This is a genomic window from Pseudoflavonifractor sp. An44, from assembly GCF_002161675.1.
GTDB classification, from domain to species: domain Bacteria; phylum Bacillota; class Clostridia; order Oscillospirales; family Oscillospiraceae; genus Enterenecus; species Enterenecus faecium.
The window spans coordinates 1-42,299 of record NZ_NFIH01000022.1 but is presented as its reverse complement, the minus strand read 5'-3'; the positions used below and the strand labels follow the sequence as shown (position 1 = coordinate 42,299).

The 42,299-nt window shown below is 58.1% G+C and carries 41 protein-coding genes, 1 other RNA gene and 6 pseudogenes; 17 read left to right on the top strand and 31 right to left on the bottom strand.

All coding sequences use genetic code 11. The annotated features are described in order from the left end of the window. Positions 1-310: 310 nt before the first annotated feature. Complete coding sequence (locus B5F98_RS10120; RefSeq protein WP_087372132.1) at positions 311-1,555, top strand: IS110 family transposase; 1,245 nt, start codon at positions 311-313, stop codon at positions 1,553-1,555. 78 nt (positions 1,556-1,633) lie between these two features. Here B5F98_RS10120 and B5F98_RS10115 read toward each other — a convergent pair whose 3' ends face one another. The 24 genes and pseudogenes from B5F98_RS10115 to B5F98_RS10000 all read right to left on the bottom strand — a co-directional run bounded on the left by B5F98_RS10115 (position 1,634) and on the right by B5F98_RS10000 (position 28,268). Then, positions 1,634-3,604, bottom strand: a complete 1,971-nt coding sequence (locus B5F98_RS10115; protein ID WP_087372130.1) for a tetratricopeptide repeat protein — start codon at positions 3,602-3,604, stop codon at positions 1,634-1,636. Between the two features lie 498 nt (positions 3,605-4,102). Beyond that, on the bottom strand, positions 4,103-5,209 hold the full coding sequence (acrA, locus tag B5F98_RS10110) for an acryloyl-CoA reductase electron transfer subunit beta (RefSeq protein WP_087372126.1): 1,107 nt from the start codon (positions 5,207-5,209) through the stop codon (positions 4,103-4,105). 18 nt (positions 5,210-5,227) lie between these two features. Beyond that, positions 5,228-6,031, bottom strand: coding sequence for an electron transfer flavoprotein subunit beta/FixA family protein (locus B5F98_RS10105; RefSeq protein ID WP_087372123.1), 804 nt, complete (start codon positions 6,029-6,031; stop codon positions 5,228-5,230). A gap of 20 nt (positions 6,032-6,051) precedes the next feature. Further along, positions 6,052-7,215, bottom strand: coding sequence for an acyl-CoA dehydrogenase (locus tag B5F98_RS10100; RefSeq protein ID WP_087231523.1), 1,164 nt, complete (start codon positions 7,213-7,215; stop codon positions 6,052-6,054). A 66-nt stretch (positions 7,216-7,281) separates the two neighbouring features. Next, positions 7,282-8,133 (bottom strand): 3-hydroxybutyryl-CoA dehydrogenase, encoded by an 852-nt coding sequence (locus tag B5F98_RS10095; RefSeq protein WP_087231520.1) that lies wholly within the window; start codon positions 8,131-8,133, stop codon positions 7,282-7,284. A gap of 508 nt (positions 8,134-8,641) precedes the next feature. Next, a complete protein-coding gene (locus B5F98_RS10090) occupies positions 8,642-9,418 on the bottom strand; it encodes an enoyl-CoA hydratase-related protein (protein ID WP_087231517.1) in 777 nt (258 codons plus the stop codon). 305 nt (positions 9,419-9,723) lie between these two features. After that, positions 9,724-9,888, bottom strand: coding sequence for a DUF554 family protein (locus B5F98_RS10085; RefSeq protein WP_242961652.1), 165 nt, complete (start codon positions 9,886-9,888; stop codon positions 9,724-9,726). 15 nt (positions 9,889-9,903) lie between these two features. After that, positions 9,904-10,815: a bifunctional riboflavin kinase/FAD synthetase gene (locus B5F98_RS10080; RefSeq protein WP_087372138.1), complete on the bottom strand. Its 912-nt coding sequence runs from the start codon at positions 10,813-10,815 to the stop codon at positions 9,904-9,906. A gap of 17 nt (positions 10,816-10,832) precedes the next feature. Next, positions 10,833-11,705 carry a tRNA pseudouridine(55) synthase TruB gene (gene truB, locus B5F98_RS10075; protein ID WP_087372117.1) on the bottom strand — a complete coding sequence of 291 codons (873 nt, stop codon included), beginning with the start codon at positions 11,703-11,705 and terminating at the stop codon, positions 10,833-10,835. Between the two features lie 17 nt (positions 11,706-11,722). Then, positions 11,723-12,673 (bottom strand): DHH family phosphoesterase, encoded by a 951-nt coding sequence (locus B5F98_RS10070; RefSeq protein WP_087372115.1) that lies wholly within the window; start codon positions 12,671-12,673, stop codon positions 11,723-11,725. A 2-nt stretch (positions 12,674-12,675) separates the two neighbouring features. After that, complete coding sequence (gene rbfA / locus B5F98_RS10065; RefSeq protein WP_087231506.1) at positions 12,676-13,065, bottom strand: 30S ribosome-binding factor RbfA; 390 nt, start codon at positions 13,063-13,065, stop codon at positions 12,676-12,678. Between the two features lie 18 nt (positions 13,066-13,083). Beyond that, complete coding sequence (gene argC / locus B5F98_RS10060) at positions 13,084-14,004, bottom strand: N-acetyl-gamma-glutamyl-phosphate reductase (RefSeq protein ID WP_087372112.1); 921 nt, start codon at positions 14,002-14,004, stop codon at positions 13,084-13,086. A gap of 78 nt (positions 14,005-14,082) precedes the next feature. Beyond that, positions 14,083-16,410, bottom strand: coding sequence for a translation initiation factor IF-2 (infB, locus tag B5F98_RS10055; protein ID WP_087231500.1), 2,328 nt, complete (start codon positions 16,408-16,410; stop codon positions 14,083-14,085). Next, positions 16,410-16,817, bottom strand: coding sequence for a hypothetical protein (locus B5F98_RS10050; RefSeq protein ID WP_087372108.1), 408 nt, complete (start codon positions 16,815-16,817; stop codon positions 16,410-16,412). Before B5F98_RS10050 ends, infB begins: the two co-directional genes overlap by 1 nt. After that, entirely contained in the window at positions 16,814-17,086 is a 273-nt protein-coding gene (locus B5F98_RS10045; protein WP_087231492.1) for a YlxR family protein, read from the bottom strand. The genes B5F98_RS10050 and B5F98_RS10045 overlap by 4 nt, the downstream gene beginning before the upstream one ends. A 43-nt stretch (positions 17,087-17,129) precedes the next feature. Beyond that, positions 17,130-18,320: a transcription termination factor NusA gene (gene nusA, locus B5F98_RS10040; protein WP_087231489.1), complete on the bottom strand. Its 1,191-nt coding sequence runs from the start codon at positions 18,318-18,320 to the stop codon at positions 17,130-17,132. A gap of 14 nt (positions 18,321-18,334) precedes the next feature. After that, on the bottom strand, positions 18,335-18,781 hold the full coding sequence (gene rimP / locus B5F98_RS10035; RefSeq protein WP_087231486.1) for a ribosome maturation factor RimP: 447 nt from the start codon (positions 18,779-18,781) through the stop codon (positions 18,335-18,337). Between the two features lie 611 nt (positions 18,782-19,392). After that, complete coding sequence (locus B5F98_RS10030; RefSeq protein WP_343219403.1) at positions 19,393-20,676, bottom strand: glycosyltransferase family 2 protein; 1,284 nt, start codon at positions 20,674-20,676, stop codon at positions 19,393-19,395. A 271-nt stretch (positions 20,677-20,947) separates the two neighbouring features. Further along, positions 20,948-22,696: an arginine--tRNA ligase gene (gene argS, locus B5F98_RS10025; protein ID WP_087372102.1), complete on the bottom strand. Its 1,749-nt coding sequence runs from the start codon at positions 22,694-22,696 to the stop codon at positions 20,948-20,950. A 34-nt stretch (positions 22,697-22,730) separates the two neighbouring features. After that, the gene (locus B5F98_RS10020; RefSeq protein WP_087231477.1) at positions 22,731-23,171 is read right to left on the bottom strand and encodes a DUF1934 domain-containing protein; all 441 of its coding nucleotides are present in this window, start codon (positions 23,169-23,171) and stop codon (positions 22,731-22,733) included. A gap of 16 nt (positions 23,172-23,187) precedes the next feature. After that, positions 23,188-24,003: a glutamate racemase gene (gene murI / locus B5F98_RS10015; protein WP_087372099.1), complete on the bottom strand. Its 816-nt coding sequence runs from the start codon at positions 24,001-24,003 to the stop codon at positions 23,188-23,190. A gap of 164 nt (positions 24,004-24,167) precedes the next feature. After that, positions 24,168-25,568 carry a glycoside hydrolase family 32 protein gene (locus B5F98_RS10010; RefSeq protein WP_087372095.1) on the bottom strand — a complete coding sequence of 467 codons (1,401 nt, stop codon included), beginning with the start codon at positions 25,566-25,568 and terminating at the stop codon, positions 24,168-24,170. A gap of 186 nt (positions 25,569-25,754) precedes the next feature. Continuing rightward, positions 25,755-27,134 (bottom strand): annotated as a pseudogene (locus tag B5F98_RS10005) (PTS transporter subunit EIIC); the annotation flags it as partial. Positions 27,135-27,284: 150 nt separating this feature from the next. Next, positions 27,285-28,268 carry a LacI family DNA-binding transcriptional regulator gene (locus B5F98_RS10000; RefSeq protein WP_158096641.1) on the bottom strand — a complete coding sequence of 328 codons (984 nt, stop codon included), beginning with the start codon at positions 28,266-28,268 and terminating at the stop codon, positions 27,285-27,287. A gap of 216 nt (positions 28,269-28,484) precedes the next feature. Here B5F98_RS10000 and smpB point away from each other — a divergent pair, with 216 nt between their 5' ends. Then, complete coding sequence (gene smpB / locus B5F98_RS09995) at positions 28,485-28,946, top strand: SsrA-binding protein SmpB (RefSeq protein WP_087231465.1); 462 nt, start codon at positions 28,485-28,487, stop codon at positions 28,944-28,946. A 217-nt stretch (positions 28,947-29,163) separates the two neighbouring features. After that, a complete protein-coding gene (locus tag B5F98_RS09990) occupies positions 29,164-29,685 on the top strand; it encodes a peptidylprolyl isomerase (RefSeq protein ID WP_087372089.1) in 522 nt (173 codons plus the stop codon). Positions 29,686-29,769: 84 nt separating this feature from the next. On the opposite strand, the gene B5F98_RS09985 is transcribed toward B5F98_RS09990, so the two are convergent. Then, positions 29,770-30,123, bottom strand: a complete 354-nt coding sequence (locus tag B5F98_RS09985) for a four helix bundle protein (RefSeq protein WP_087231631.1) — start codon at positions 30,121-30,123, stop codon at positions 29,770-29,772. A gap of 91 nt (positions 30,124-30,214) precedes the next feature. On the opposite strand from B5F98_RS09985, the gene ssrA reads away from it, so the two are divergent. Both ssrA and B5F98_RS09975 read left to right on the top strand, forming a co-directional pair. Beyond that, positions 30,215-30,560, top strand: a transfer-messenger RNA (tmRNA) gene (gene ssrA / locus B5F98_RS09980). Between the two features lie 103 nt (positions 30,561-30,663). After that, positions 30,664-30,924 (top strand): annotated as a pseudogene (locus B5F98_RS09975) (terminase TerL endonuclease subunit); the annotation flags it as partial. A 7-nt stretch (positions 30,925-30,931) separates the two neighbouring features. Here the strand turns inward: B5F98_RS09975 and B5F98_RS09970 are convergent. Beyond that, positions 30,932-31,498 carry a flavin reductase family protein gene (locus B5F98_RS09970; protein WP_087372086.1) on the bottom strand — a complete coding sequence of 189 codons (567 nt, stop codon included), beginning with the start codon at positions 31,496-31,498 and terminating at the stop codon, positions 30,932-30,934. Between the two features lie 125 nt (positions 31,499-31,623). On the opposite strand from B5F98_RS09970, the gene B5F98_RS09965 reads away from it, so the two are divergent. The 6 genes and pseudogenes from B5F98_RS09965 to B5F98_RS13365 all read left to right on the top strand — a co-directional run. Beyond that, on the top strand, positions 31,624-31,956 hold the full coding sequence (locus B5F98_RS09965; RefSeq protein ID WP_022190709.1) for a helix-turn-helix domain-containing protein: 333 nt from the start codon (positions 31,624-31,626) through the stop codon (positions 31,954-31,956). Between the two features lie 148 nt (positions 31,957-32,104). Further along, a pseudogene (locus B5F98_RS09960) lies at positions 32,105-32,323 on the top strand (phage tail protein); the annotation flags it as partial. Between the two features lie 13 nt (positions 32,324-32,336). Beyond that, a pseudogene (locus B5F98_RS09955) lies at positions 32,337-32,717 on the top strand (hypothetical protein); the annotation flags it as partial. Positions 32,718-32,987: 270 nt separating this feature from the next. Then, positions 32,988-33,290 carry a type II toxin-antitoxin system RelB/DinJ family antitoxin gene (locus tag B5F98_RS09945; protein WP_087372080.1) on the top strand — a complete coding sequence of 101 codons (303 nt, stop codon included), beginning with the start codon at positions 32,988-32,990 and terminating at the stop codon, positions 33,288-33,290. Next, positions 33,287-33,616: a type II toxin-antitoxin system RelE/ParE family toxin gene (locus B5F98_RS09940; RefSeq protein WP_087372077.1), complete on the top strand. Its 330-nt coding sequence runs from the start codon at positions 33,287-33,289 to the stop codon at positions 33,614-33,616. The genes B5F98_RS09945 and B5F98_RS09940 overlap by 4 nt, the downstream gene beginning before the upstream one ends. Positions 33,617-33,710: 94 nt before the next feature. Beyond that, a pseudogene (locus B5F98_RS13365) lies at positions 33,711-34,244 on the top strand (phage tail protein); the annotation flags it as partial. Between the two features lie 380 nt (positions 34,245-34,624). Here the strand turns inward: B5F98_RS13365 and B5F98_RS09930 are convergent. Further along, positions 34,625-34,978, bottom strand: coding sequence for a helix-turn-helix domain-containing protein (locus B5F98_RS09930; RefSeq protein WP_087372074.1), 354 nt, complete (start codon positions 34,976-34,978; stop codon positions 34,625-34,627). A 150-nt stretch (positions 34,979-35,128) separates the two neighbouring features. On the opposite strand from B5F98_RS09930, the gene B5F98_RS09925 reads away from it, so the two are divergent. Genes B5F98_RS09925 through B5F98_RS09915 form a run of 3 tightly spaced genes read left to right on the top strand, consistent with a single transcriptional unit; the run spans position 35,129 to position 37,249 of the window. Continuing rightward, positions 35,129-35,632 carry a flavin reductase family protein gene (locus B5F98_RS09925; RefSeq protein WP_087372072.1) on the top strand — a complete coding sequence of 168 codons (504 nt, stop codon included), beginning with the start codon at positions 35,129-35,131 and terminating at the stop codon, positions 35,630-35,632. 28 nt (positions 35,633-35,660) lie between these two features. Next, positions 35,661-36,350: a radical SAM mobile pair protein A gene (locus B5F98_RS09920; RefSeq protein ID WP_087372069.1), complete on the top strand. Its 690-nt coding sequence runs from the start codon at positions 35,661-35,663 to the stop codon at positions 36,348-36,350. Beyond that, positions 36,338-37,249 carry a radical SAM mobile pair protein B gene (locus B5F98_RS09915; protein WP_087372066.1) on the top strand — a complete coding sequence of 304 codons (912 nt, stop codon included), beginning with the start codon at positions 36,338-36,340 and terminating at the stop codon, positions 37,247-37,249. The genes B5F98_RS09920 and B5F98_RS09915 overlap by 13 nt, the downstream gene beginning before the upstream one ends. Positions 37,250-37,376: 127 nt before the next feature. Here the strand turns inward: B5F98_RS09915 and B5F98_RS09910 are convergent, their stop codons facing one another. The 3 genes from B5F98_RS09910 to B5F98_RS09900 all read right to left on the bottom strand — a co-directional run bounded on the left by B5F98_RS09910 (position 37,377) and on the right by B5F98_RS09900 (position 38,534). After that, positions 37,377-37,577: a hypothetical protein gene (locus B5F98_RS09910; protein ID WP_087372064.1), complete on the bottom strand. Its 201-nt coding sequence runs from the start codon at positions 37,575-37,577 to the stop codon at positions 37,377-37,379. Positions 37,578-37,682: 105 nt separating this feature from the next. Continuing rightward, positions 37,683-37,904 (bottom strand): hypothetical protein, encoded by a 222-nt coding sequence (locus B5F98_RS09905; protein WP_087372061.1) that lies wholly within the window; start codon positions 37,902-37,904, stop codon positions 37,683-37,685. A gap of 414 nt (positions 37,905-38,318) precedes the next feature. Then, positions 38,319-38,534: a YlcI/YnfO family protein gene (locus B5F98_RS09900; protein WP_087372058.1), complete on the bottom strand. Its 216-nt coding sequence runs from the start codon at positions 38,532-38,534 to the stop codon at positions 38,319-38,321. 282 nt (positions 38,535-38,816) lie between these two features. On the opposite strand from B5F98_RS09900, the gene B5F98_RS09895 reads away from it, so the two are divergent. The 3 genes from B5F98_RS09895 (at position 38,817) to B5F98_RS09885 (ending at position 41,072) form a co-directional block, all read left to right on the top strand. Beyond that, the gene (locus tag B5F98_RS09895; RefSeq protein WP_242961651.1) at positions 38,817-39,647 is read left to right on the top strand and encodes a DUF5131 family protein; all 831 of its coding nucleotides are present in this window, start codon (positions 38,817-38,819) and stop codon (positions 39,645-39,647) included. 148 nt (positions 39,648-39,795) lie between these two features. After that, the gene (locus tag B5F98_RS13535; RefSeq protein ID WP_087372055.1) at positions 39,796-40,176 is read left to right on the top strand and encodes a helix-turn-helix transcriptional regulator; all 381 of its coding nucleotides are present in this window, start codon (positions 39,796-39,798) and stop codon (positions 40,174-40,176) included. A gap of 110 nt (positions 40,177-40,286) precedes the next feature. Beyond that, complete coding sequence (locus tag B5F98_RS09885) at positions 40,287-41,072, top strand: inositol monophosphatase family protein (RefSeq protein WP_087372052.1); 786 nt, start codon at positions 40,287-40,289, stop codon at positions 41,070-41,072. Between the two features lie 83 nt (positions 41,073-41,155). Here the strand turns inward: B5F98_RS09885 and B5F98_RS09880 are convergent. Continuing rightward, positions 41,156-42,299, bottom strand: a pseudogene (locus tag B5F98_RS09880) (FIVAR domain-containing protein); the annotation flags it as partial.

Sequence of the window (42,299 nt, the reverse complement as noted above, 5' to 3'; positions counted from 1 at the left end):
TTATGACCATTCCTTTCCGCTGCGCTCCAAGGCACCAAAGGAATATGAAACCCGGTACCTCTAACGCAGCCAGTCGTAATTTGTTAGAATAGGCTTGAGGAAGCAGGCACACTACAGAGCACGTGAAGGTGAGTAGGCCCAACATTGTGTTGGACTGAATATTTATGTGTGCCGGACGCTCTTTCAAGCACCGATGAGTAGGGCATTGTACCCTGTAACCTTATCTTTGGAGAGACGGACTACTTCAATCTTTCAGTGAGCGGCCAGTCCCTGCCTGTTCCCCTCAAATACTGTTTCGAGGGGATGTGTTATGCTTAAAATCGTCTACCGTATCTGCTGTGGAATGGATATCCACAAATCTTTTGTCGTTGCCTGTATTGCTTCTACCAGTGAGCAGGGTGTGACAACCTACAAGAGCAAACGTTTTTCCACTTTCACTGGGGATTTACGACGGTGTGCGGATTGGCTTTCTGAGAACAACTGCAAGGATGTGTGCATGGAATCTACCGGGAAGTATTGGATTCCTGTTTACAACATTCTGGAACCCACCTGCAACATCGTACTCGCCCACCCTAAGTATGTGAAGGCCATCCGGGGCAAGAAGACCGACAAACGAGACGCCAAGTGGATTGCCGACATCTTCAAGCACGATCTTGTCTCAGGGAGTTTTATCCCTCCGGCAGATATCCGTCAGCTTAGAGATCTGTTCCGCTATCGTTGGAAACTCACTAACTTTACTACCGGTGAGAAAAACCGGGCGCAAAACTGTTTGACAGTCTCCAATTTCAAACTGGACGATGTGTTCTCGGATGTGTTTGGTAAAGCAGCCTCCGCAATTACTGCCTGGATTCTGGAACATCCAATGGAGAAAATTACAGATATTTCTGCCTTCCGAACCAAAGGCATGAAAGCGACCGACGAACGGGTGCTCTCTGCTGTGGATGGAGAGATGTGTGAAGAACAGGCTGAAAAGCTCCGCATCATCCGCTCCCACATGAGTAGTCTCCAACTTTGCAAGCTCAATCTGGAATCTCTGATTCTGTCTACCGCTGAGAAGTACCTTCCCCAACTCAATCTTGTTGTGACGGCGCCGGGTATCCAATCCTTTGCCGCAATTGGCATTATTTCTGAAATCGGAGTGGATATGTCCGTGTTCCCCACCTCGAAGCACCTGTGCTCATGGGCTGGGCTTACGCCGCAGAACAATGAGAGTGCCGGAAAGAAGAAAACCACCAGAATCAGCCGGGCCGGAGCTTACATCAAGCCGTTGCTTGTTCAATGCGCTCTCTGCGCCATTCGTGCCAAGCAGTTCCCAGAAGTCCGGAATCGTTACCTGGCTCTCAAGAAACGCCGCGGACACAAGAAGGCGATTATCGCCATTGCTAGGATGCTGCTCACCGCCATTTACAATATGCTCAAGAAGAACGAGCCGTACAACTCTGAGCTCTATCGCAAGAGCGACCGGCCTCCCGTACACCGTGAGGTTTCTGTAGCCGAGGCTATTTTTATCCTCCAGAGACAAGGTTATCTGGTGGCCGCTCCACCTACTGTTTAGATTTTAAACATAAATTCGATTTTTGCCCGCTTTTAGGGGGCTTGGGTTTGTGCGCCCTTTTTCGGAATGGTACTTAGACTACAATGTTTCAACCTTTTCATCTTTGTAATGCTTCGCATTGCTGAGCAGGCACAGCACATACTCGGACTCCACATGGGGGTTGCCAGGCGCAACTTCCCTGGCTTTTTTGGCTAAGGCCACCGCCATCTCCCTGAGATCTTCGGACTTGATCTTCTCCTCGCCAATTATCGGTTTCAAAAAACCTACGTCGATGTCTTCTTCGTTCTTCTCTAGTCGGCGCAAATAGCAGGCAGCCCCACACAAGGCTCTCACATTGGTGGACTCATGTTTCAGAACTTTTTCAAATACCCCTAGCTCCTCCTTCTCATTCTTTCTTTTCTCTTCATTCTCATCCTTTCTTTCCTCTTCATTCTCATTCTTAACCTTTGGATATAGGTAGCATTGTCCTAAGTTGTTATTCGTAGACATCCACGAGTAATCTTTTCGCTGATAGGGGCCATTCTCATTGTACTCCTGGACCTTTTGATAGCTTTCAATGGCCTTCTGATATTCCCCCAGCATTTGCTGACACCACCCAAAGTCACTCCGTGCAGGTACATCGCTGGGCTCCGCCTGGACGATTTGCTCAAACCAAACCTTGGCCTGGGCCGGGGCGCTCGGCAGATAACAAGTCCCCATCGCATAGCGGGCTTTGAGGCCTACGGTGCCGGGACGAATGACCTTCTCTGCCTCGCACAGGTCTTTCAGTACCTCCACCGCTTGGGTCAGCTGTCCCTGGTTCCGATAGCACAGCCCCTTCCACAGCAGCACCTCCGGGTCTTTATTATAGAATCTCAGCAGCCGTTCCAATTGCTCCAAAGCTTGTTCAAAGTATTTCAGTTTGATGGAGCATTTGGCCTGCTCCAGCTCGGCGTAGCGGTTGAGAGAAGCTGTCTCGTCCACAAAGTAACTTTTCCCCTCTTTTCTGGCCCTTCTCTGGTTGTCCATCACAACTCCATGCGCTTCCTTGGCCTTGAGGTAATCCCCTCTCTTGCGGTACAGCCTGCCCAGATTGTTTTGCATGTCTGTATTTTCCTTTTGAATATTTTTTAACACATGCAATGCCAATTCCTGAGCCTCGGCATAAGCTCTGGGTCCATCGGTGAGGCAGGCCACTAGATTCACCAGGGCCTGCAAATATTGAGGGTCTTTTTTATCCTTACACTGCTGCTGCGGCTGCTGGCTGTTCTCTTCCACGTGGAACTTCCCTTTGATTTTTTCATCAATTTTCCCATACGTCTCCAGCAACTTTTGTTGCGCAATGATAGCTTTCCCCTCACCATCACCACACATGGGCGCCAACGCTGCGCACACCGCCGCAAAATACGGAATGGCCTCCTGATGCTCCATCTGATTGCGCTTGCAGCGCCCCATGTTGATGACCGCATCCAGAGTGATTTTCCTCAGCTCCCCGTTGTCGGAAGGAATCTCCTTTACGATGCGCTCAAATGCTTTCAACGCCCCTTCCCCTCTCTGGAAGGACGGGCTGCTGCTGTGGTGATAGCGGAATTTTTCCATCTCCCGCTCACACTTGGCCGCCATGTGCTGAGCCAGCCAACGGCATACGAGTTCCTTCGTATCTTTGGCCCTCTTAAAACAGGTTTGCGCCTCCTGACACATTTGATAGGGCAAGGGCTTCCACCGATTCAAAATCAGGGCTTGACGAAACCGCACATTTCCTCGGGCCAGCTGATAATAGGGGTTCAGCTCACAACGGTCGGTCATCTCGGTGTTTTTGTAGACTTCTTCCACCCATTGTTTCAGCCGCTCACAGGCATCAAGGAGTACCTCCCGCTGCACCAAGGTCTGATCGTACAGCTGATCTGCCAAATCAAAGCACCGTTTCAGGCGTTTGATGCCCTCCGTCACTTTGGCATTATCCTCCAAACCCTTATAGCTGCTGAATTCGATGCGTTTTTGCTCTACCCCTTCAATCAAGTGGTCTACCGTTGGGCCCACACCTCTTATGTTTTTAAAGAAGTCCGTCATGCTCTCATCCCCTCCCCCTGTATTCGCCTATATTTTCCTTATGATACCATAGTTGCCCTCCACTTACAACTGCTATACAGAGAGTTATCCACAGCTTCCACAAAGTTTTCAACAACCTCAACCCGTTGTGGTGCAAGGGATTCCAGGTTTTTTCCAAAATTACGCAGGGCCGGAACTGGTAGTTTTCTATTCTGCTAAAGTGAGCATTTCCCCTGCTCTATGCCTAGTATTTCCAACGGTTTTGCTGCGTAGGGGCCGTGGCTTGCCCGGCCCGTGGCTACCCTGGCCTTGCCCTGGGAGATTTGGGAGGGGCAAGCCCCTCCCCTACCCATGCTTGCCCCATCTGCGTATGTCTGGGGATGCACTGCATAAAAGGGCCTGCATTCATCATTTTTCATTTATCATTCTTCATTGTCTTTTTCTATTTAGGCCCAAAAATGGCCTAAATAGAAAAAGACTGGCCTCCCCGAAGGGAAGCCAGTCTTAAAAACACGCAACTTAGGCCTTCTCCGCCTTGTACTTGGCAATGGCCTCGGTCAGCATGGGGCCAACCTTGAACAGGTCGCCGGTGATGCCGTAGGTAGCCACGTCAAAGATGGGGGCGTTGGCATTCTTGTTCACGGCGATGATGCACTCAGCGTCCTGCATGCCGGACACGTGCTGAATGGCGCCGGAAATGCCCAGGGCCACATAGATCTTGGGGTGAACGGTCTTACCGGTCTGACCAACCTGGTGGTCCACACCGATGTAGCCGTCGTCCACCACGGCACGGGAAGCGCCAACCACGCCGCCCAGGACGTTGGCCAGCTCCTCAGCGATCTCCAGACCACGCTTGGGGTCGGCGCTGATACCACGGCCCACGGAGACAACCACGTCGGCGCCAATCAGGTCAACGGCCTTCTTGGCGGACTTGACGATCTCCACCAGGTCCACGTGGATGTCTTCCTTGGTCAGCTGCACGTCCACCTTCTCCAGGACGGTCTTAGCAGCGGTCTCCTCGTTGTAGGCCTGGGTCTGCATAACGCCGGGACGCACGGTGGACATCTGAGGACGATAGTCGGGGCACACGATGGTGGCCATCAGGTGGCCGCCAAAGGCGGGACGGGTCATCTTCAGGTTGGTGTTGGCCTCGAACTTGGTGTTGTCCACGTCGATGGTGGAGGTGGTCTTCAGGAAGGCCTTGTACTTCTCCACATCCACATCCAGGTGGGTGCAGTCAGCGGTCAGACCGGTCTTCAGACGGGCAGCCACACGGGGGCCCAGGTCACGGCCGATGTTGGTAGCGCCGATGAGGAAGATCTCGGGCTTCTTGTCCTCCACCAGGTCGCAGATGACCTTGGTGTAGGCATCGGTGGTGTAGTCCTTCAGCAGGGGGTGATCGCAGATGTACACACGGTCAGCGCCGTAGCCGCCCAGAGCCTTGGCGTAGGTCTCGTTGACCTCGTGGCCCAGCAGCACGCCGCACAGCTCCACGCCCAGATCGTTGGCCAGCTTGCGGCCCTCGCTGAGCAGCTGGTAGCCGGTGCTCAGGATGACGCCGTCGCGCTGCTCGCAGAATACCCACACGCCCTTGAAGGCGGCGGTGTCTTTACTATTGAAAGCCATAATTCAGTGCTCCTTCCCTTAAATGATGTGCTTCTCGCCCAGAATGGACACCAGCTGCTCGCAGGTGGCCTTGTCGGCGCCTTCCAGCATGGTGCCAGCGCCCTTGACGGGGGGAGAGAAGGACTTGTACACCTGAGTGGGAGAGCCCTTCAGGCCGACAGTCTCCAGCTCCACCATGGGATCGTCCACCAGAGCGTTGAAGTCCAGCACGGTGTAGGGCTTGGAATAGCAATCCATGATGCCAGCCACACGCATGTAACGGGGAGTGTTCAGCTCCTTGATGCAGGTCAGCAGGCAGGGGGTCTGCACCTTGATGGTCATGTAGCCATCCTCCAGCTCGCGGCGAACGGTGAGCTGGCCGTCGGTGTAGTCGATGCCGGTGACATAGGTGACCTGGGGCAGGCCCAGCTTCTCAGCGATCTGGGGACCGACCTGAGCGGTGTCACCGTCGATGGCCTGACGGCCACAGAACACGATGTCGTCCTTCTCCACGCCGATCTTGCGGATGGCAGCGGTCAGAGTGGTGGAGGTGGCAAAGGTATCAGCGCCGCCGAACTCACGGGCAGACACCAGCACGGCCTCGTCAGCGCCCATAGCCAGGCACTCACGCAGCATGGACTCCGTGGGAGGGGGACCCATGGAGATGACAACCACCTTGGTGTCGGGGTTCTTATCCTTGATCTGGAGGGCGGCCTCCAGAGCATTCATATCATCGGGGTTGGAGATGGTGGCCATAGCGGCACGGTCCATGGTGCCGTCAGCCTTCACAGCAACCTTGCCGGAGGTGTCGGGCACCTGCTTGACACAGACAATGATTTTCATAATGCGCTCTTCCTCCTCAATTACTTAATGCCCAGGTTGGCAGCGATAACCATACGCTGAACCTCGGAAGTACCCTCGTAGATCTCGGTGATCTTGGCGTCACGCATCATGCGCTCCACGGGGTAATCACGGGTGTAGCCGTAGCCACCGAACAGCTGAACGGCACGACGGGTCACGTCGCTGGCAGCCTCAGCAGCGAAGAGCTTGGCCATGGCGGCGTCCATGGTGTACTTCTCGCCAGCCTGCTTCTTGGCAGCGGCGGAGTAGACCAGGAACTGAGCGGCCTGCATCTTGGTGTGCATCTCAGCCAGCTGGAACTGGGTGTTCTGGAACTGGGAAATGCGGCGACCGAACTGCACGCGCTCCTTGGTGTAATTGATGGCCTCTTCCACGGCGCCCTCGCCCAGACCCAGAGCCTGAGCAGCGATGCCGATACGGCCGCCGTCCAGGGTCTTCATGGCGATGGCGAAGCCCTTGCCCTGCTTGCCCAGCAGACGGTCCTTGGGAATGACGCAATCCTCGAAAATCAGCTCGCAGGTGGAGGAGCCGCGGATACCCATCTTCTTCTCGTGCTTACCAACCTTGAAGCCGGGATCGGTGCGCTCCACGATGAAAGCGGAGATCTCCTTGCTCTTGCGGCCGCGCTTGTCCAGCACGGTGCCGGTGACGGCGAAGATGACGAACACGTTGGCGAAGCCAGCGTTGGTGATGAAGATCTTGGAGCCGTTGATGATCCAGTTCTCACCGGACTCATCCAGCACGGCGGTGGTCTGCTGACCCTGAGCGTCGGTACCAGCGCCGGGCTCGGTCAGACCGAAGGCGCCCAGCCACTCACCGGAGCACAGCTTGGGCAGATACTTCATCTTCTGCTCCTCGGTGCCGTTCTCGTAGATGGGAGCGCAGCACAGGCTGGTGTGAGCGGACACGATAACGCCGGTGGTGCCGCAGACCTTGGACAGCTCCTCCACGGCCATGGCGTAGCTCACCACGTCGGCGCCAGCGCCGCCGTACTTCTTGGGAAAGTAGATGCCCATCATGCCCAGCTCAGCCATCTTCTTGACGGTGTTCTCGGGGAACATCTCCTCCTCGTCCACCATGGCAGCCAGAGGCTTGACCTCGTTCTCCGCAAACTCACGGAACAGCTTGCGCATCATTTCTTGTTCTTTGGACAGTTTGAAATCCATGGAATGTTTCCTCCTTATCAGTATGAGACCGGGGGGTGGCATTGCCGCCCCCCGGATGGGAGCAAATTATTTCTTGGTGTAGTCAAAGAAGCCCTTGCCGGTCTTGCGGCCCAGGTGGCCAGCGCGCACCATCTTGCGCATCAGCAGGGAGGCGCGGTACTTGGGATCGTGGGTCTCATTGTACAGAGTGTCCATGATGGCCAGGCACACGTCCAGACCAACCAGGTCGCCCAGAGCCAGGGGGCCCATGGGGTGGTTGGCGCCCAGCTTCATGGCGGTGTCGATGCCCTCAGCAGTGGCAACGCCGGTGTACAGCAGGTCGCAGGCCTCGTTGATCATGGGGATCAGGATCTTGTTGACCACGAAACCGGGGGCCTCGTTGACCTCCACGGGCTCCTTGCCGATCTCCACGGACAGGTCATAGATGGCCTTGTAGGTCTCGTCGGAGGTGTTGGCGCCGCGGATCACCTCCACCAGCTTCATGACGGTGGCGGGGTTGAAGAAGTGCATGCCGATGAAGCGGTCGGGACGCTTGGTAGCGGCAGCGATGGCGGTGATGGAGATGGAAGAGGTGTTGGAAGCCAGGATGGTCTCGGGCTTGCAGATGGCGTCCAGCTCAGCGAAGATGGACTTCTTGATCTCCAGGTTCTCAATGGCGGCCTCAACCACCAGGTCAGCATCAGCAGCAGCGTTCAGGTCGGTGGTGAAGGACATCTTGTCCAGGATGGCCTGCTTGCCAGCCTCGTCCATCTTGCCCTTGGCCACCAGCTTGTCCAGACCCTTGTTCAGACGGGCCTCGGAAGCCTGGATGATCTCGTCCTTAATGTCACGGACCACCACGTCAAAGCCCTTGCGAGCGAAGACTTGGGCAATGTCCAGACCCATGGTGCCGCCACCGATGACTACAACTTTCTTCATGATAAGTTCCTCCTCACTGGAATAACCAGTTTTAATATATGATAAGGGAAATAGCTTACTTGTTCTGGAAGTGCTTCTCAGCTATGTCTCGAAAACGCAAGCGTTTTCTCGAGGAGATTGCAGCCCGCTGCATCGCACTCGCCTTGCTCGCACGTTTGCGGGCTGAGAAGTGTATTTTCTGATGCACATGTCCTCAGAAAATACGGATTTCATTTTCTTTCGCCGTCTGCGGACGGCGAAACTCTGCCGAGGGCTTACCTTCCAAGAGGTGCTTACTTGTTCTGGAAGTTCTTCTCGGCACGCTTGGCCAGGAAGGCGCCCATGCCCGCCCCACCCGGTGTGATACACCGTGCGGGGACCCCATGATTTCACTCAAATCGCCGGAAATCAATTCCGTCGATTTCAAGGTTTTGGCCCAGGCCAAAACACTTGTCGGCGCTAGCGCCGCCCCGCCTTGCGGGGCCCCACGAGTGCATGGGGGAAGAACTTGGTACTTTCTTGAGAGCCCTTACTTGTTCTGGAAGTTCTTCTCGGCACGCTTGGCCAGGAAGGCGCCCATGCCCTCGTTCTTGTCCTGGGTGCCGCAGGTCACGCCGAAGGCCTCAGCCTCAAAAGCGGAGCCGGTGGCGATGTCGGTCTGCATGCCCATACGGATGCAGCGCTTGGACTCGGACACGGCGATGGGGGCGTTGGCGCAGATGGCGTTGGCCAGCTCCAGAGCCTTGTCCATCAGCTCCTCGGGAGCATACACCTGGGAGACCAGGCCGATCTCCTTGGCCTCGGCAGCGCCGATGACCTTGGCGGTGAGGATCAGCTCCATAGCCTTGGAGATGCCCACGATGCGGGGCAGACGCTGGGTGCCGCCGAAGCCGGGGGTGATGCCCAGGCCCACCTCGGGCTGGCCGAACTTGGCCTTCTCAGAGGCAATGCGGATGTCACAGGCCATGGCCAGCTCGCAGCCGCCGCCCAGAGCGAAGCCGTTGATGGCAGCGATGACGGGCTTGGACAGGTTCTCCAGACGCAGGAAGATGGAGCCGCCGTGGACACCAAACTTCTTGCCGTCGATGGCGGAGAAGTTCACCATCTCGCCGATATCAGCACCAGCCACGAAGGAACGGCCAGCGCCAGTGAGCACCACAACACGGACCTCGTCGTCGGCCTCCACCTGGGAGATAGCGGCGTCCAGGTCGCACAGGACCTGAGAGTTCAGGGCGTTGAGGGCCTCGGGACGGTCGATGGTCAGAACGGCCACATTGCCCTGCTTTTCAAACTTCACAAATGACATGTGGATTGCCTCCTTGCAATCAAATTTTACATCCAGACTACCTTTTCTTCATCGAATTTCCATCAAACTGCGGTGGAACGTTATATTTTTAACACGACTTTACAAAAGGCGAGCGGCAGACTTGTCGTTATTTTTTTAACAAATTTGCCGCAAAAAAATCCGGAATGTCGCTTCCTGCCATCCAGTATACTGCTTTCCAGGCCCATTTGCAAGGAATTTTCTTATAATTACCTGTACATTCCAAACGGTATTTTTTCCTATGTTTTTGTGCATAGTGCCCATTTCCAGAGCAAAAAATCGACAGCCTAGGACACCAGGCTGCCGATCACGTGAGAAATAGGGAAATACACCAGGGGCAGGAACATGGCGGGGAGCATATTCCCCACCTTGATCTTCTCTCTGCCCAGCCCCAGCATGTTGATGGCGATGCCCACAATGAGGGCGCCCCCCCACCGCCGACATCTCCACAACCACCACCGTGGCGATCATCCCTCTGCCTCTTCCCCGGCGAAGAACGCCCGGGTCTGGTCTGCATTGCGGAAAATCTCCTGTTGGAGCTGCTCCAGGGAGTCGAACTTCCGCTCGCCCCGCAGGTGGGTGTGCAGCTCCACCTCCATGGTCTGGCCGTACAGGTCGCCCTCAAAGTCCAGAATCCAGGGCTCCACGGTGACCTGGTTGGAGTCGTCCACCGTGGGGCGCACCCCCACGTTGGTCACCGCCAGGTGGGTCTGGCCTGCCACATGCACCCGGGTGGCGTACACCCCGAAGGCGGGCACCAGCACATTGGAGGGCAGCACCAGATTGGCGGTGGGAATGCCCAAGGTGCGGCCCAGCTGCTTGCCGTGGACCACGGTGCCGCTGATGAGGTGGGGGTGGCCCAGAAATTCACAGGCCCGGTCCATATTCCCCTGGGCAATGAGCCCACGGATGTAGGTGGAGGAGACGGTGATGCCGTCCATCTGTACCGGGGGGATGATAGTACAGCCAATGCCCATCTCCCCGCAAAACTCCCTCAACCGGTCCACATTGCCCTCTCCCTTGTAGCCGAAGTGGTAGTCGTGGCCCGCCACCACATGGACGGCCCCCATCTGCTCAGACAGGATGTGGGTGGCAAATTCCCGCCAGGGCATCTCCATCATGGCCCGGTCAAAGGGGAGCACCAGCACCTCGTCGGTGCCGTAGTACCGCTTCATAATGACGGCCCGCTCCTGGTGGGTGTTGATGAGGGGGGTGGGCTCACCCCGGATGAGGTCCCGGGGGTGGTGGTCGAAGGTGACGGCGGCGGCAATCGCTCCCCGCTCGTCCGCCAGCTCCCGGGCCGTGCGCAGCAGCGCCCCGTGGCCCCGATGTACCCCGTCAAAAAAGCCCAGGGCTATGACTCGTTGTTTCTCTGCCATGATGGTTCTCTCTCCGTTCAAGTGGGTTGAAAAAAGCGTTTGACGATGAGGAGCTTCCCCTGCTCCACCCGTCCCAGGGCCAGGAATTCCTCCTCCGGCCCGTAGATACGGTAAGTGCCGTCTTGAGCCTCCGGCTGGCACACCTGAGCGCCGTGGCGCACCCGGTCTGCCCCCCGCTTGCCCAAGGTGAGGGCGGGGTGGTCTGCAAAGAGGGAGTCGATGGGCCGCAGCAGCCCCGCCGGGTCCTCACAGGCCAGCACCTCGGCCAGGGGGTGAGCCTCCTGGAGGGTAAAGCCGCAGGCCATGGTGCGGCGCAAAGAGCTCATGCACCCGCCGCAGCCCAGAGCCGCTCCAATGTCGTGGCACAGGGTGCGCACGTAAGTGCCCTTGGAGCATTTCACCCGGATGGTGAACTCGTCGGGGGCGGTCTGCCCCTCCAGGGTGAGGGCATGGATGGTCACGGGCCGGGCGGGCCGCTCCACTTCTCTCCCCTTCCGGGCCAGCTCATAGAGCTTCTTGCCGTTGATCTTAATGGCGGAATACATGGGGGGTACCTGGAGAATGTCCCCGGTGAACTGGGGCAGCACAGCCTTCACCTGCTCGGCCGTTACCTCCACCGGGTGCTCCTCCAGAGTGTTGCCGCTGGTGTCCTGGGTGTCGGTGACCCGGCCCAGCTTCAGCCCCGCCACGTACTCCTTGTCCCCCCGCTCGGCAAATTCCACCGCCCGGGTGGCCCGGCCCACAAACACGGGGAGGACTCCGGTGGCCATGGGGTCCAGGGTCCCGGCGTGTCCAATCCGCCGCTCCCCCAGCACGCCCCGCAGCTTGGCGCACACATCCATGGATGTCCAGTCCTGGGGCTTGTCAATGATGATGATTCCGTTGGGCATCCTGTGTTCCTCCCCGGTTACTTACGGTTTAATTCCTGGTCAATGGCCTGCAAAATGGCGGCCTTGGCCTCCTCCACGCTGCCCATGACGGTGCAGCCAGCGGCGGCCTTGTGTCCGCCGCCCCCCAGATGGGCGCACACGGCGCAGGCGTCCAGGTAGTCGGCGTTGGTGCGCATGGAGATCTTGCACTCCCCGGGCTTCAGCTCCCGGATGGTGGCGGAGTGGCGCAGTCCCTCCAACTGACCCACAAAGGCGGCGATGTCCTCGGTGTCGTCGTTGGTGGCTCCGGCCTTGGCCATCACGTCCAAGGACAGGGTGGCCACCGCCACGGTATTGTCGTGGCACAGGTACAGCCCCTGGAGCAGCAGGCTCTCCAGGCGCATCCGGGCCACGGACTTGGTGCGGAAGTGCTTTTTGTTCAGGCGCTTGAAGTCAATGCCCTGCTCCATGAGCCCCGCCGCCACCCGGTGGGTGTGGGGGGTGGTGTTGGCATAGACAAAGCACCCGGTGTCGGTGGACACGGCCACATAGAGGGGGGTGGCGATGGTCTCGTCCATCACCCCCAGGTCCTGGGCGATCTCCCACAGGATCTCACCGCAGGCGGCCTTGTCCGCCTCCAGGCAGGTCTCCTTTGCAAAGAACTCCTGGGAGGGGTGGTGGTCGATGGCCAGGTCAATGCGCTCCACATAGGGCTGGGCATTTTGGGGCAGCAGCCCCAGGGTGGCCACGTCCACGCTCACCACGGTGTCCGGGGTGTACCCCTCGGGGGCCTCCACCCCCTCCAGGTACTCCCGGAACAGGGCGGTGGCGTCCAGAGAGGGGAGCAGCCAAGCGGTTTTGCCCATCTTGCGCAGCAGGTGGCACAGGCCCACGCCGCAGCCGATGGTGTCCCCATCGGGGCGCTTATGGGTCAAAATGAGATAGTTGTCGTGCTCGGTGAGAAACTGAGCCGCTTCCTGGTGGGTCATGCTCAATCCTCCTCGTCCAGCACGATGTGGGCGTTGGCGGGGTTGGCGGGCTTGACCACGTTGGGGTCCCGGAGCATCTCCAGAATGTGGGCGCCGTGGTCGATGGAGTCGTCCCGCTCGAAGATGAGCTCAGGGGTGTGGCGCAGGTTCAGCGCCCGGCTCAGTTCCCGGCGCAGGTAGCCCCCGGCGGACTTGAGCCCCTTCATCACTCCGGCCACCTCGGTCTTGTCCAGCACGGACACGTAGACCTTGGCAAAGTGCAGGTCAGGGGTGGTCTCCACACGGGTCACAGAGATGAGGCCAGTGACCCGGGGGTCCTTCACCGTGGGGATGAGAGCGGACAGCTCCCGCTGAATCTCCTCGTTGATACGTCCCAGGCGATTGCTTGCCATAGTGTTTTCCTCCTTTGGTTACAGGCTCAGACCACAGGTCTCGTCAAAGCCCAGCATCAGGTTCATATTCTGCACCGCGGCCCCGGACGCACCCTTGCCCAGGTTGTCAAAGACGGCGGTGACGGCGGTCTGCCCCTGGTGGCCATACACCACCAGACGCATGGTGTCCTTGCCGGAGAGGGCATTGGAGTAGATCATGGGCGCGTCCCCGCCCAGGGGGGCCACGCTCACCAGGGCCTGCCCGGCGTAGTGCTCGCACAGGGCCTCATGGGCCAGTTTGGCGTCCACCCAGGGCAGCAGCACGGTGGTGGCCATGCCCTGGGGGTAGTCTCCCACCACAGGGGCGAACACCGGGGCCCGGTCCAGGCCGCAGATCTTCTGCATCTCGGGCAGGTGCTTGTGCTGCAAGGTCAGGCCGTAGATGCGGCAGCTATCATAGCATGCCTCCCGTCCCTCCTGCTCATACTCGGCGATCATGCTCTTGCCGCCGCCGGAGTATCCGGTGAGGGAGTAACAGGTCAGGGGAAAGTGGGCGGGAATCACCCCCCGCTGCACCAGGGGGTACACCGAGGCGATGAAGCCGCTGGCGTGGCAGCCGGGGTTTGCCACCCGCTTGGACCGGACGATGTTGTTTCGATGGTTCTCGGACAGCTCCGCAAAGCCATAGTCCCAGTCGGGGTTGGTGCGGTGGGCGGTGGAGGCGTCAATGATGCGGGTGTCGGGGTTGTCCACCAGGGCCACCGCCTCCTTTGCCGCCTGGTCCGGCAGGCACAAAAACACCAGGTCGGCGGCGTTTAAAAGCTTTTTCCGCTCCTCCACGTCCTTGCGCTTGTCCTCCTGGATGAGCAGCAGCTCAATGTCGCTGCGCTGGGCCAGCCGGTCATAGATTTGCAGGCCGGTGGTGCCCTGTTTGCCGTCAATGTATACTTTGGGCTTCATATTACCACTTCCAGTTTGAAATATGGAATGTGGGGGCAGGCGAGTTGCCGCCCGCCCCCACACAAAAATAGAGCGTAATTACTGCTGCACCTGCTCCATCTGGAAGGCCTCGATGATGTCGCCCTCCTTGATGTCGCTGTACTTTTCAATGCCGATGCCGCACTCGTAGCCACGGGCCACTTCCTTGACGGAGTCCTTGAACCGCTGCAGGGAGTTCATGACGCCCTCGTGGATGACGATGCCGTCGCGCACCAGACGAATCTGGGCGTTACGGGCCACCTTGCCCTCGGTGACGTAGCAGCCGGCCACGATGCCCACGCCGGTGATCTTGTACACCTGGCGCACCTCGGCCTCGCCCAGAGCCACTTCCTTGAACTTGGGAGCCAGCATACCCTTCATGGCGGCCTCGATCTCCTCGATGGCCTGGTAAATGACCCGGTACATGCGCATATCCACGTTGTTGCGGTGGGCGGAGTCGGCGGCGTTCTTGTCAGGACGCACGTTGAAGCCCACGATGATGGCGTTGGAGGTGGTGGCCAGCATCACGTCGGACTCGTTGATGGCACCCACAGCGCAGTGGATGACACGCACCCGCACCTCGGCGTTGGACAGCTTCTCCAAGCTGGCCTTCACGGCCTCGGCAGAGCCCTGGACGTCGGCCTTGACGATGATGTTCAAATCCTTCATCTCGCCGGCCTGAATCTGGCTGAACAGCTCCTCCAGAGACACCTTCTGCTTGGCGTGGCCGGTGGTGGCGTTCTTCATCTCTTCCTTACGCTGGGCCACCAGCTCACGGGCCATGCGCTCGTCGGCCACGGCGTGGAAGTCGTCACCAGCGCCGGGCACTTCGCCCATACCGATGATCTCCACAGGCACGGAGGGGCCGGCCTCGGTGACCTTGTTGCCCTTGTAGTCGGTCATGGCACGGACACGGCCCACGGCCATGCCGGCGATGATGACGTCGCCCTGCTTCAGGGTACCGTTTTGCACCAGCAGAGTGGCCACAGGGCCGCGGCCCTTGTCCAGACGGGCCTCGATGACGGTACCGTGGGCGGTACGGTTGGGGTTGGCCTTCAGCTCCCGCATCTCGGCGGTGAGGGTGACCATCTCCAGCAGGTTGTCGATGCCCATACCGGTCTTGGCAGAGATGGGGCAGATGATGGTGTCGCCGCCCCAGTCCTCGGCCACCAGGCCGTACTCAGTGAGCTGCTGCTTGATGCGCTCGGGGTTGGCGGTGGGCTTATCCATCTTGTTGACGGCCACGATGATGGGAATCTCAGCGGCCTTGGCGTGGTTGATGGACTCCACGGTCTGGGGCATGATGCCGTCGTCGGCGGCCACCACCAGGATGGCCACGTCGGTGACCATGGCGCCACGGGCACGCATGGCGGTAAAGGCCTCGTGGCCGGGGGTGTCCAGGAAGGTGATGGGCTTGCCGTTGACCTCCACCTGGTAAGCGCCGATGTGCTGGGTAATGCCGCCGGCCTCGCCGGAGACCACGTTGGCGTGACGGATATAGTCCAGCAGAGAGGTCTTGCCGTGGTCGACGTGGCCCATGACCACCACCACGGGGGCACGGGGCACCAGGTCCTCTTCCTTGTCCTCGGAGACGTCAATGAGCTTCTCCTCGATGGTGACAATGACTTCCTTCTCCACCTTGCAGCCCAGCTCCATGGCGATGAGGGCGGCGGTGTCGTAGTCGATGATCTCGGACAGAGAGGCCATAATGCCGTTCTTCATCAGGCACTTGACCACCTCGGCGCCAGTCTTCTTCATGCGGCTGGCCAGCTCGCCCACCCCGATCTCGTCGGGAATTTTCACGGTGAGGGGGGTCTTCTTGGCGATCTCCAGCTGGAGGCGGCGCATCTTCTCCGCCTCTTCCTGCTTGCGCTTGTTGCCGAAGTTCTGGCCACGGTTCTTGCCGCCGCGGTTCTGGAACTTCTGCTTGCCGGTCTGCATGCGGTTGGCCTTATCGGGAGCCAGGTCCTCCAGACGCTGGTCGTACTTCTCCAGGTTCACCCCGCCGCCCTTACGGGTGTCCACGATTTTCTTCTCGGGAGTGCGGCTGTGGGGCTTGTGCTCGACGGCCTTGGCAGGCTCCTTCTCGCCCTGCTTGGCAGGGGCGGCCTGCTGGGCCTGGTTGCCCTGGGCCTTGGCGGCGGGAGCCGCGGGCTTCTTCTCGTGGTAGACGTCGGCGTAGATGCTCTCAATGGACGCCACCTGGTTGTTCTGAGTCAGGTGCTCAAAAATCACCGTCAGTTCCTTGTCGGTGAGGGTCTTGGTGGGAGAGACATTGCTCATCCCGTGCTGGGCCAGCACACCCACAATCTCCTTGGGCTGTACCCCAAAATCCTTGGCCACGTCACGGGCGCTATATTTCGTAAGGCTCAAATCGGCCACCTCCATCAGTTCGCGTTGCGTGGGGTGCGACGACGCCCCACAGTTTTGGTTTGTTTTCCACGGCTGGACTCTGCCAGGGCCTGGGCCAAGGGCTCCAGGTCGCCGTTGGTCTGGGCCAGGTCCGCCGCCACCGCTGCGGCAAGCCCCTTATCGGTGAGCGCCGCCACGGCGCAGCTGTTGCGGCCCAGGGCCGCCCCCAGCTCCTCCTTGGTGCAGGGCAAAGCCACCAGCTCTACCCCCGCCCGTTGGGCCTCTCGGGAAGCCCGACGTACCGTATTCTCTGCGGCATCAGCGGCGTGGAGCACCAGGCGGGCCCGGTGGGTCTGGCAGGCCTCCCCCACGGGGAGCTCGCCCACCGCCAGGTTGCTGCCCCGCAGGGCCAATCCCAGCAGTCTCAATGCCTTTTGGCTCACGGCGTCTCACCCGCCTTCATCTGCTCCTCCAGGGCCTCATATACCTCTGGGGCAATGGGGGCGGAAAAGGCCCGCTCCAGGCTCCTGGCCTTCTTGGCCCGGGCCAGACACTGCTGGTTGGGGCACACATAGGCCCCTCGTCCCGGCTTCTTTCCCTTAAAATCCAGGGAGATCTCCCCCTCCGGGGAGCGCACCACGCGAATGAGCTCGCCCTTGGGCTTCATCTCCCGGCAGCCCAGGCACTGGCGCATGGGTATTTTTTTCGGCATTCTCCTTCACCCCCAATGATTCATGTTCGGTGGGGCGGGAGGCTTACTCCTCCTCGCCCATCAGCTCCTCGGCCTGCTCCGGCTGATCCTCTACGACCTCCACGGGCTCCTCCGCGGTCTCCTCCATGAGCTCCTCGGCGGGCTCGGGGTCGCTGGCGGGCCGGATGTCGATCTTCAGGCCGGTGAGGCGGGCGGCCAGGCGGGCATTCTGGCCCTCCTTGCCGATGGCCAGGGACAGCTGGTCGTCAGGCACCACCACACGGCAGCGCTTGCCGGGCTCCAGCTCCACCACGCTGAGCACCTCGGCGGGAGCCAGAGCGGCGGCCACATACTCGGCGGGGTCCTCGGAGTACTTGATGATGTCCACCTTCTCGCCCCGCAGCTCTTCCACCACGGCGTTGACCCGCTGCCCCTTGGGGCCCACGCAGGCGCCGATGGCGTCCACATTCTCGTCCTCGCTCCACACGGCCAGCTTGGTGCGGCTGCCTGCCTCACGGGAGATGGACATGACCTGCACGGTGCCGTCGTAGATTTCCGGCACTTCCAGCTCAAACAGGCGCTTGACCAGGCCGGGGTGGGTGCGGGAGATGACCACCTGAGGACCACGGTTGGCCTGGCGCACCTCCACCACATACACCCGGATGCGGTCGCCCTCCTTGACCACCTCGCCGGGCACCTGCTCATCGGCGGAGAGGAAGGAGTCGGTGAACTCGGACCCGGAGGTCAGACGCACGGACACAGAGCCGTTGCGGGCATCCACACGGGTGACCACACCGGAGATGATCTCGTGCTCCTTGGCGGAGAAGGCATCGAAGATCATGGAGCGCTCCGCCTCCCGCATACCCTGGACGATGACCTGGCGGGCGGTCTGAGCGGCGATACGGCCGAAGTTCTTGGGCTTGATCTCAATGCGCAGCACGTCGCCCAGAGCCACCCGGGGCAGAGCCCGGCGGGCGTCGGCGATGGCAACCTCAGTGTTGGGGTTGGTCACTTCCTCCACCACTTCTTTTTTGACAAACATGCGCACCGAGCACTTCTCTTCGTTGGCGTCCACGATCACGTTGTCGGTGATCCCGGCGTGGTCCCGCTTGTAGGCGGCCACCAGAGCCTGGGTGATCTTGTCGATCATGTAACTTTTGGGAATGCCCTTTTCCTTCTCAATGTCGGAGATGGCGGCAAAGAATTCCTTGGCGTCCAGCTCCATGCTCTTTGCAGCAGTCTTTTTCTTGGCCATATCAATGAACTCCTTTAAAATGTGACGTGGAGACGCACCTGCGCCACGTCCTTTTTCTCAAACGTCTTGTCATCCACGGTGACGTTGCCGTCCCCATCGCAGCCCACCAGGGCGCCGGTGTACTCCTTGCGCCCGTCCACGGGGCGGTAGAAGCGCACATCCACCTGCTGTCCGGCGCAGGCGGCAAAGTGCTCGGGCTTTTTCAGGGGGCGGTCCAGCCCGGCAGAGGACACCTCAAAGGTGTAGCTGCCCTGGATGGGGTCGGCCTCGTCCAGCAGATCGGACAGGGGTCGGGACACCGCCTCGCAGTCGTTGATGTCCACACCGCCCTCTTTGTCGATGTAGACTCGCAAAAACCACTCTCCGGCCTCCTTGACGTACTCCACGTCCCACAGGGTGCATCCGGCCTGCTCCACGATGGGCTGTGCCAGCTGGGCCACCACGTCGGTCACTTTTGCCATGTTCACTCAGCTCCTTTCCTCTGTCCGAAAAGAAAGAGTGAGGCGGATGCCTCACTCTTACCTAAACTACCCTACTTACGATAGCAGTATACCATACCCCTGCCTGGATTGCAAGCCCCCAAGGCGCACAGATGGAAAAATCTCTGTGGGCTTTGGCCCACGCCTTTTGGTGAAGAAGCTGGTGCTTCTTCCAGTTCTCAGGCGCAGCCTTTCTCCCCTGGCGAGGGGAGACGCGCTCCGCTGGGGGCCAGGCTTCCGGTAGCTGGGAACAGCGGCCCATCAGAGTGAGGCCCTGGCGATAGAAGTAGCGTTTGTCAGAGAAGTGGGTACTATCCATAGAAGTTCCACGCCATCTATGTGACCCCACCGGGCCAAGGGCTGAAAAGAGAAAGGCGCAGGGGCTCCCAGTACCGCGGGGTGGATTCCACAAGGCGGGGGAAGGCCCCGCCTTTGGCGATTCTTTCCCCAATTTCTCATCGCTGAGAAATTGGGCCCAGCGGAGCGCGTCCCCAGGCTGGCAAGCCTATGCCTTGCCATAATAGTAAAGTCAAGTTCTCTATGCTCAAAGGAGAAAACCCCCAGGGCTTACGCCCCAGGGGTCATTTCTAACGTTAAGTCAAAGAGCCATTCTTGGCCTTCAAGCTGGCCGAAGAGTTGTGGCGAATGGGCTTCCACTCCACTCGGCGCACCAGAGCGGCCAGAGAGATGGGGATATAGGTGAGCATGAACAGAGGGAAGGTAAAGAGATAAATCACCTTATCCACAGCCCGGGCATGGATGGCCTTCCACTCCACCGCCAGGGTCACAGCGCCGTAGAGGAGCATGACCAGGTAGAAGTTGAACAGGTTATCCATGACAAAGAGCAGGGAGTCCTGCACCAGCTCGGTGGCCACAATGCGGGGCTCGGTGAGGGCGGACAGAAAGATGAAGATGTTGATGCCCAGCACGCCCATGGTCAGCAGCATACCGGGAGCCACGGTCATCATCATGTCGTAGCAAGCGAAGCGGCCCTTCTTCTGGGTAAAGCAGCCCCGGAACAGGCCTCCTATGTAGCGGGCAGCCACCTGATAGAAGCCCTTGGACCAGCGCATCCGCTGGGTCCAGGACTGCTGGAAGGTGGTGGGCTGCTCGTCATACACCACAGCCTTGTCGCAGTAGCCAATGCGGCGGCCCTGGACGGCGCAGTCAATGGAGAACTGAATGTCCTCGGTGAGCAGGTGGTAGGGCCAGCCGCCGTTGTCCCGCACCACCTGGGCAGAGACCAGGAAGCCGGTACCGGAGATGGCGCAGCCCGTGCCCATCTGCATCCGGGAGAAGTTCAAGAAGCGGGCCTCGCGGAGGAACCACAGGGAGTAGCCGGCGGAAATCCAGTTGGAGGCGTAGTTCTTGGAGTTGCGGTAGCAGGTTATGGCGGCATAGTCGCCGGAGTCGAACACATTGTTCATCTCCCGCACAAAGGCAGGGTCCACAATGTTGTCCGCATCAAAGACAAAGTAGCCGTCGTAGACGTCGCCCTTCCCCTCCTCTTCCAGGCGGTGGAAGAACCAGTCCATGGCGTAGCCCTTGCCCACCCGCACCCGGTCGAAGCGCTCGTAGACGTGGGCACCAGCCTGGCGGGCCACCTGGGCCGTGGCATCGGTGCAGTTATCGGCAATCACATAAATGTCCAGCAGTTCCTTGGGATAGTCCTGCTGTTGCAAGCTTTCAATGAGCTCACCTATGACCTCTTCTTCGTTACGGGCGGAGATGAGCACTGCATATCGGTGAAGCGTCTTGGCCTGCCCGGACACCGGATACTTCCGGCGCAGCAGTCCCACCACGACGTAAAACGCCTGATATGCATACAAGACCGCCAAGATCAAGGTGAGTACGCCGCAGAATTTCTGTAGCATCATCAACATAGTTCACACCTCATATCCTTTTCTTCGTTCTTTTTCATTCTTCTATCTCCAACCCATCGGTCTCCACACCGATCGGTTGTACTACTCTATTCCCTTTGGACGCAACTTGCAAGGGGTTGTTCCATTTCTTAATAGATTCTTTAGAACTTCTCCATATTATATTCATAATCTATAAAAATCCAAAGGCTTTTTTGTGCACTTTTTCAAATCCTCCGCAAAAATCCGCCCTCCTGTTGCAAGCCGGAGGGCGGAAGCGGAACGGGACTTACATTTTTTCCGGAGCGGTCACGCCCAGCAGTCCCAGGCCGTTGGCCAGCACCAGACGCACGGTGTGGGCCAGCTTGAGCCGGGCTGCCTGCACCTGGGGCTCCTCCCCCTTGATGCGGCAGGCGTTGTAGAAGCGGTGGAAGTCCCCGGCCAGACCGGTGAGATAGCGGTTGATGCGGCTGGGGTCGTAGTGCTGGGCCGCCTGGGCGATCTCGTTGGGGTACTGAGCCAGAGTCTTGATGAGGCCCCGCTCCTCCTCGGTGGAGAGCAGAGCGGCGTCCACGTCGGAACAGGCGGGCACCTGCACGCCCTCAGCGGCCAGGTTGGCGATGAGGGAGCAGATACGGGCGTGGGCGTACTGGACGTAGTAGACGGGGTTGTCGGAGTCCTGACGCACGGCCAGGTCCAGGTCGAAGTCCAGGGGGCTGGTGGAGGCCCGGTTGTTGAAGTAGTAGCGGGCGGCGTCCACGCTGATCTCGTCCAGCAGGTCGTGGAGGGCGATGGCCTTGCCGGTGCGCTTGGACATCCGCACGGGCTTGCCGTCCTGGAGCAGGTTCACCAGCTGCATGAGCACGATGACCAGGCGGTTGGAGCCGTCCAGGCCCAGGCCGTCCAGAGCGGCCTGGAGACGGGCCACGTGGCCGTGGTGGTCAGCGCCCCAGACGTTGATGACCTTGTCAAAGTGACGCTCTTCGAACTTGTTGCGGTGGTAGGCGATGTCGGCGGCAAAGTAGGTGTAGAAGCCGTTGGCCCGGCGCAGCACGTCGTCCTTCAAATCCAGCTTATCCACCTGCTCCTGACTTCTGCCCTCCCGCAGGTACTTCTCCTTCAAAAGTCCGGTGGTGTCCAGCCACAGAGCGCCGTCCTTCTCGTAGGTCCAGCCCTTCTGAGCCAGCAGGTCCACGGTCTGGGCCACATAGCCAGAGTTGTGCAGCTCGGACTCCAGGAACCACTGGTCGTACTCGATGCCGTACTTGTTAAGGTCGGCCTTCATCTTGGGGATGTTGCGCTCCAGGCCGAAGGCGCTCATGTCCTCCAGCCACTTCTCCTCGGGAGCGTCCTTGTAGCTGTCGCCGTGGACAGCGTAGAAGGCCTGAGCCAGCTCCTTGATGTCCTCGCCCTGGTAGCCCTTCTCGGGGAACTCGTAGCCGTCCTCACCCAGGATGATCTGCATGTACCGGGCGTGGATGGACTGGGCGAACTTGTGCACCTGGTTGCCGGCGTCGTTGACGTAGAACTCCTTCCAGGTGTTGTAGCCCACCCGGGAGAGCACATTGGCCAGGGTGTCACCCAGCACGCCGCCACGGGCGTTGCCCATGTGCATGGGGCCGGTGGGGTTGGCGGAGACAAACTCCACCATCACCTTCTGGCCGTGGCCCACGTCGCTGGAGCCATATCCGGCGGGGTCCGCCTCCACCGCACCCAGCACCTGCTGGTACCAGTTGGGGGAGTAGAAGAAGTTCAAAAAGCCGGGGCCGGCAATCTCAGCCCGCTGGAACAGGGTGCCCTCCAGCTCCAGGTTGTCCAGAATGATCTGGGCAATGGCACGGGGGGCCATCTTCAATGCCTTGGCCCCCGCCATGGCAAAGGAGGAGGCAAAGTCCCCGTTGCGGCTGTCCTTGGGCACCTCTACGGTGCCTCGGATGGTCTCACCCTGGGGCAGCAGGCCCTGGTCGGCGGCCTTCTCATAGGCCTTCTGGGTCAATTCCGCCACCTGGTCCCGGGCGGTCTGAATCAAATTTGCCATCGTTTTTCTCTCCTTTGTAGTCTAACTCCGCCTGTCACTGAGCAATAGACGGGTCCTTTTTCACATTCATGCGGAAGATGTTCTGACCCGCCAGCAGATGGTCGATCTCAATGGCGTAGTCGATCTCCAAATCTCCCCCGGCCTCCCCCAAGGTGGAGCGCATCCGCCGGGTGAGGATGCCCACGGACAAAGAGCCGTAGGGGGTCTCGTACATGGACAGGTGGCGCTGTCCCTCTTCAAATACCATCTGGGAGTTGATGCTCCCCTCTCGCAGCAGGGTCACCCGAGGGCCGTCCACACGCACCACCGTGGTGGTGCCCTCCAGTCCGGTGAGCTCGCTCTCCTCGTAGGAGATGGTGTAGCGCCCCTCTCCCTCCTGGTTGAGCACGCCCGCCGTCACCAGCTCCATCTCATCGGGTCCGCCCTCGGCGCTGACCTGGGTGCCTTTGATGGAAATAATCACATTGTCTGTCATGGCTCCCGTCCTCCCATTAGTACACGGTGATGTCAATCTGCTCCACGTCCCCGGTGACGTCCTCACCCAGGAACATGGAGGCCAGGGCGGCAAAGTCCCCGGTACTGTCGCTGACGAAGTAGCGGTGGCTGCCCTTCCGGTCCTGAGGGGCCAGCTGGTCCCGTCCGGAGAGCTGTCCCATGACCCAGCGGGCGCACTCCGCGCCCACGTCCACCAGCTCCACCTCAGGGCCCATGTAGGCCCCGATGACCTCTCGCAGCAAGGGATAGTGGGTGCAGCCCAGCATGAGAGTGTCCACCTCCTGGGCCTTCACCTCTTCCAGGTACTCCTTCACCACCGTCTCCACCACAATGTCGCCGGGGTGGAAGCGGCCGTTCTCCACCAGGGGCACAAAGAGGGGGCAGGCCCGGGCGGTCACCTGGGTGCCGGGGCGCAGGGCATCCAGCGCCCGCTCGTAGGCCCCGGAGCGGATGGTGGCCTGGGTGCCGATGAGCCCCACCTTGCCGTTTTTCGTGCGTTGGGCCGCGGCCCGGGCGGCGGGCTCCACCACCCCGTACAGGGGCACGGCGTACTGCGCTCGCAGAGTGTCCAGAGCGGTGGTGGACACGGTGCCGCAGGCAATGACAATGGCCTTGGGGTCAAAGGTGCTCAAAAAGGCCACGTCCTGCTGGGCGTACTTGATGATGGTCTCTTTGGAGCGGCTGCCATAGGGCACCCGTCCGGTGTCCCCGAAGTACACCAGATCCTCCTGGGGCATCCGTCGGGCCAGCTCCCGCAGGGCGGTGAGGCCGCCCAGGCCGGAGTCAAACACTCCAATGGGACGTGTATCCATCCGACGCCCCTCCTTTCCTTCATATGAAACCATAGTATTATATGTCATTCTTAACCGAAAAACAAGTGGTGATTTGCCACAGAATCCCCCCTCTTTCCCCTCTCCTTTTGCTAAAAAAGCGGATGCACCCAGGAAAGAGTGCATCCGCTTGTCCGGTCATTGGTTTAACCTTCGGCTTGGGTCACCTGCATGGCGCCCATCTCCCACACCCGGGCCTGAGCGCCTGTGATGGCAATGCCCTGGGCCTCCGGCTGGGGATAGTAGCGGGTGGAGAGCACCTGCTGGCCATCGTTGAGGAAGATCTCCAAGCTGGAACTGTCCCCCAAGATGCGCAGGGCGTTGAGCTGGTCCACCGCCACACGGCGCACGGTGCGTCCCGCTCCCCCCTCCAGGAAGGAGAGGGTCACCAGACCCGGCTGCCACTCCAGCACGGCGGCGTCCCGGAACGCCATCCGCCCGCGGGGCTCTGTCATAGCCTCCAGGTCAAAGACCTGGGCCTGATGGGCAGGGATGGCCGCTCCCCGCAGAGCCGTGATCTCCACGGCGGGCAGGCGCACCAGCCGGTCCCCCTGCCGCCGCAGCTCACAGGGCACGGTGAGGCAGTGCTGCCAGCCGCGCTCGGTGGTGGGGTTGGTGTAGTCGGCGTCGGGCATGCCCATCCAGCCGAACATCAGGCGGCGGTCCCCGTCCTGGAAGGTCTGGGGGGCATAGAAGTCAAAGCCCAGGTCCATCTCCACAAACTCGCCCAGGGAATACTCCCCCCGGAAGTCCCCTTGGAGGGGGAAATAGCCGCAGGAGTACACGTTCTGGAACCGGGTCTCCTCATGGGGCACCCCCTGGGGGGAGCAGACCAGGAACCACTGCCCGTCCACACAGAACAGGTCGGGGCACTCCCACATGTAGCCGAAGTGGTGGGGGGTCTTCAGGGCCTGGAGGAAGGTCCAGTTGAACTTGTCCGTGGACTCAAACACCAACAGCTGGCCGTGGTCGTCCAGGGTGCGTGCCCCCTGGACCATGTAGTATTTCCCGTCCTGGGCCCACACCTTGGGGTCCCGGACGTGGCAGGTCAGGCCGTCGGGGTAGTCCTTATTCTCCATCAACAGGGTGTTGGACTCCACCGTCACCCCGTCCTTGGACACAGCCAGGGCGGTGTTGTGGCCACGCCCGGCCTTGATGTAGTCGTAATTTCCGGCGTGTTTCACGTTGCCGGTGTAGTAGAGATACAGCGTTCCGTCCTCCACCAGGGCAGAGCCGGAGTACACCCCGTGGATGTCCCAGGGCTGGTCCGGGTAGAGCATAACGGGCAGGGCCTCCCAGTGGAGCAGGTCCCGGCTGCGATAGTGGCCCCAGTGCTTCACCCCTCCGGTGACATCAAAGGGCCCGTACTGATAAAACACGTGGTACCAGTCCCCGCACCGGCACAGGCCGTTGGGGTCGTTGAGCCACCCCACCGGGGGCATCAGGTGAAAGGTCTGGCGGAAGGGGTCTGCAGCCGCCTGGGGTCCGTCTTCCCGTTCCACCCGGGCCACCAGCCGCTCCAAATCCCGCTGCAATGCATTACTCATGGTATTGTGGTCCTCCTCATTCAGCGCTTATCGTTGTCGGTTTTCAAAAATCCAGGCGCCCCAGGGAATCTTCCCAGAGGCGCCTGGAAGAGGGAGGGCTCAGACTGCGTCTTCTCCCTGGCCCGCCGCCAGCTGGGCGGAGGCAGGAGCCTGCTCCACAGCCTGTTCCGGCTGGGCGTCAGGTTCCTCTTCCTTGATGCCGAACATCCAGGATAGGACGAAGGCCACGCCAGTGGCAATGCCGATGGTGATAAGGTACTGAACCGGGCGGTGCAGGTGGAGCAGCACGCCGAAGATACCGGTGACGCCGGTGCCGGTGGCGCCCAGCCCCACGATAGAGGCGTACAGAGCGCCGCAAGCGCCGCCGATGGACCCGGCAATGAAGGGCCGTAAGAAGCGTAGATTCACGCCGAAGATGGCAGGCTCGGTAATGCCCATGAACGCCGACAGAGAAGCGGGCAGGGCCATGGACTTGAGTTTCTTGTTGCGGGTCTTCAGGGCCACGGCCAGAGCAGCGCCGCCCTGGGCCACGTTGGCCGCCGAGGCCAGGGGCAGCCAGAAGGTCAGGCCATACTGACCCAACTGCCCCAGATCAATGATGGTGTACATGTGGTGGATGCCGGAGACCACGGTGGTGGCATACAGGCCGCCCATGACAAAGGAGCCGATGCCCAGGGGGATGGCGATGAGCCACTGCACGCCGTTGATGACGAAGTTCTCCACGGTGGTGAACACAGGGCCAATGGCGGCCAGAGTCAGGTAGCCGGTGACAAACACGGACACCAGCGGGGTGACAAAGAGGTCAAACATGGGGGGTACGACTTTGTGTAGCTTCTTTTCAATGGTACACATCAGCCACACAGCGATGATGACGGGAATCACATGGCCCTGATAGCCCACCAGGGGCACCTCGTACAGGCCGAAGAACACTTCCTGGTAGGTGTGCACCCCTTCGGTGGCCACGGTCCAGGCGTTTTGCAGGCTGGGGTGGAGCATAATCATGCCAATCACCGCGCCCAGGAAGGGGTTCCCACCAAAGACCTTGGCCGCGGAGAAGGCGATGAGAATGGGCAGGAAGGTGTAAGCCACGTTGGAAAACAGATCGGCAAACACAAACAGAGAGCTGCTGGTGTCCAGAGCCAAGAATCCGTTGTTGGTCATGAACTTCAGCGACTCCATGATGCCCATCAGGAAGCCGGAAGCCACAATGGCGGGGATGATGGGCACAAAGATGTCGCCCAAGGTCTTAATGGCACGCTGGAACCAATTGCCCTTCTTGGCTCCCTGAGCCTTCGCCTCGTCCTTGCTCACCGCAGCGGTGCCGGACAGCGCAATGAACTCTGCGTACACCTTATTTACCGTACCAGTGCCCAGAATGATCTGGAGCTGGCCCTGTGCCTGGAACACGCCCTTCACACCGTTGGCGTTCTCCAGGGTCTTCTTGTCCACCTTCTTGTCGTCTGCAATCACCAGACGAAGCCGGGTGGCACAGTGGGCTGCGCTGACGACATTTTCCGATCCGCCAACGGCATTGAGAATTTCCACTGCTGTCTGCCTGTAGTCCATAAATCTCCTCTCCCTTGTTCACGATTTTCGATGAAACCAGAACGAAATCGGTTTCATCCTTGTTGAATCTATCATATCACGAATTTAGGGGGAAATCCATTGTCCTACCGGGAGAACGCAACTTCAATATCTTGTCAGTTCCACAAGGTTTCACAAAATGCCGGTGGAAGCTCGCTCCATGATCTCGTAGCCCAGACACACGTTGCGCACCCCGGCTCCCTGGCTGCGCAGCAGCCGCAGCAGCAGCTGGGCGGCCTCCTGGCCGCTGGTCTCGTAGTGCAGGTGGGCGCTGGTGAGCGGGGTGGCGGTGACCTGTCCCAGGGTGGTGTCACCCACTCCGGCGATGAGCACGTCTTTGCCCACCCGGAGCCCCAGCTCCCGGCAGGCCTGCATGGCGCCAATGGCGATGGCGTCGGTGGCGCAGAAGATGCCGTCGGGGCGGCGGGCCTGAATCAACGCCTTGGCCTGGGCATAGCCCTCCTGCATCCGAAAGCCGGACACACACATGTCCTCGGTGCGCACGGGCAGCCCGGCCTGTCGCATGGCCTGGACATAGCCCTCCCGCCGGGACAGGCCGGCGGCCCGGTCCTGGGCCGTGACCCCGATGTACGCCGGGTGGCTGCCCCGCTGGATGAGTAAACTGGTCAAATCCCGGGCGGCGCCCAGGTCGTCGTGGTAGACGCAGCTGTACCCGTCGTACTGCTGGGCCACAATCACCACCGGCATGTGCATGCTTTTCAGCACAGCCCGGTGCTCGGGGGTGAAAATGCTGGCCAGGAAGATCACCCCGTCTACTCCGCTCTGGCGCAGGGCGTCCAGATATTCCACCTCACGCTCCGGGCGGTTGGCGGTGTTGGCCAACAGCATCCGGTAGCCCTTGTCGCCCAGCACCAGGCTGATGCCGTCCACCACCCGGGCAGTACTCTCGCCGCTGAGCCGGGGCAGCACCACCCCGATCTGCCGGGTGCGGCGGGTGCGCAGCCCCCGGGCCGCCTCGCTGGGGGAATATCCGGTACGGCGCACCGCCTCCTCAATGGCGGCTCGCTTCTCGGCGCTGAGGTATCCGTTGTTAAAGTATCGGCTGACCGCTGTTTTGGAAACTCCTGCCAACGCTGCAAATTCGGTAATGTTCATACCCATTCCCCTTTCCAGGTCTGCGACGGCCCCTTCCCGCCGTCTTCCTCTCTTGTTACCTCTATCTTAACCATTCCCCCATAATTTTGTCAATGGAAGGGGAAGGATTCCCGGCACAGAACGGGCTTTTTTTACGCTTTCTCCTCCCTTCTCCCCCTTGCAGGGTGGGCAAATCCGTGGTATACTGTTACCCTGCCCAGAGAGGAGGTGTCCCGGGTGGGAAAGCAATCGGTGAAACAGCTGGCCTCGAACCGAAAGGCCTTTCACGACTACTTCATTGAAGACAAATACGAAGCCGGCATTGAGCTGTGCGGCACGGAGGTCAAGTCCATCCGCAAGGGAAATGTGAACCTGAAGGACTCCTTCTGCATCGTCAAAGACGGAGAGATGTTCCTCCACGGGATGCATGTCTCCCCCTATGAACAGGGCAATATCTTTAATAAGGACCCCCGGCGCACCCGGAAGCTGCTGCTGCACAAGCGGGAGATTCTAAAGCTCCACGCCAAGGTCCAGCAGGACGGGTACTCCCTCATTCCCCTGTCGGTCTACCTCTCCGGTCCCCGGGTGAAGGTGGAGCTGGCAGTGGCCCGAGGCAAAAAACTGTATGACAAGCGAGAGGCGGCCGCCAAACGGGACGCCAAGCGGGAGATGGACCGTGTTTCCCGCGGACGTTATTGAGGACCTGTCATTATAAGCGATCAAACATCGCCTGAACGAACCTTTTCCCGCCAGACTGCGTTGCTTTCCCTTGTCATACACAAAGTATGACTTCGTAAAAGCGCCTTGTCTGACAGAAAAATCTCTCGTCCATTCGATATTCTCTGCCTATAAGGCCAGGTCCTAGGGTATCAACCCAATGACATATTAAATTAATATACGGAAAGGGGAAATTCCCATGGCTCAAAATCCCATTGTCACCTTTGAAATGGAGAACGGCGGCATCATGAAGGCCGAGCTGTACCCCGAGGTGGCTCCCAACACCGTCAACAACTTCATCTCTCTGGTGAAGAAGGGCTTCTACAACGGCCTCATTTTCCACCGTGTCATTCCCGGCTTCATGATTCAGGGCGGCGACCCCCAGGGCATCGGCATCGGTGGCCCCGGCTACTCCATCAAGGGTGAGTTTGCCCAGAACCGTTTCAAGAACGATCTGGCCCACGACCGTGGCGTGCTGTCCATGGCCCGCTCCATGCGGCCTGACTCCGCCGGAAGCCAGTTCTTCATCATGGTGGAGAAGGCTCCCCACCTGGACGGCGCTTACGCCGCCTTCGGTAAGGTTATCGAGGGCATGGAAGTGGCCGACGGCATCGTGTCCACCAAGCGGGACTACAACGACAAGCCCCTGGAGGACCAGCGCATGAAGGCGGTCACTGTGGAGACCTTCGGCGTAGAGTATCCCGAGCCCGAGACCCTTTAAATGAATAACGAAGAATGAATAATGAAGAATGCAGGCCCTTGGGCGTGTTATTCTCCCAGGGCCTGCATCTTTTCGTTTCATTCTTTATTTCTGATCTCGTGCAGTTCGTACACTGGAAATGAGTAATCGTTTCAGTTCCAGGCAATCCTCATTGAGGGACTTTCCCATGGACTCCTCCAGATAATTGGTCTGGGTGAGCAAAAGCAGCCAATATTCTGTCTCTGCGGCCTCCTTGAGTGCAATTTGCAGCTTTGCCGCAAAATCTACTTTACTCTGACCGTAATTTGCCTCGTAGATGTTGGCCCCGATACTGGTCCCGGAACGCAGAATTTGCTTGGAAAGGATATACTCTTTCTTTTGTTCGGTTAAATATCGGTACAGCCCCACGATACGTACTGAGAACGCCAAAGATTTCGTCTTCAACAAATTTTCTTTCATCTTCTCCCTCCCTGACGCTATCATAATATAGCACACCAGTTCTTTCAACAACCCATTCTTCATTTTTCATTATTCATTCTTCACTTGAAATGGGGGCGTACTGGTTTCGACGGGGACTAGGAAGCAGGATAAGCGGGTGGCGGCGCCCAGCCGCCTTAAAATGGGCAACTTATAAATTAAAGAACAACGATAACGTCGTTCTCGCCGCTGCTTAATGCGGCCGTCCCTGCCGGAAGGACCACGAGCCGGCCGGGGCGTCATCTTAGTGGTGCCCGTGCGTACGGAAAGAGTTGACCGTGCCACGCATCATGACTCTACCAACCTGCGCAGTGTGACGATTCACGGCGTGGGAAGGGAATGTAAATAACCGTCTGCACCCGGAGAAAGTCCTGTGGAATGGTTTTCGGACAGGGGTTCGATCCCCCTCGCCTCCACCAAAACCCCAACATGTTGCGGCGCAACGTGTTGGGGTTTTTCCTTACTCCTGCAACGGTTTCCCGTCTTTCTTCCCGTGTATCTTTTTTTCATCCCGTGTAACTTATGTCCCCGCCCACCAAGGAGCTGATGAAGCTGGTGCTGGAGGAACGCATCGCCCATGGCGGTCATCCCGTCCTCCGCTGGATGATGGACAACATCTACATCCGCACCGACCCGGCGGGGAACATCAAGCCGGACAAGGAAAAATCCACAGAAAAAATCGATGGCGCCGTTGCCACCGTTATGGCCCTTGATCGGGCCATCCGATGCGGCAACGACACCAGCGAGTCGGTCTATGACAGCAGAGGGCTGCTGTTCATTTGATATGGTTTTATTTTTTTAACTTCAAGCCATCTTTAAATGCTTCTCCTACACGGTCAGTTACTTTATAATAGCCGTGTGTATAGGGGTCAAATGCGATAGCGTTCACCAGTGAAATATCCAGCTTACCATCCCGAAGGACGCTTTCATCGGCTGTGACTTTTACTACCTTGCCAATCACGCCGCATCCATACTCGTTGCTCTGATACTCAATGAATTTGCATTCCAGACAAAGAGGGAACTCATTGATTACAGGGGCATCTACCGTCTCCGCTTTTGTTGCGGTGAGACCCGCCTGACCCAATTTATCCGAAACACGGTTACCGGAAACAACGCCAAAGTAGTCAGCCTCCACAACGTGGGCGGCATCGGCAATGCTGACGGTAAATCCGCCACGCGTTTTGATATTCTTTACGGTTTTGTGACTCTCAGTCAGGTTTAGCGCGACAGTATCGCGCTCCTGCATTGTTCCCCAGGCGGCATTCATCACATTTACAGTTCCATTCTCGTTATAGGTGGCTACCATCAGAACAGGCATGGGGAAAATGCCTTCAGTAATTTTCAATTCTTTTCTCATGCTGCTTGCCTCGCTTTTTTACAGATTGACACCTACGGTGCTTTCCCTTATAATTATAGCCAGTAGCAAACAAAATTCAAGTACTGGCATTTGAGAAAGGTACTATCCTAAAAGGAAGTGTGACAATGATTCGTAACTACATCGAGAATGCGAATTTTGAGGATACTGGCTTCAGCTACACCATGTCGCTGATTTCCGGCAAGCACAAAATGGTGATTCTCTATTGTTTGATGGAGTTTGAAATCGTGCGGTTCAATGAACTGAAACGCTATCTGGGAAATGTATCCGATAAGACTTTAAGCACAAACCTGAAAGAGTTAGAATCAGCTCATCTCGTAGAGCGAAAAGAATATCCGCAAATTCCGCCAAAAGTAGAGTACTCTCTCAGTGAGCGGGGCAAGTCACTTATGAAAATTTTAGACCAGCTCTGCACATGGGGAGAGGAAAACAGGGTGTAATCTTTTCTCAATTTAAAAGTATTCTAAGCATCTATCGAAAGGTAGGTGCTTTTCTTATGCCCATTTTTAAGGATGGTGATGTGTATGGGCATCTTTTCCGGCTTGTTCAAATCCCGCGACAAGCCCCAGAACCGGACATCCGGCAGTGATTCCCGCCACCAACCTCACCACCAAGGGCGAGAGCATTGAATTTTCCACCCCTTCCATTGAAGGCACCGTGACCCGCCGCAACAAGGTGGACGGTCAGGGTAAGCACCCCTGGAAGGCGGAGGTCTCCGAGGACGATACCGGCGTGCTGCCCGCAACCATCTCCGGCTGGTACGAAGAGGTGTATGAGCCGGACTACAGCACGTTGGAAACCGCATAAGGAGGACTGACCCATGAGCAAAGAGCGAAGCGCCGCCATCACCATCGGCGGCAAGGAGTATGATCTGGTGCTCACCACCCGCGCCACCAAGGAGATCGCCGGACGCTACGGCGGTCTGGAGAACCTGGGCGACAGGCTGATGAAGTCCGAGAACTTTGAAATGGCGCTTGATGAGATCATCTGGCTCATCGCCCTGCTGGCCAATCAGAGCGTGCTGATCCACAATCTCCAGCACCCGGAGGACAAAAAGGAACCGCTGACCCAGGATGCCGTGGAGCTGTTAACCTCTCCCTTCGAGCTGGCGGGGTACAAGGAAGCCATCATGGAAGCCATGTACAAGGGCACCAAGCGGAATATCGAAAGCGAGACGGACTCAAAAACGTGGAAGTCGGGTAACAGACGCCGAGCTGTTTACCCGGCTTTTCTATTACGGTACCGCCCAGCTGGGGTTTACCCCGGAGGAAACCATGCTCCTGCCCTTTGGCTTGCTGCTGGATCTGTGGGAGTGCCACAAGCAGTTCCTCGGTCTGGCGAAGCCCAAGCGGGAGCTGACCATTGACGATGTGATTCCCTACGGGATTTGAATAATGTATTGCTTTTGTCCGCACAATAGAGTATAATAGAGACGAAAAAGAATACACAAATCCCGAAAGGAGTCTTGGATATGGCAAAGTCGGCAAATCTGTATGCGCGCATTGAGCCGGAGGTCAAGGAACAGGCGGAAGCCATCCTCAGCGCCCTGGGCATCCCGGCATCCAATGCCATCACCATGTTCTACAAGCAGGTTATCCTCCAGCGGGGCTTGCCCTTCGAGGTAAAGCTCCCGGAGCACCCGCTGGACATCAGCCGCATGACCGCCGAGCAGCTGGACACGGGACTGGAGAAGGGCTACGCCCAGATGAAGGCTGGGCAAACCATCCCGGCAAAGCAGGCGTTTGACGAGTTGCGGGGAGAACTGGGCGTATGAGCTATGAGGTGACGCTGACCCCGGAAGCAAAACACGATCTGCGGGAAATCTACCGCTACATCGCAGTGGAGCTTCAGTCGGAGCAAAACGCCAACGGCCAGCTGGACCGCTTGGAAGAAAACATCCTCAAGCTGGACGAGATGCCGGAGCGGTTCCGGGTCTACGACCGGGAACCATGGCACAGCCGCAACCTCCGGGTCATGCCGGTGGACAATTACCTGGTGTTCTACATCCCAGACCACCAGGTAAAAACCGTCACGGTGCTCCGAATCATGTACGGCGGGCGGGATATTGACCCCCAGCTCCGAAAAATGCAAGGAAACTGAATCGAGTTTTGGAAAGAGTCGAGTCATCGGCTCTTTTCTTTTGCCTGGAGAAATCCGGGCTTTTTTTATGCCATTTTGAAGGAGGTGACCACGGATGGCGGATAACTTTGGCCTGAAAATCGGGCTGGAGGGCGAAAAGGAATTCAAGAAGGCGCTGGCGGACATCAACCAGTCCTTCAAAGTCCTCGGCTCTGAAATGAAGGTCGTTCAGTCCCAGTTTGACAAAAACGATGATTCCGTGGAAGCCCTCACCGCACGGAACCAGGTGCTGGGTAAGGAAATCGATGCCCAGAAGAAGAAAATCGAGACCCTGCGCAAGGCCCTGGAGAACGCTTCCACCTCCTTCGGGGAAAACGACCGGCGCACCCAGCAATGGCAGATCCAGCTCAACAATGCCCAGGCCGCTCTGAACAATATGGAGCGGGAGCTTGAGCAGAACCAGAGGGCCATCGACTCCATGGGCGATGAGATGCGGGATGCCGCCCAGCAGACGGACAAGTTCGGTGATGAGATCGATGACGCAGCCGACAAGACCGATAAGGCTTCCGGCAAACTGGAGAAGGTCGGCTCCGTCCTCAAAGGCCTGGCGGTCACGGCGGGTGCCGCTGTTGCCGCCGCCGGCGCCGCCCTCGCCGGGCTGACCAAGAGCTTCCTCGACCTGGCGGAGTCCACACGGGAATACCGGGAGGACCAGGCCACTTACCTGGAACGGTACAACGGCCTGGCAGAACGGTACGAAACCGCCAAGGCCAAGCTGGAACAGCTCCAGGCGGTGACGGCAAAGCGGGAAGCCAAGGCCGAGGACATCGGCGGCTTTATGTTCGAACTGGCGGAGTACGGAGAGTCCCTCACGGAGTTTGATGACCGGCTCTGGCTCACGGTCATCGACACTGTGACCGTCCACCGGGACGGGCGGATGACCTTTAAGTTCCAGACGGGGCATGAGATACTTGAATAAGAATCAATTTTGTTAAAAAAGGGGGCGGAAGGTTTCCGTCCCCTTTACTATTATGGAATGTATTTCATCCCCCACTGTGAAATAGCATAAAACACTGGCAATAAGTCCTGCCCTTTCTCTGTGAGGGAATACTCCACCCGCAGCGGCATCTCATTATATTGAATGCGCTGCACCAGTTCATCCTTTTCCAATTCTTTGAGGGCATTGGTCAGCGCCGTATTGGTGATGGGTTGTAGCATCTTTTTTAGCTCCCCAAAACGCATAGGGGATTTGATACACAGCTCATAGAGAATTTGGAGTTTCCATTTGCCCTGGAGCATCTGCACCACCGGCATGACAGGGCAGTTTCCACCCTCGGTAAGAATGATGTCGCTTACCTTTTCTTTGAATTCCTCGTAAGTCATTGTTGATTCCCCACTTTAGACAGGTATTGTTTTTGATACCAGGTACAAACAATTTGCGTACTTGATTTATTATGACAATCAAGTATAATAATTGTACCAACAGAAGCTGGATATGTCAATCTCCAAATCACTCTGAAAGGATGAAACACGATGAGAGAACTGAACATTATGGAGGCCACTGTCTATTCTTCCCCCAATCCGCTGACTTTGATCTGTTCTTTGAATGAAGATGGCACCACCAACCTGGCCCCCATCTGCTTTGTCTCCTATCTCTCTTTCAACCCGCCGATGGTGGGATTCGCCGCCGGAAAGCAGTCCCACACCGGCAAGCGTGTGCGCGAGACCGGAAAAGTCATCATCACAATTCCCGGCGAAAGCCTGGCGAGTGCGGTGATGGCCTGCGGTGGCTCCACCGGCGCCACCACCAACAAGGTAGATGAGAACCACATTGAAATGAAAACGGTAGACGGCAGCGACATTCAGATTCCGGCTGACACCCGGCTGGCAATGATAGCCACCTTGCAGCAGTCCGTGGAGGTGGGAGACCACATCCTGCATATCTGCCAGGTAGACAAGTTCCTGGGGGATGAGGACAAAAAGGGTCTGTATGCCTGGAACGGCTTTGGAAAGGTCGCGCCTACGGCAGAAGGCTGAATCTTAAAACAGGAAGGAGGCGTCAGCGGTGGCTGTCTGCATCAAAGACTGTATTCAGAACATGAATCTGGTGATCGGCTGTACCATCGGTTGTAGCTACTGCTACGCCAGAAACAATGTCCGCCGGTTCCATACGATCGATGACTTTGAAAATCCGGAGTTTTTCCCCAATAAGCTACGGCTGATGGAGAAGAAGCGCCCTCAAAATTTCCTGCTCACCGGCATGAGCGATTTTGCCCACTGGCAGTCAGCATGGCGGGATCAGGTATTTTCCAAAATGGCCGAAACCCCACAGCATCAATATCTGTTCCTGACCAAGAGACCGGAGGACATCGTCTTTTCCACTCCATTAGACAACGCCTGGTTCGGCGTGACTGTGACCTCCGGCAGGGAAAAAGTCCGCATCCAGACTTTACGGGAGTATATCCGCGGCGGACATTACCATGTGACCTTTGAACCCATGTTTGATGACATCGGTACAGTAGACCTCACTGGCATCGAGTGGATCGTCATTGGTACTGAGACTGGACGCAGGAAGGGCAAAGCCGTCTCCAAACCGGAGTGGGTGTGGAATTTGACCGATCAGGCCCACGCCCTTGGTATTCCTGTGTTCATGAAGGAAGACCTGCTCCCCATCATGGGGGAAGAACAGATGGTGCAGGAGCTGCCCCCGGCCTTCTGCCGGGTATTGGAGGAACAGAAAGCATGGCGGAAATAGTGGAAAGCGGTGTCCTGATCCGGGATGTGGAAACGAAAAATATCATGACCAAATCCACCCTTCCAGTGGGCGGCTATTCGGTGAACCCCTATGTAGGCTGCACCCACGGCTGTAAGTACTGCTACGCCTCGTTTATGAAGCGATTTACCGGGCATACCGAACCGTGGGGCACCTTTCTGGATGTGAAACACTGGCCTGCCATTAAAAATCCCCGGAAGTATGCCGGGCAGCGTGTGGTCATCGGCTCGGTGACAGACGGATACCTGCCTCAGGAGGAGCAGTTCGGCAATACCCGCAGGCTGTTGGAGCAGCTGAAAGGCAGCGGCGCGGAGATTCTGATCTGTACCAAATCCGACTTGGTGGTGCGGGACATCGACTTGCTGAAAGAGATGGGAAAAGTCACTGTTTCCTGGTCGATCAACACCCTGGATGAGGATTTCAAAAACGATATGGACAGTGCCGTCAGCATCCAGCGGCGGTTGGACGCCATGAAGCAGGTCTATGACGCGGGAATCCGAACCGTCTGCTTCATCGCCCCGGTTTTTCCCGGCATCACGGATTTCGAGGCCATCTTCCACCGGGTCAAGGACCAGTGCGACCTGGTGTGGCTGGAAAATCTGAATCTGCGGGGCGGCTTCAAAAAAGACATCTTAGCCTATATCCAGGAGAAATACCCTGACCTCATGCCGCTGTACAACGCCATCTATACCAGAGGAGACAGGGGCTATTTCCGGGAGTTGGAGGAGCGGGCAGAGCGCCTTGCGAGAGAATATGATTGTCCCTTTGTGGACAACGAACTCCCCTACGGCCGGGCAGAGCCGGGGCATCCGGTCATCGTGGATTACTTTTATCACGAGGAAGTGCGCGGCTCGGAGAACACCGGCCTCAGGAATCGGTGAACCCCCTTGGCGCAAAGTGAACCCCCTAACGCAAAAGGGGGTTCACTTTGTATCACAATTCGGGTCATTTGCCAAAAATCCCGAACGCAAATGCGTTCGGGATTTTTACTTATTACCTCTTCACTATTCACTTTTCACTAACTTCTACTGCCCCCTGGGCTTTCTTCTTGGCTTCGATTTCATTGAGTATCTCAGCCTTCACCTCCTCAAAATGCCTCCAGAATGCCGCCCGTTCCTCCTCTGTCTTAGGTTTGGGATCTTTGATTTTCATCCCGTACAGATCCTCCAGCATCTTCTTCAGCTTTAGAGTTTCTGCTTGTTCGTCCATAACCGATCGCTTCTTTCTGTTTTTCTTTATCCTATGGCAGCGCTGCCGTCCATGTCAAGAATCTTTGCTCGCATCCCCTTCACATCCACTGGAAGGATAGTTATTTCAATCATCCCACTCAGGATAATCCGGCGCCCATTCCACATATCCCGACTCCTGATATTTCCTTTGTGCGTTGTGTCTTTGCTGGTGCGTCTTGTGGTTGGGATTAAGCTGATTGCTGTGATGATTCAAGTTTGCTTGATAAGCCTTATTATTGGGGTTATTTTGATTGGCCCAGGCATTCAGCTGTTCTTGCGTATGGGTCTTTCCAGACACTTTTTTCATAATAAACCTCCTTTCTGAGCCAAAAAAACACGCCCCTCTGTCCTGGGCGTGGAAGCAAATACCTATTTATATTGCTTTACACGCACCAAAACAAAGCCAAGGAACCATGTTCTTTGGCTCGATTTTTGTCGTGTAAAGCTGTGAAACATAGGGGAACTACTAAAAGTCACACACAACTACTTTCTCAATTCATAACGAGCATCTGAAAGAATTGATGAGTTTCACGGTTTACTCGTTTCATTGTAAGACATCCAAAGTTAACCCCAAGCCTGTTTTATGTGCTCGTTACATAAAGACGCAGCTGTTTGAAAACTGATAAGAATGTCCAAGTTCAATATAGTACTAAAATGCGAAAAAGTCAACAGAAGAAGGACCGCAAGTTTGATTCCAATCCCATCAAACTGCGGGCCTTCTTTATGTTTTCCCGTTAGGCTTCACATTTACATCCTGACACGACGCATCCCCTTCGCGGATATCCTCCAGGGCCGAGCGGACTGCGGCAATCACAAAAGCTGAAAATGTGCAATTTTTACCCTGAATTGCCTGTTCCACCTCTTCTACGACATCACTGGGAAAACGAATGGTCTTGTTGACGGTGGGCGGCGTGGACGGTATCTCAAATCTGGCCATAGATGTTTCCTCGCAATGCTTTTGTATTGCAATTAGTCTATCCCACGATTTCCGGAAAGTATGCATTGCATTTGCAATGCATACTTGGTATGATGGAAGCGAGGTGATATCTTGCGGCCCTCTGTTACTTCTTCCTGCCTGGCTTCACATTCACATCCGGTCGGATGGTTCCGTCAATTTTCCCGAGTTCCCGCTTAATGGTAAGATGTTCGTGACTCCTCCTTGACGCTCTCCCATCCAAAACTTATACTGTATCTACCCATACCCCTGGAGGAAGGAGGAATGCCCACCATGAGCCGGGATATCTGGAACCCCTGGCACGGCTGCCGCAAGTTCAGCGAGGGCTGCGACCACTGCTACATGTTTTACCAGGACAGCCAGCGGGACCGCTTTGGCGGCGACATTTACAAGGTCAAAACCAATTTCAATCTGCCCTTGAAAAAGGACCGACAGGGCAACTATAAAATCAAGAGCGGGGAATCCCTCCGGGTATGCATGACCAGCGACTTCTTTCTGGAAGAGGCGGACCCGTGGCGGGACGAGGTGTGGGACATGATCCGCCAGCGCTCTGACATCCACTTCTTCCTTCTGACCAAGCGGGCCCACCGCATCCGGGAGTGCCTACCCTGGGACTGGCTGGACGGCTGGGACCACGTGTCCCTGAATGTCACGGCAGAAAACCAACGGCGGGCCGACGAGCGGCTCCCCATCCTCCTGGACATTCCCGCCAAACACAAGGGCGTCATGGTAGCCCCCTTTCTAGGTCCGGTGGATTTGGCCCCCTACCTAGCCACTGGGCAACTGGAGCATGTGATTGCAGACGGGGAAAACTACGAAGGAGCCAGGCCCTTGCACTATGAATGGGTAAAACAGCTCTATGACCAGTGCCGACAATATCAGGTGCCCTTTACCTTCTTTGGCACCGGGGACCGTTTTGTCAAAGACGGGAAGGCGTATCACATCTGCAAAGCCTATCAGCATGTGCAGGCCCTGCGCTCCGGGCTGCAATATCCCGCCCCAGCTCAGGAGGTTCCCCTGCAAAAGCGGTGCGCCACCTGTGCCCGGCGTGAGACCTGCAACGGGTGCCGCTGGTGCGGCCGATGCCAGCCCTAGCAGCGTCCCATGGAAACAAGCTTCCACATGGGACGCTTTTTTCGTGGAAATCTTTTGTTTCCTCCCCACGCAACAAATCATTGCTTGCCATTTGGGGGTCTTCTCCCCTATCATAATAGGGAACTCCCCAGAAAAGGAAGGTGCCCGTATGGTTGGCAAGAACATCAAAAAATTTCGCACAGCAAAACAGATGACCCAGGACGAGCTGGCCCAGCAGCTCAACGTGACCCGTCAGGCGGTGTCCAATTGGGAGAACGGCAAGACCCAGCCGGACATTGAGACCCTCCACAAAATCGCTGAGATTTTGGACGTCACCATCGAAGAGCTGATCTACGGAGCCAAGCAGACCACCACCATCGTGAAGAATACCACCGTGCAAAACGCCACCAAGGGGCTGTCCTTTGGCGCTGCCCTGGCCATGGTGATCTCCTATGTGAACTGGCACTCCATCGGGTGGGCCATCTTCCACGGGCTGCTGAACTGGGTCTATGTGATCTATTACGTGCTTCGGTATGGGTGGAACGGATGACCTTGGCAATATCCTTTTCTCTTCATCTCCCTCCCGCCCCTTTACATCCTCCCTCCTCCGGGGTTATACTGTCCTCACAGAATCACCCCACTGCGAGAGGAGACATTCCCATGCACACAGACATTGATATCCAAGCCCTCATGGAGCTGGTCCGCCAGGCGGGCAAGCTGCTCTACGACCGGGAGGGCTCTACCCACATCCGCAAGAAGGGCCGGGCGGACTACGTGACCCAGGTGGACATGGCCGTCCAGGGCTTTTTCGGGGAAGAACTGCCCAAGCGCTGGCCCCACATCCAGTTCATGAGCGAGGAGCAGTCCAACGCCCATCTGGACCCCAACGCCCCCATGTGGATTTTAGACCCGGTGGACGGCACCTGCAACCTCATCCATGACCTGGGCATGAGCGCCATCTCTCTGGCCCTGGTGGAAGGTGGCCAGGTCATGCTGGGCATCGTATACAACCCCTTCAACGGAGAGATGTTCCACGCCATCCGGGGACAGGGCGCCTTCCGCAACGGCGAGCCCATCCACGTCAGCGACCAGCAGGAGCTGGCGGACAGCCTCATTGCCATCGGCACCAGCCCCTACCAAAAGCATCTGGCAGAGGGTAACTTCGCCCTGTTCCGCCGCCTGTTCGAGGTGGGCGCTGACATCCGCCGCATGGGCACCGCCTCCCTGGACCTGGCCTATGTGGCCTGCGGCCGGATGGACGCCTACCTGGAACGGGGCCTGAAGCCCTGGGACTTCGCCGCCGGAATCCTGCTGGTGGAAGAGGCCGGAGGTCAGGTACGGGACTACCAGGGCAACCCCCTCATCCCCACCCAGCCCAGCGACATGTTCGCCCACAACGGCCCCATCGGCGCCCGCATCGCTGAGGCGGTCTCACTGGAGTTCTGAGGACACCCGTCATTCATTTCTATCAAAGGCATAAAAAGAACGGTCAGCTGACGCTGACCGTTCTTTTTTCTGAAACTGGGAAATTAGCCGCGGTTCTTGCGGGCCACGACAGTGGCGCCGGACAGCAGGCACACAGCGGCAGCCAGAGCCACCACGTACACCATCACCTGAGCGGAGTCGCCAGTCTGGGGCACGTTGTTCTCGGGCTTCTCGGTGGTCTGAGGCTTGTCAGTGGTCTGAGGCTTATCGGTAGCCTCGGGCTTGTCGGTGGTCTCAGGAGCGCCACCGGCGGTGAGGCCGTTCATGGCGTCGCTCAAAGCAGCCACAGCGGCGTCCACGGTAGCCTGGTCGCCCTCAGAGAGAGACTCGTTGGCCATGACAGCCTGAGCGTTGGCCAGAGCGGTGCGGAAGGTGGCCACGGACTCGGCGGTGTAGCCGTCCAGGTTGATGCCCTCGGCCTTACCGATGAGATCCTCCAGGATGGACTTGTCCGCCTTGAAGCGCTGGGCCAGGATGGCGTTGAACAGGGCATCTGCCACGGGCTGGATGTCCTCGTCCATGGCATCACCGTCAGCGTCCACTTCCTTGGCAGCAGCCAGAGCGTCCACCAGGGTCTGCCAGTTGTCCTGGACGTACTTGTCCTGGTCGGGGATCATGCTCTCAGCCTTGGCAATCAGCTGCTCCAGCATGGTCTTGTCACCCTGGGTGAGGCCCAGGCCCCAGATGCCCTCCAGCAGGGCGTCCCAAGCGGCGTCGATCTCGTCCTGAGTGGCGTTCTCCTTGTCCAGCACGATCTTGGCGTTGGCCAGAGCGGTCTCAAAGGCGGCCTTGGCGGTGTCAGTGACGCCCTCGGTGGACAGGGTCAGAGCGTAGTCATAGGTCTTCTGCAGCAGGACCTTGCTGCCGGCAATGATGGGGTGCACATTGCGCTCGGCCGTCTCGGGCAGAGTGGAACCGAAGGCGGCGATGACGTCGGCCACTTCTTCTGCCACGCTGGCATCGGTCTGAGCCTGGGGCACGTCGCTCCAGATGCAGAACATGGCGCCCACGGGGTCCTCGATGGTGCCGCCCATGAAGTTGTTGATGTCAAACTTGCTGGCCTTGTCCACGGTGCACTTGTTGCCGCCCACGATCCAATACCAGTCGCCGTGGGTGTTCACCAGCTGGTGGCCCTGCTCAGCCAGGAAGGCGGGCTTGGCCACGTCATAGCCCCACCAACCGGAGGAC

What these genes read in the sequence shown, in the direction of transcription:
- B5F98_RS10120 (WP_087372132.1), top strand. Translation starts at nt 311, where the DNA reads ATGCTTAAAATCGTCTACCGTATCTGCTGTGGAATGGATATCCACAAA.
- B5F98_RS10115 (WP_087372130.1), bottom strand. Translation starts at nt 3,604, where the DNA reads ATGACGGACTTCTTTAAAAACATAAGAGGTGTGGGCCCAACGGTAGAC.
- acrA (WP_087372126.1), bottom strand. Translation starts at nt 5,209, where the DNA reads ATGGCTTTCAATAGTAAAGACACCGCCGCCTTCAAGGGCGTGTGGGTA.
- B5F98_RS10105 (WP_087372123.1), bottom strand. Translation starts at nt 6,031, where the DNA reads ATGAAAATCATTGTCTGTGTCAAGCAGGTGCCCGACACCTCCGGCAAG.
- B5F98_RS10100 (WP_087231523.1), bottom strand. Translation starts at nt 7,215, where the DNA reads ATGGATTTCAAACTGTCCAAAGAACAAGAAATGATGCGCAAGCTGTTC.
- B5F98_RS10095 (WP_087231520.1), bottom strand. Translation starts at nt 8,133, where the DNA reads ATGAAGAAAGTTGTAGTCATCGGTGGCGGCACCATGGGTCTGGACATT.
- B5F98_RS10090 (WP_087231517.1), bottom strand. Translation starts at nt 9,418, where the DNA reads ATGTCATTTGTGAAGTTTGAAAAGCAGGGCAATGTGGCCGTTCTGACC.
- B5F98_RS10080 (WP_087372138.1), bottom strand. Translation starts at nt 10,815, where the DNA reads ATGGCAGAGAAACAACGAGTCATAGCCCTGGGCTTTTTTGACGGGGTA.
- truB (WP_087372117.1), bottom strand. Translation starts at nt 11,705, where the DNA reads ATGCCCAACGGAATCATCATCATTGACAAGCCCCAGGACTGGACATCC.
- B5F98_RS10070 (WP_087372115.1), bottom strand. Translation starts at nt 12,673, where the DNA reads ATGACCCACCAGGAAGCGGCTCAGTTTCTCACCGAGCACGACAACTAT.
- rbfA (WP_087231506.1), bottom strand. Translation starts at nt 13,065, where the DNA reads ATGGCAAGCAATCGCCTGGGACGTATCAACGAGGAGATTCAGCGGGAG.
- argC (WP_087372112.1), bottom strand. Translation starts at nt 14,004, where the DNA reads ATGAAGCCCAAAGTATACATTGACGGCAAACAGGGCACCACCGGCCTG.
- infB (WP_087231500.1), bottom strand. Translation starts at nt 16,410, where the DNA reads ATGGAGGTGGCCGATTTGAGCCTTACGAAATATAGCGCCCGTGACGTG.
- B5F98_RS10045 (WP_087231492.1), bottom strand. Translation starts at nt 17,086, where the DNA reads ATGCCGAAAAAAATACCCATGCGCCAGTGCCTGGGCTGCCGGGAGATG.
- nusA (WP_087231489.1), bottom strand. Translation starts at nt 18,320, where the DNA reads ATGGCCAAGAAAAAGACTGCTGCAAAGAGCATGGAGCTGGACGCCAAG.
- rimP (WP_087231486.1), bottom strand. Translation starts at nt 18,781, where the DNA reads ATGGCAAAAGTGACCGACGTGGTGGCCCAGCTGGCACAGCCCATCGTG.
- B5F98_RS10030 (WP_343219403.1), bottom strand. Translation starts at nt 20,676, where the DNA reads ATGATGCTACAGAAATTCTGCGGCGTACTCACCTTGATCTTGGCGGTC.
- argS (WP_087372102.1), bottom strand. Translation starts at nt 22,696, where the DNA reads ATGGCAAATTTGATTCAGACCGCCCGGGACCAGGTGGCGGAATTGACC.
- B5F98_RS10020 (WP_087231477.1), bottom strand. Translation starts at nt 23,171, where the DNA reads ATGACAGACAATGTGATTATTTCCATCAAAGGCACCCAGGTCAGCGCC.
- murI (WP_087372099.1), bottom strand. Translation starts at nt 24,003, where the DNA reads ATGGATACACGTCCCATTGGAGTGTTTGACTCCGGCCTGGGCGGCCTC.
- B5F98_RS10010 (WP_087372095.1), bottom strand. Translation starts at nt 25,568, where the DNA reads ATGAGTAATGCATTGCAGCGGGATTTGGAGCGGCTGGTGGCCCGGGTG.
- B5F98_RS10000 (WP_158096641.1), bottom strand. Translation starts at nt 28,268, where the DNA reads ATGAACATTACCGAATTTGCAGCGTTGGCAGGAGTTTCCAAAACAGCG.
- B5F98_RS09990 (WP_087372089.1), top strand. Translation starts at nt 29,164, where the DNA reads ATGGCTCAAAATCCCATTGTCACCTTTGAAATGGAGAACGGCGGCATC.
- B5F98_RS09985 (WP_087231631.1), bottom strand. Translation starts at nt 30,123, where the DNA reads ATGAAAGAAAATTTGTTGAAGACGAAATCTTTGGCGTTCTCAGTACGT.
- B5F98_RS09970 (WP_087372086.1), bottom strand. Translation starts at nt 31,498, where the DNA reads ATGAGAAAAGAATTGAAAATTACTGAAGGCATTTTCCCCATGCCTGTT.
- B5F98_RS09965 (WP_022190709.1), top strand. Translation starts at nt 31,624, where the DNA reads ATGATTCGTAACTACATCGAGAATGCGAATTTTGAGGATACTGGCTTC.
- B5F98_RS09945 (WP_087372080.1), top strand. Translation starts at nt 32,988, where the DNA reads ATGGCAAAGTCGGCAAATCTGTATGCGCGCATTGAGCCGGAGGTCAAG.
- B5F98_RS09940 (WP_087372077.1), top strand. Translation starts at nt 33,287, where the DNA reads ATGAGCTATGAGGTGACGCTGACCCCGGAAGCAAAACACGATCTGCGG.
- B5F98_RS09930 (WP_087372074.1), bottom strand. Translation starts at nt 34,978, where the DNA reads ATGACTTACGAGGAATTCAAAGAAAAGGTAAGCGACATCATTCTTACC.
- B5F98_RS09925 (WP_087372072.1), top strand. Translation starts at nt 35,129, where the DNA reads ATGAGAGAACTGAACATTATGGAGGCCACTGTCTATTCTTCCCCCAAT.
- B5F98_RS09915 (WP_087372066.1), top strand. Translation starts at nt 36,338, where the DNA reads ATGGCGGAAATAGTGGAAAGCGGTGTCCTGATCCGGGATGTGGAAACG.
- B5F98_RS09910 (WP_087372064.1), bottom strand. Translation starts at nt 37,577, where the DNA reads ATGGACGAACAAGCAGAAACTCTAAAGCTGAAGAAGATGCTGGAGGAT.
- B5F98_RS09905 (WP_087372061.1), bottom strand. Translation starts at nt 37,904, where the DNA reads ATGAAAAAAGTGTCTGGAAAGACCCATACGCAAGAACAGCTGAATGCC.
- B5F98_RS09900 (WP_087372058.1), bottom strand. Translation starts at nt 38,534, where the DNA reads ATGGCCAGATTTGAGATACCGTCCACGCCGCCCACCGTCAACAAGACC.
- B5F98_RS09895 (WP_242961651.1), top strand. Translation starts at nt 38,817, where the DNA reads ATGCCCACCATGAGCCGGGATATCTGGAACCCCTGGCACGGCTGCCGC.
- B5F98_RS13535 (WP_087372055.1), top strand. Translation starts at nt 39,796, where the DNA reads ATGGTTGGCAAGAACATCAAAAAATTTCGCACAGCAAAACAGATGACC.
- B5F98_RS09885 (WP_087372052.1), top strand. Translation starts at nt 40,287, where the DNA reads ATGCACACAGACATTGATATCCAAGCCCTCATGGAGCTGGTCCGCCAG.